The 57,671-nt window shown below is 30.0% G+C and carries 53 protein-coding genes, 1 tRNA gene and 1 CRISPR repeat array (1 of these 55 running past the window's edge); of the genes, 14 read left to right on the plus strand and 40 right to left on the minus strand.

Annotation, left to right across the window (positions count from 1 at the left end; genetic code table 11):
- Positions 1 to 77 precede the first annotated feature (77 nt).
- From UEQ13_RS02190 to UEQ13_RS02285, 20 genes are all read right to left on the minus strand, one after another.
- Positions 78 to 1,082 (minus strand): IS30 family transposase, encoded by a 1,005-nt coding sequence (locus UEQ13_RS02190; RefSeq protein ID WP_329804339.1) that lies wholly within the window; start codon positions 1,080 to 1,082, stop codon positions 78 to 80.
- A 39-nt stretch (positions 1,083 to 1,121) separates the two neighbouring features.
- Complete coding sequence (locus UEQ13_RS02195; RefSeq protein WP_329804746.1) at positions 1,122 to 1,916, minus strand: D-alanine--D-alanine ligase; 795 nt, start codon at positions 1,914 to 1,916, stop codon at positions 1,122 to 1,124.
- Positions 1,917 to 2,064: 148 nt separating this feature from the next.
- Complete coding sequence (locus UEQ13_RS02200) at positions 2,065 to 2,766, minus strand: NRDE family protein (protein WP_329804748.1); 702 nt, start codon at positions 2,764 to 2,766, stop codon at positions 2,065 to 2,067.
- Entirely contained in the window at positions 2,754 to 3,242 is a 489-nt protein-coding gene (locus tag UEQ13_RS02205) for a DinB family protein (protein ID WP_329804750.1), read from the minus strand. Before UEQ13_RS02205 ends, UEQ13_RS02200 begins: the two co-directional genes overlap by 13 nt.
- A gap of 180 nt (positions 3,243 to 3,422) precedes the next feature.
- Positions 3,423 to 5,330, minus strand: a complete 1,908-nt coding sequence (gene acs, locus UEQ13_RS02210) for an acetate--CoA ligase (protein ID WP_329804751.1) — start codon at positions 5,328 to 5,330, stop codon at positions 3,423 to 3,425.
- Between the two features lie 100 nt (positions 5,331 to 5,430).
- Positions 5,431 to 6,102, minus strand: coding sequence for an ABC transporter ATP-binding protein (locus UEQ13_RS02215; RefSeq protein WP_329804753.1), 672 nt, complete (start codon positions 6,100 to 6,102; stop codon positions 5,431 to 5,433).
- A 2-nt stretch (positions 6,103 to 6,104) separates the two neighbouring features.
- Positions 6,105 to 7,328: an ABC transporter permease gene (locus tag UEQ13_RS02220; protein ID WP_329804755.1), complete on the minus strand. Its 1,224-nt coding sequence runs from the start codon at positions 7,326 to 7,328 to the stop codon at positions 6,105 to 6,107.
- A 3-nt stretch (positions 7,329 to 7,331) separates the two neighbouring features.
- A complete protein-coding gene (locus tag UEQ13_RS02225) occupies positions 7,332 to 8,414 on the minus strand; it encodes an efflux RND transporter periplasmic adaptor subunit (protein WP_329804756.1) in 1,083 nt (360 codons plus the stop codon).
- Positions 8,414 to 9,724, minus strand: a complete 1,311-nt coding sequence (locus UEQ13_RS02230) for a TolC family protein (protein ID WP_329804757.1) — start codon at positions 9,722 to 9,724, stop codon at positions 8,414 to 8,416. The genes UEQ13_RS02225 and UEQ13_RS02230 overlap by 1 nt, the downstream gene beginning before the upstream one ends.
- A gap of 7 nt (positions 9,725 to 9,731) precedes the next feature.
- Positions 9,732 to 10,103 carry a cupin domain-containing protein gene (locus UEQ13_RS02235; protein WP_329804758.1) on the minus strand — a complete coding sequence of 124 codons (372 nt, stop codon included), beginning with the start codon at positions 10,101 to 10,103 and terminating at the stop codon, positions 9,732 to 9,734.
- Positions 10,104 to 10,106: 3 nt separating this feature from the next.
- Positions 10,107 to 10,694 carry a TetR/AcrR family transcriptional regulator gene (locus UEQ13_RS02240; RefSeq protein ID WP_329804759.1) on the minus strand — a complete coding sequence of 196 codons (588 nt, stop codon included), beginning with the start codon at positions 10,692 to 10,694 and terminating at the stop codon, positions 10,107 to 10,109.
- A gap of 82 nt (positions 10,695 to 10,776) precedes the next feature.
- Positions 10,777 to 12,681, minus strand: coding sequence for a propionyl-CoA synthetase (locus tag UEQ13_RS02245; protein WP_329804877.1), 1,905 nt, complete (start codon positions 12,679 to 12,681; stop codon positions 10,777 to 10,779).
- Between the two features lie 151 nt (positions 12,682 to 12,832).
- Positions 12,833 to 13,192 (minus strand): response regulator transcription factor, encoded by a 360-nt coding sequence (locus tag UEQ13_RS02250; protein ID WP_329804760.1) that lies wholly within the window; start codon positions 13,190 to 13,192, stop codon positions 12,833 to 12,835.
- Between the two features lie 2 nt (positions 13,193 to 13,194).
- Positions 13,195 to 15,891, minus strand: a complete 2,697-nt coding sequence (locus UEQ13_RS02255; protein WP_329804762.1) for an ATP-binding protein — start codon at positions 15,889 to 15,891, stop codon at positions 13,195 to 13,197.
- Complete coding sequence (locus tag UEQ13_RS02260; protein WP_329804763.1) at positions 15,884 to 16,078, minus strand: hypothetical protein; 195 nt, start codon at positions 16,076 to 16,078, stop codon at positions 15,884 to 15,886. The genes UEQ13_RS02255 and UEQ13_RS02260 overlap by 8 nt, the downstream gene beginning before the upstream one ends.
- A 160-nt stretch (positions 16,079 to 16,238) precedes the next feature.
- Positions 16,239 to 16,454: a DUF6814 family protein gene (locus UEQ13_RS02265; RefSeq protein ID WP_329804764.1), complete on the minus strand. Its 216-nt coding sequence runs from the start codon at positions 16,452 to 16,454 to the stop codon at positions 16,239 to 16,241.
- Positions 16,455 to 16,465: 11 nt separating this feature from the next.
- Positions 16,466 to 18,004, minus strand: coding sequence for an MFS transporter (locus tag UEQ13_RS02270; protein WP_329804765.1), 1,539 nt, complete (start codon positions 18,002 to 18,004; stop codon positions 16,466 to 16,468).
- 31 nt (positions 18,005 to 18,035) lie between these two features.
- A complete protein-coding gene (locus UEQ13_RS02275) occupies positions 18,036 to 19,340 on the minus strand; it encodes a hypothetical protein (protein ID WP_329804766.1) in 1,305 nt (434 codons plus the stop codon).
- 95 nt (positions 19,341 to 19,435) lie between these two features.
- The gene (locus UEQ13_RS02280) at positions 19,436 to 19,855 is read right to left on the minus strand and encodes a transposase-like zinc-binding domain-containing protein (RefSeq protein ID WP_329804767.1); all 420 of its coding nucleotides are present in this window, start codon (positions 19,853 to 19,855) and stop codon (positions 19,436 to 19,438) included.
- 170 nt (positions 19,856 to 20,025) lie between these two features.
- Complete coding sequence (locus UEQ13_RS02285; protein ID WP_329804768.1) at positions 20,026 to 22,002, minus strand: alpha-ketoacid dehydrogenase subunit alpha/beta; 1,977 nt, start codon at positions 22,000 to 22,002, stop codon at positions 20,026 to 20,028.
- A gap of 196 nt (positions 22,003 to 22,198) precedes the next feature.
- Here UEQ13_RS02285 and UEQ13_RS02290 point away from each other — a divergent pair, with 196 nt between their 5' ends.
- The gene (locus UEQ13_RS02290; RefSeq protein WP_329804769.1) at positions 22,199 to 22,585 is read left to right on the plus strand and encodes a DUF4258 domain-containing protein; all 387 of its coding nucleotides are present in this window, start codon (positions 22,199 to 22,201) and stop codon (positions 22,583 to 22,585) included.
- Between the two features lie 79 nt (positions 22,586 to 22,664).
- A tRNA-Val gene (locus UEQ13_RS02295) sits at positions 22,665 to 22,742 on the plus strand.
- 223 nt (positions 22,743 to 22,965) lie between these two features.
- Here the strand turns inward: UEQ13_RS02295 and UEQ13_RS02300 are convergent.
- On the minus strand, positions 22,966 to 23,769 hold the full coding sequence (locus tag UEQ13_RS02300) for an endonuclease/exonuclease/phosphatase family protein (RefSeq protein WP_329804770.1): 804 nt from the start codon (positions 23,767 to 23,769) through the stop codon (positions 22,966 to 22,968).
- Between the two features lie 103 nt (positions 23,770 to 23,872).
- Here UEQ13_RS02300 and cas1 point away from each other — a divergent pair, with 103 nt between their 5' ends.
- A complete protein-coding gene (cas1, locus tag UEQ13_RS02305) occupies positions 23,873 to 24,757 on the plus strand; it encodes a type II CRISPR-associated endonuclease Cas1 (RefSeq protein WP_329804771.1) in 885 nt (294 codons plus the stop codon).
- A complete protein-coding gene (gene cas2 / locus UEQ13_RS02310) occupies positions 24,748 to 25,077 on the plus strand; it encodes a CRISPR-associated endonuclease Cas2 (protein ID WP_329804772.1) in 330 nt (109 codons plus the stop codon). The genes cas1 and cas2 overlap by 10 nt, the downstream gene beginning before the upstream one ends.
- Positions 25,078 to 25,182: 105 nt before the next feature.
- A CRISPR array of direct repeats spans positions 25,183 to 25,941; the repeat unit is 36 nt; unit sequence AATATCGTGTTTTCTAATCTTTAATCAAACCACAAC.
- Positions 25,942 to 26,115: 174 nt separating this feature from the next.
- Here the strand turns inward: cas2 and cas9 are convergent.
- From cas9 to UEQ13_RS02340, 6 genes are all read right to left on the minus strand, one after another.
- Positions 26,116 to 29,493, minus strand: a complete 3,378-nt coding sequence (gene cas9 / locus UEQ13_RS02315; protein WP_329804773.1) for a type II CRISPR RNA-guided endonuclease Cas9 — start codon at positions 29,491 to 29,493, stop codon at positions 26,116 to 26,118.
- A gap of 289 nt (positions 29,494 to 29,782) precedes the next feature.
- Positions 29,783 to 30,085, minus strand: coding sequence for a hypothetical protein (locus UEQ13_RS02320; RefSeq protein ID WP_329804775.1), 303 nt, complete (start codon positions 30,083 to 30,085; stop codon positions 29,783 to 29,785).
- Positions 30,086 to 30,245: 160 nt separating this feature from the next.
- Positions 30,246 to 30,746, minus strand: a complete 501-nt coding sequence (locus tag UEQ13_RS02325) for a hypothetical protein (RefSeq protein ID WP_329804776.1) — start codon at positions 30,744 to 30,746, stop codon at positions 30,246 to 30,248.
- A gap of 101 nt (positions 30,747 to 30,847) precedes the next feature.
- Entirely contained in the window at positions 30,848 to 31,513 is a 666-nt protein-coding gene (locus UEQ13_RS02330) for a response regulator (RefSeq protein ID WP_329804777.1), read from the minus strand.
- Positions 31,514 to 31,522: 9 nt separating this feature from the next.
- A complete protein-coding gene (locus tag UEQ13_RS02335; protein WP_329804778.1) occupies positions 31,523 to 33,127 on the minus strand; it encodes an ATP-binding protein in 1,605 nt (534 codons plus the stop codon).
- Positions 33,128 to 33,228: 101 nt separating this feature from the next.
- Positions 33,229 to 33,420: a hypothetical protein gene (locus UEQ13_RS02340; RefSeq protein ID WP_329804779.1), complete on the minus strand. Its 192-nt coding sequence runs from the start codon at positions 33,418 to 33,420 to the stop codon at positions 33,229 to 33,231.
- Positions 33,421 to 33,747: 327 nt separating this feature from the next.
- Between UEQ13_RS02340 and UEQ13_RS02345 the strand changes: the two genes are divergently transcribed.
- Positions 33,748 to 34,605 (plus strand): hypothetical protein, encoded by an 858-nt coding sequence (locus UEQ13_RS02345; protein ID WP_329804780.1) that lies wholly within the window; start codon positions 33,748 to 33,750, stop codon positions 34,603 to 34,605.
- Positions 34,606 to 34,672: 67 nt separating this feature from the next.
- Here UEQ13_RS02345 and aroC read toward each other — a convergent pair whose 3' ends face one another.
- Positions 34,673 to 35,731 (minus strand): chorismate synthase, encoded by a 1,059-nt coding sequence (gene aroC / locus UEQ13_RS02350; RefSeq protein ID WP_329804781.1) that lies wholly within the window; start codon positions 35,729 to 35,731, stop codon positions 34,673 to 34,675.
- Between the two features lie 60 nt (positions 35,732 to 35,791).
- Here aroC and UEQ13_RS02355 point away from each other — a divergent pair, with 60 nt between their 5' ends.
- Both UEQ13_RS02355 and UEQ13_RS02360 read left to right on the plus strand, forming a co-directional pair.
- Positions 35,792 to 36,595 carry a hypothetical protein gene (locus tag UEQ13_RS02355; protein ID WP_329804783.1) on the plus strand — a complete coding sequence of 268 codons (804 nt, stop codon included), beginning with the start codon at positions 35,792 to 35,794 and terminating at the stop codon, positions 36,593 to 36,595.
- A gap of 56 nt (positions 36,596 to 36,651) precedes the next feature.
- Positions 36,652 to 37,164, plus strand: coding sequence for a hypothetical protein (locus UEQ13_RS02360; RefSeq protein WP_329804784.1), 513 nt, complete (start codon positions 36,652 to 36,654; stop codon positions 37,162 to 37,164).
- A gap of 42 nt (positions 37,165 to 37,206) precedes the next feature.
- Here the strand turns inward: UEQ13_RS02360 and UEQ13_RS02365 are convergent, their stop codons facing one another.
- The 12 genes from UEQ13_RS02365 to UEQ13_RS02420 form a co-directional block, all read right to left on the minus strand.
- The gene (locus UEQ13_RS02365) at positions 37,207 to 37,605 is read right to left on the minus strand and encodes a protease complex subunit PrcB family protein (protein WP_329804785.1); all 399 of its coding nucleotides are present in this window, start codon (positions 37,603 to 37,605) and stop codon (positions 37,207 to 37,209) included.
- 53 nt (positions 37,606 to 37,658) lie between these two features.
- A complete protein-coding gene (gene bshA / locus UEQ13_RS02370) occupies positions 37,659 to 38,789 on the minus strand; it encodes an N-acetyl-alpha-D-glucosaminyl L-malate synthase BshA (RefSeq protein ID WP_329804786.1) in 1,131 nt (376 codons plus the stop codon).
- Between the two features lie 3 nt (positions 38,790 to 38,792).
- Positions 38,793 to 39,254 carry an iron chaperone gene (locus UEQ13_RS02375; RefSeq protein WP_329804787.1) on the minus strand — a complete coding sequence of 154 codons (462 nt, stop codon included), beginning with the start codon at positions 39,252 to 39,254 and terminating at the stop codon, positions 38,793 to 38,795.
- 2 nt (positions 39,255 to 39,256) lie between these two features.
- Positions 39,257 to 42,145: a glycoside hydrolase family 3 N-terminal domain-containing protein gene (locus UEQ13_RS02380; RefSeq protein WP_329804788.1), complete on the minus strand. Its 2,889-nt coding sequence runs from the start codon at positions 42,143 to 42,145 to the stop codon at positions 39,257 to 39,259.
- A 164-nt stretch (positions 42,146 to 42,309) separates the two neighbouring features.
- A complete protein-coding gene (locus UEQ13_RS02385; RefSeq protein ID WP_329804790.1) occupies positions 42,310 to 42,792 on the minus strand; it encodes an ABC transporter ATPase in 483 nt (160 codons plus the stop codon).
- The gene (locus tag UEQ13_RS02390) at positions 42,792 to 43,439 is read right to left on the minus strand and encodes a hypothetical protein (RefSeq protein WP_329804792.1); all 648 of its coding nucleotides are present in this window, start codon (positions 43,437 to 43,439) and stop codon (positions 42,792 to 42,794) included. The genes UEQ13_RS02385 and UEQ13_RS02390 overlap by 1 nt, the downstream gene beginning before the upstream one ends.
- A gap of 1 nt (position 43,440) precedes the next feature.
- Positions 43,441 to 44,232 carry a (Fe-S)-binding protein gene (locus UEQ13_RS02395; RefSeq protein WP_329804793.1) on the minus strand — a complete coding sequence of 264 codons (792 nt, stop codon included), beginning with the start codon at positions 44,230 to 44,232 and terminating at the stop codon, positions 43,441 to 43,443.
- A gap of 74 nt (positions 44,233 to 44,306) precedes the next feature.
- A complete protein-coding gene (locus UEQ13_RS02400; protein ID WP_329804794.1) occupies positions 44,307 to 44,753 on the minus strand; it encodes an LNS2 domain-containing protein in 447 nt (148 codons plus the stop codon).
- A 64-nt stretch (positions 44,754 to 44,817) separates the two neighbouring features.
- Positions 44,818 to 46,155 (minus strand): (Fe-S)-binding protein, encoded by a 1,338-nt coding sequence (locus tag UEQ13_RS02405; RefSeq protein ID WP_329804795.1) that lies wholly within the window; start codon positions 46,153 to 46,155, stop codon positions 44,818 to 44,820.
- 4 nt (positions 46,156 to 46,159) lie between these two features.
- Positions 46,160 to 47,128 (minus strand): MlaD family protein, encoded by a 969-nt coding sequence (locus UEQ13_RS02410; RefSeq protein WP_329804796.1) that lies wholly within the window; start codon positions 47,126 to 47,128, stop codon positions 46,160 to 46,162.
- A gap of 37 nt (positions 47,129 to 47,165) precedes the next feature.
- The gene (locus UEQ13_RS02415; protein WP_329804798.1) at positions 47,166 to 48,284 is read right to left on the minus strand and encodes an N-acetylmuramoyl-L-alanine amidase family protein; all 1,119 of its coding nucleotides are present in this window, start codon (positions 48,282 to 48,284) and stop codon (positions 47,166 to 47,168) included.
- Between the two features lie 4 nt (positions 48,285 to 48,288).
- Positions 48,289 to 49,374, minus strand: coding sequence for an N-acetylmuramoyl-L-alanine amidase family protein (locus tag UEQ13_RS02420; RefSeq protein ID WP_329804799.1), 1,086 nt, complete (start codon positions 49,372 to 49,374; stop codon positions 48,289 to 48,291).
- Positions 49,375 to 49,505: 131 nt separating this feature from the next.
- Between UEQ13_RS02420 and UEQ13_RS02425 the strand changes: the two genes are divergently transcribed.
- The 7 genes from UEQ13_RS02425 to UEQ13_RS02455 all read left to right on the plus strand — a co-directional run.
- Entirely contained in the window at positions 49,506 to 52,124 is a 2,619-nt protein-coding gene (locus UEQ13_RS02425) for a putative LPS assembly protein LptD (RefSeq protein WP_329804800.1), read from the plus strand.
- 98 nt (positions 52,125 to 52,222) lie between these two features.
- Entirely contained in the window at positions 52,223 to 52,603 is a 381-nt protein-coding gene (locus UEQ13_RS02430; RefSeq protein ID WP_329804801.1) for a RidA family protein, read from the plus strand.
- 193 nt (positions 52,604 to 52,796) lie between these two features.
- Positions 52,797 to 53,936: a transglutaminase domain-containing protein gene (locus tag UEQ13_RS02435; RefSeq protein WP_329804802.1), complete on the plus strand. Its 1,140-nt coding sequence runs from the start codon at positions 52,797 to 52,799 to the stop codon at positions 53,934 to 53,936.
- Between the two features lie 573 nt (positions 53,937 to 54,509).
- Positions 54,510 to 55,931: a KAP family P-loop NTPase fold protein gene (locus tag UEQ13_RS02440; RefSeq protein ID WP_329804803.1), complete on the plus strand. Its 1,422-nt coding sequence runs from the start codon at positions 54,510 to 54,512 to the stop codon at positions 55,929 to 55,931.
- A gap of 258 nt (positions 55,932 to 56,189) precedes the next feature.
- Positions 56,190 to 56,873: an alpha/beta fold hydrolase gene (locus UEQ13_RS02445; protein ID WP_329804804.1), complete on the plus strand. Its 684-nt coding sequence runs from the start codon at positions 56,190 to 56,192 to the stop codon at positions 56,871 to 56,873.
- Between the two features lie 168 nt (positions 56,874 to 57,041).
- On the plus strand, positions 57,042 to 57,512 hold the full coding sequence (locus tag UEQ13_RS02450) for an RNA polymerase sigma factor (RefSeq protein ID WP_329804805.1): 471 nt from the start codon (positions 57,042 to 57,044) through the stop codon (positions 57,510 to 57,512).
- Positions 57,502 to 57,671, plus strand: partial view of a hypothetical protein gene (locus tag UEQ13_RS02455; RefSeq protein WP_329804806.1) — the start only. The gene runs 424 nt beyond the window's last position; the window shows 170 of its 594 coding nt (coding positions 1-170); it begins with the start codon at positions 57,502 to 57,504; its stop codon lies beyond the right edge, outside the window. Before UEQ13_RS02450 ends, UEQ13_RS02455 begins: the two co-directional genes overlap by 11 nt.

A 57,671-nucleotide genomic window follows, 5' to 3' on the forward strand; every position in this document is an offset into this window, starting at 1 on the left:
TTTCATTTTGTCTAATTTCAGAATAACTTTTTTGGTCTTTTTAATTGACCAAAAGTTATTTCCGAAATAGGCTTGATTTATGCTATATAGTTAGTGATTTCTTGATTCATTTTTTCTTGAGGTGTTTTGTACCCTAAAACCTTTCTAGGTCTATTGTTTAGAGTTAATTCAGCATGTTTTAGTTGTTTGTTTGTTATGGTGTTAAAATCAGTTCCTTTAGGGAAAAAACGCCTAATTAAACCGTTCGTGTTTTCGTTAGTTCCACGTTCCCAGGAAGAATAAGGATTAGCAAAATATATATCCATTCCAGTGTTATTTGATAGCCATTTGTGATTTGCCATTTCCATTCCGTTGTCGTAAGTCATTGATTTTACAGTGTATTTGGGTAGTGTTTTCAAGTGTTTTGCAAATTGTTGTGTCACGGTTTCGGATTTTCTATTTTCTAATTTAATAATGAAAACATATCTTGTTTTTCTTTCTACAATTGTTCCGATGGCACTTTTTTGTCCTACACCAATCATTAGATCTCCTTCCCAATGTCCAACTTCGTTTCGTAACTCAACACTGTTGGGTCTTTGGCTAATATTTACTTGGTCTTTGATTCGTATTTTGTTTTTTCCACCTTTTCTATTGTATCTTCTTTTGGAATGATGATAGGGTAGAAGTTGTATGAGTTTTTTGCCTAATCTTGACTGTCTATGTTTATAAATATGCTGATAAATTGCTTCATGAGAGATTGTCATAATACTATTGTTAGGATAATCAATTTTAATTCTTCCAGCAATTTGTTCTGGCGAAAAACCACATAATAAGCCTCTGTAAACAAATAGTTTAAGTTTTTTATGAGTATTTATTTTATCAAGATTTCTTTTGTTTAAATACTCTTCTTTTGCAAAGAAATCTGCTAAAGTTGCATTGTATTTATCGGTTGGTTTGTGCATCCAACTATTTATTTCTCGAGTAATAGTAGAACGATTTCTATTTAGATGCTTTGCAATATAACTTTTAGACTTATTTTCATAGAGTAAAGTCTCAATAATAATGCGTTCATTTAGTGTAAGTCGTTTGTGCTTTTTTTCCATAATTCAACAAAGATAAAAATTATCATTTGTTGCATTAAGTTATTGAATTCTCCTGTAAGTAATATGTCGTGCTAATTCTTTCCAAGCAAAAAAGATAGAATGTTTTGGATCGTAAATATGTGTAGGTTCGCTCCCACTTCCATTTAATTCTACTATGGAGAAATTTCGTCCGTTTTCTAATTCTTCAAAAGTATGGAACATAATATCAAATCGTCCGAAATAAAATTCAGATATATCTTTACTAATATTTTCAATAACATTGTTTAATTTTTCAGAAATCAAATGACTTGAATCGATAAATTTTGCACCACGAGCATGATTTCCATAAGGTACTAAATTTATTTTCTCTCCTTTAAGTAATACTTTAAGTAGTTTGTCTTTGTATTCTTTCTGTAAAGCTTTTAGCTGAAATTCAAATCTTGGAGTTTGTTTGATTAATTGTTCTATTGTACGGGTTCCATCGCCTTCTACAATTAGATATTCTTTAGAAACAATTCCGGTTATTTTACCTTTAGTTTCATTTGGTAATTTTACATAAAAAATCCCAACTTCATTTTCAAATGGAATGACATCTTGAATTAAAAAATCGAAATCCGCTTTAGCATGATAGTCTTTTAATTCTTCTATATTCGCAACTTTTTTCACACCATTTCCTCTTAAACCCATATCTGGTTTCAAAATTAACGGATAGTTTTGTTCTGAAGTTTTCAATTTATTTAAAACGTCTTCAAGACTAGTATTTGTCTTAATAAATTGGGTTTTTGGATAATATTGTTGTGGAATTAAATCGTAAATTTCAATTTTACTTTCATTCATGAATCCACCATTCTTCATTTTTGGGTTGGCTGAATTGAAGAAAAATATCGTTCTTGCTTTAATTGAATAATATATCCAAAGAAAAAATATCGGAAAATAAACAATGCCAAAGGGCCAGTATTCCCAGTTGAGGACTTTATGTATGAAAAGTTTCAAATTTTAAAATTTAAAAAGTAATAGAATATTCCTCATCCATAATTAAATCAGAGTGATTCACAGATACTGAATTTTCTGAAATAACAGTTTGCGTAACGCTTAAGGTTTTGTAAAGATTATCACGATTGATAATTAAACCATTTTTAGCATCTTTTGGTTCTGTATTTTTATGGAAAAACTTCATCTTTTCAGCTGAAACATCTTTATTTTCCTTCATATATTGTGCAAACCATTGAGCGCGTTGTTGCTGAATTTCAGGCGTATATAATGTAGAAGAAGACCAAATGTAAGTTTGATTAATATCTAATTCAACTGTAGATTTTTCTTCACCACTCCATTGTAATTGAAAAGGTTGTTTGTTATCTAAAACCAATAAAGTAAAAGGTTCAATATCCGTTAAATCGATAGTTTCCCATGTAGCAACAATGGCGTTGGAAGCCATTAAATCTAAAACAATTATACCACGACTTAAACGATATTTATCTTTAGGAATATGTTTGGTTTTTCCTCCGTTAAGAAGAATTATAGCATTACCGAATTCGTCCACAACAAACCAGGTTCCACCAGCTTTAGCGTCTTTAGGATAAATTATTTTTTTGGTTGCTGTTTGATAAATTTTAGGTTCAATTGCTGAAGGTCGCGTTATTTTTTCATCTCTATTTGATGTCAATAAAAATGAATTATTAGCGTAAACAAAACTTACTGTGCACATTGATTTCTAAAAACAATTGTTGAAGGTGCTACACCAAAATTTTCATTAACTACCAAATATTCAAATTGAAAAACAGCCACTTTTATTAAAGCTTGGTGATGTATACAATGTTCTAAATTATAGATAACTTCTCTGAAATAATTCGTATTTATTCGAGAAACTTCTTCAAAAAAGACACTTTCAAGTATTATATCTTTGTTTTCTTTTTCAATGGTGTTACAAATTTCATCAATTTTTTCAATTGCATAAGTTGGACTTGTTTGAATTAAAAGATTTCTACTTCTGTTATCGTAGTTCAATTCACCCACTTCATAAGAATTGATGGCACATTGAAACAATTCAATGATATGGCGTGTGTGCTCACCAATTGAAGCGTTACTTAAGTATTCAATAGGTTTTGAATAATCATCTTCAGAGATCTGATTTAATAAATGTTGTAATTCGAAAAGAGTCTGTTTTACCGATGTAAAATTCATATTAAATAGTTTGGTTGATGCTTTTGGTATTTACAAAAATAATTATTTAAGTGTTACTAAAATGTAAAATACCTTACAATTTTACTATTTTTAGTTAATTATTTTTTATATAGTTTAATTTCAATAAAAAAGAGGTACAAATATTGTACCTCTTTTGAATATTAAGTTTAAAAAAGATTATTACAGTTTTCCGTTTTTAATTTCTTCTACAATTTCAGGATTTAATAACGTTGAAATATCACCGAAATTAGAGAAATCACCTTCTGCAATTTTTCTTAAAATACGTCGCATAATTTTACCTGAACGTGTTTTTGGCAAACCAGATACAAACTGAATTTTATCTAATTTCGCAATTGGTCCAACTTGATCAGAAATCAATTGGTTAATTTCTTTAGATAAATTGTCTTTATCTCTTCCTTCTCCTGTTTCTTTTAAAATTACGAAACCATACAAAGCGTTTCCTTTGATATCATGTGGGAAACCAACGATAGCACTTTCTGCAACTGCTGGATGTTCGTTGATTGAATCTTCAATTGGAGCCGTTCCTAAATTATGTCCAGAAACAATAATTACATCATCTACACGACCTGTAATTCGGTAATAACCAACTTCATCGCGTAAAGCGCCATCACCTGTGAAAAATTTCCCTGGGAATGCTGTAAAATAGGTTTCTTTATATCTTTGGTGATCACCCCAAATAGTTCTCGCCATTGATGGCCAAGGGAATTTGATACACAAACTTCCTGTAACTTGATTGCCTTCAATTTCGTTGCGTAATTCGTCCATTAAAACCGGTTGAATTCCTGGTAAAGGTAAAGACGCATAGGTTGGTTTTGTTGGTGTTACGAAAGGAATTGGAGAAATCATAATTCCACCTGTTTCCGTTTGCCACCATGTATCAACTAAAGGACAACGCTTTCCTCCTACGTGATCGTTGTACCAATGCCAAGCTTCTTCATTAATAGGTTCTCCAACGGATCCAATTACTTTTAGAGAATCTAGTTGAAATCGTTGTACATAATCGATACTTTCTTTGGCTAAAGCACGAATTGCGGTTGGAGCCGTATAAAATTGATTCACTTTATGTTTTTCTATAACTTCCCAAAAGCGACTAAAATCTGGATAAGAAGGAACGCCTTCAAAAATCACAGTTGTAGCACCGTTCAAAAGTGGTCCGTATAAAATATAAGAATGTCCGGTAATCCAGCCAATATCAGCAGTACACCAAAATACATCATTTTCTTCGTAATTGAAAACATTTTTGAATGTATAAGCTGTGTAAACCATATATCCAGCTGTTGTATGCAACATTCCTTTTGGTTTTCCTGTTGAACCAGAAGTATATAAAATAAACAACGGATCTTCTGCATCCATTATTTCTGCAACGTTATTTCCAATTGCTTCGTCTAAAAGAGGTTGTAACCAAATGTCACGACCTTCTTTCATAGTAACTTCAGTATTCGTTCTTTTAGCAACTAAAACAGTTTCTACACAAGGACATTTTTCTAAAGCTTCATCTACAATTCCTTTTAAATCAATCGATTTGTTTCCTCTAAATCCACCATCAGAAGTAATTACCATTTTACATTCCGAATCGTTAATTCTTGCTGAAACCGCTGATGCAGAAAATCCTGCAAAAACTACAGAATGTATGGCTCCAATTCGGGCACAAGCCAAAACTGATACGGCTAATTCTGGAATCATAGGTAAGTAGATACAAACTCTGTCACCTTTTTTAATACCTTGTTCACGTAGAACGTTCGCCATTTTTGCAACTCTTACATATAATTCGTTGTATGAAATATGTAAAGCTTCTTCTTTAGGATCATTTGGTTCAAAAATGATGGCCGTTTTATCTCCTTTTTTAGCTAAATGTCTGTCGATGCAGTTTTTAGTGATGTTTACTTTTGCATTTAAAAACCATTTAAAATTAGCTTCTTGCATATCCACATCAAAAACTTTATCCCATTTTTGATACCAAGTAAAATTTTCATCAGCAATACGATCCCAAAATTTTCTTGGTTCGCGAACTGATTTTTTATACATTTTGAAGTAATTTTCTAAATCTTTGATTTTATAGTAACTCATTCTTCGATTTTTTTCTGTTTAATAGTGTAAATATAAGTATTCTATTCATGCGTTAAAGATTTTTTTTGCTAAATAGGTATATATAAATAGATGCAACAAATTAACTTATAATTCGACCATCTTTCATTTCAATAATTCTATCACTTTTGTGAGCAAAATCTTCATCATGCGTCACAGCGATGATTGTCTGACCGAAATTTCTAGTTAGTTCTTGAAAAATATTAAAAACAATATCTGAATTTTTACTATCTAAATTTCCAGTTGGTTCATCACCCATAATAATTAGAGGATCATTTATTAAAGCACGCGCAATTGCTACACGTTGTTGTTGTCCGCCAGAAAGTTTACTAGCCGGTTTTAATGCTTGATCTTGCAAACCTAATATTTCTAGTTTTTGATAAGCGCGTTGTTCAATTTCTTTTTCAGATAATTTTCCTAATTTTAAAGCTGGAATCATAACATTTCTTAAACACGTAAACTCTGGAAGTAAATAATGAAATTGAAATACAAACCCAATTTTTTCGTTTCTAACTTCCGCCAATTGATCTATTGACAATCCTGTCATTAATTTATTATCTATATACAACTCTCCTTTATAATCCGTGTCCATTGTGGAAAGTATATATAAAAGTGTTGATTTACCACTACCCGATTTTCCAATCATAGAAAGAAATTCGCCTTTTTTAACATCAAAAGAGATATCTTTTAAAACCTGAAATTCTGTTGGTTCGTGAAAATACTTGATGATATTTTTTGTTTCTAGAATGTTCATTTTTACTTTCTTAAAATTTCTACTGGATCAACATTTGCGGCTTTTTTTGCAGGAATGTAACCCGCGAAAAAAGTAAGTACCAATCCGATTACCACGCCTTGAAAAAACTTTTTAAATTCGTAATCAATTGGAAAATAGCCGATATCTCCACCAACATAAATATTTTTCAGAATTGTAATTAAGAGTATTGCTAAAATAACTCCACCAATCACACCCATAATTCCAATAGAAACGGCTTGTGTTACAAAAATTCTAATTACATCTTTTCCTTTAAAACCCATTGCTTTTAAAATGGCGATATCATTTATTTTTTGAGAAACAGTCATGTTTAAAATATTATAAATTCCGAAACCCGCTACTAATAAAATCGTAAATGAAACAAATGTGATAACTATTTTACGCATTTTATTTGCAGCCATAAAGGTTTCATTGGCTTGCTTCCAACCTTCAGCTTTGTATCCTGTTAAATTTTCGATTTTTTTGGCAATTAATTCTGCTGCTTCTGGATCAGAAACATTTACATTAATATCTGTAATATAACTTGTTCCTTCTTTTAATAATTGTTGTGCTGTAGCAATATTAACGTAAGATCTTGTTTTATCTGTAATAGAATTGTTTGTTTTAAAAATTCCAACAACTTTAAAATTTCGGTTGATACCTTTTGACGAAGTCAGATTCAAATTATCATTTATTGATAAATTCATTTTTTGAGAAATTCCGCTTCCAATAATAATTCCGTTTGGATTGGATTTTAGCATGTCGAAATTTCCTTCAACCATAAACGATTTTATATCGAACATTAAGTTAGCTTCGTCTGGTTTTATTCCAACAGCAATTCCAGAAATTTGAGATTTTCCATTATTAAAAAACACACTTGAATTGACTTGAGTTGTTACAACAGTCACTTCTTTTTGCTTTATAATGGTTTCAATTACCAAATTTGGATTAATAATTGTGTTGTTAACAGGAACGATTTTCGGGTTAATTATTATGGATTTGTAGTTATTATTCTGCATTAAAGGCTTACTAATTTCATCATCTTTATAAACTCTAATGTGCGAAGTCGATTTAAAAATGGAAGAACTAGAACTTTTATCAAAACCAACCAACATACAATTCATAAAAATATAAATTGACATTCCTAAAACCACCCCTACAACAGCAACTGCAGTGAGTTTTTTATTAGACAAAACATAGGTTTTTGCTATTGCTGAATTGATATTCATCTTTTATAATTTTAAAGGTAAAAGAATATCATTTTCATTAATTCCTTCTAAAACTTCTACATATACTGTTGAAATGATTCCAGGTTTTATAATGACATATTCGTCTTTATCTTTTACGTTTACTTTGTTTCCAAAACCAACATAATCTCTTGGGATTAGCAATGCATTTTTCTTTTCTCCAACTAAAATATTAGCTTCTAATTGTGTTCCAAAAAGTGAATTTTCAAAAGGTTTATCAAAATTTACTTTGCAAATAAAAGATTGTGATTGTTCATCAAAAGCAGAAAGGATTTCGGAAATTTTTCCATTATAAGTTGTGTTTTTATTCGTATTTAATTGAACGAAAACCGTTTGTCCTAATTTAACTTTTCCAATACTATTTTCATCTACATTTAAAACTGCTTCCACTTTTTGAGCATTGGCAATTGTGGCAATAATTTCTCCTTTTTTAACATAATCACCATTAGTTTTAAGTTTTTTGATAACCGTACCGCTTTCTGTTACAACAATTGAATTATAATTTTTAATGACTTGATTGTTCAAAGCTTGACCTTTGGCATTGATTTGTTGTTGTTTTGCTTGTTGCTGAATTTGTAAAATTTGTTTTTTCAAAGCATTTAAACTTGACAATGAATTACTTGCATTCAGTTGAATGTTTTCAAGTTCAACTTTTGCAATACTTTGAGTTTCATATAGTTTTTTGTAACGTTCTACTTGTATTTTATCTTGTTTATATTTGTTTTCGGCAAACTGAATATTTTGTTTCAATTGTTGAATTTGAGGAGAATTATCTGTCAGATTTTCATTAGAAATAAGCAATTGTTCTTTTGCAGCTTGTGCATTAATTTCATTAATTTTATTATCAATTGCTACCAAGGTTTTGCCTTTAGAAACAAAATCACCAACTTCAAAATTGGAATTGGTTAAAACCCCATCTGTTTGTGCTGTTAAATTATAAGCATTATCCCACTCTAATTCGCCTGATGCAAAAACTAATTCTTTTATATCTTGTTTTATTGGCTTTATTTCCTTGTCATTTTTACAAGAAAAAAAGAGTACCGATGCTAGTAAAAATATCTTTTTCATTATTGAATCGTATTATTAATGTTGATTTTTGTTTTTAGATAGTTTGTGTTTATTTCATTAACAATATCATTTAATTCGGCATTGAGTTTATCATTAAAAGAAATTAATAAATTATCAATTGAAACTAAATTCTGTTGAAATATCTCAAAATTTTTTTTATAAGTATCTGTTTTTAAAACTACAATTTTTTTACTAATTTTAAAACTATCCATTGCTTTTTGAAAATCTAGTTTCAGTTGTTCATTTGCGTTTTTTTCTTGAAGTTCGCTATGTTTCGCGTTTTCAGAAGCAATTGTCAAATTTGTTTTTAAAGTTCTTTTTTGCTGAAACTTAGAGGATTCTGGAAGTAAATAATTCAATCGTAAACCAATATATGAAGATTGAAAACTCGATCCATTTGTGTCAAAAAAACCAGTGGTATTATTTTCTTGATACGTCCAATTTCCAATAGCAGAAAGTGTTGGATAAAACGATGATTTATAACTTTTTAATTCTTGTTTGTTTAACTCTTTTTGCAAAATACTTTGCTCACTCACTAATTTAGAATTAACCTCAATTTTTTGAAAATCATTAATTTCAGTTTCTGAATTTGATAGGTTTAATTTAATGTCAAAATTAATATCACACAAAACTTTCAATGCATTAATTTGTTGCAATAAAGTGGTTTCTAATTGCATTTTTTTATCTTCAATTTGTAAGAGATTTACAGCAGCTTGATTTACATCTTGAGATCTAAGCAAACCCTCTTTATTTTTATTTCTAACAACTTCTTCTATTTTTATATTATTAGTATAATTTACATCTAATATATCAATTTGTTTTTGAATCGAAATAATGGAATAATAAGTCATTGCTAAATTTTCAAGTAAGTTTTTCTTTATTAATAATTGAGTTTTATTGTTTAAATTTTCATTAATTTTTGAAACTTTAATCTTTTGCCAAGACTGAATATTAATCAAATCGATTTGTGGTGTAATACCAATAGTACTTATATATTGTTGTCCGAATTTCACTTCTTTGAAAGTACCAGGAACACCTCCAAAAATTTCTGCTGGTAAAAAATTAGAAGGTATTTCTAAAAAATCCGTTGCTGATGCAGTCACATTACCTTTAGGATTAAAAATATTGATTTTAGAAATTAATGTTTGGTATTTTGCTAATGCTAATTGTTCGTTAGAAACTTTGAGAACGGTTGCGTTTTTTTCTGCATAAGCAAATACATCATCAATAGATTTTAATGAAAGTGAATCTTGCGCTTTTACATTAGAAAAAAGCAATAGAAAAAAAATGATTTTTATTGAAGATTTCATTTAAAACTTATTTAATCAATAATAAATTAGTGGATTCAATTCCGTTTACCCAATGTTTAACATTTGGTTCAATTTTAACAAAATCACCTGAAAACAATACCGCTTTTATTCCTTTTTCATCTTCGTAAACAGCATTTCCAGAAACACAAACTAGTAATGCTGGAACTTTTGTAACGTGTTCTTCTAGTTTACTATCTTTTAAAATTTGTAAAGAAATAACTTTGCCCTCATTGGCAGGAAACATCATGTTTGTTTGTACTCCTTTATTTTCTGTGTGTAATTCTTTTAAGTTCATTTTGATGTTATTTTGTGTTAGTGAAAAACCGATTGTACTTGTTGCAACAACTAAAACTGCGGTACTTATTTTAAAAAATTTCATAATTTATTTTTTTAGAAGAGTTAATAAATCAGTCATAGTTTTCATTCCTTTTATTTCAATATCAAAGTTAAAATTTGATAATTTCCATTGTAACATTTGCAAACGAAATGTACCCATTGCAAAATGAACCAAACTATCCGCTTCCATTTCTTGGTTAAATAATTTAGATTCTTGTCCGTCAGTCATTATTTTTTTTAGTGCCACAAAATTAGTTTCAATCAATTTTTTTATACTTTTTTTTATGTCTTCCGAATTATCCATCAACCCATCAGACAAGACAATCACTATAAAATGTGGATTCTTTTTAAAGAATTGAAATTGACTTAAAAAAAGTGCTAAAAACTTCTCTTCGGCATTATTTTCTACTTTTAAAATTGTTTCAAATCTCAAATTAATATTTTCAGATAAAAAACGAATCAATAACAAAATTATGTCTTCTTTATTTTTGAAATGTCGATACAAGGCACTTTCAGAAAATTCCATTTCTTGAGCTAAATTCTTAGTTGTTAAACCTTTGATTCCTTTTTCCATCAATAGTTTCCCAGCAGATTCTATAATTTCTTGTTGTCTTTTGGAAGCTTTATCCATCATAAATTTTAGTTAGTGAACATTCACTCTACAAATTTATATAAAAAATACCAATAAAATGAATCATTGGTATTTGAATTACTATTTATTTGAAAGAACCTAGTTTTGCTAGAGAAAATTCTTGATTTAATTCCTCAATAATGGCTTCATCATCAATAGTGGATGGGATTTGGAAATTTTCTCCATCTACAATACTTCGCATTAATTTTCTTAAAATTTTTCCGGAACGTGTTTTTGGTAGTCTTTGTACGATAATCACATCTCGTAAAGAAGCTACAGCTCCAATTTGCTCACGAACTAATTGTACGACTTCATGTTGCAATTGGAAATTTTCGATTTCTTCACCTGATTTTGTAACAACTAAAGCTAAAGGTATTTGTCCTTTTAATTCATCGTTAATACCAATAACTGCACATTCTGCAACTGAATGGTGTGAAGAAACAATTTCTTCCATTTCAGCAGTTGAAAGTCGATGACCTGCCACATTGATTACATCATCTACTCTACCGGTTATAAAAATATAATCTTCCTCATCTTTAAATCCGCCATCACCTGAAAAATAAAAACCTGGAAATTTATTCAAATATCCTGCTTTGAAGCGTTCGTTATCTTTCCATAAATCCAACATAGTTCCAGGAGGCAATGGCAACTTGATGACTACATAACCTTCTTGATTCGGACCTAATTCTTCTCCATTTTCATTAAAAATTTGAATGTTATAACCTGTGACAGCTTTTCCTGCAGAACCAGGTTTTATAGGTAAAAACTCCACTCCCATCATGTTCGCAATCATTGGCCAACCAGATTCTGTTTGCCACCAATGGTCGATTGCAGGAACTGGAATATGTTGTTGATACCATTCTAAAGTTGCTATATCACAACGTTCACCGGCTAAAAACTGAGTTCTTAAACTTGATAAATCGTATTGTTTAATAAATTCGCCGTTTGGATCTTCTTTTTTGATGGCACGAATAGCAGTTGGAGCGGTAAACATTACATTTACTTTATGCTCAGCAATGACTCTCCAAAACGTACTTGCATCAGGAGTTCGGATTGGTTTTCCTTCGAAAATTAGGGTTGTATTTCTGTTAATTAGTGGTCCGTAAACAATATAACTATGTCCAACTACCCAACCAACATCTGAAGCAGCCCAAAAAACTTCATCTGGTTTTGCACCATAAATGTATTGCATTGAATATTTAAGTGCCGTAGCATAACCACCTGTATCTCTGACAATTCCTTTTGGTTTTCCAGTCGTGCCAGAAGTATATAAAACATATAAAGGATGAGTGGCTTCTACTGGAACACAAGGTGCTTCTTCAGAACCATAAACTAAAGCATCATAATCTACATCGTACTTTTTGAATGGAATTCTGGCTCCCAATTTTCTATTTAAAACGATAACTTTTTTAGGTTTATGTTCCGCTAATTCGATAGCTTCATCCACTAAAGGTTTGTAAGCAATTAATCGGTCTATTTCAATTCCAGAAGATGCTGTAATAACTACTTTAGGTTTACAATCGTCAATTCGTATCGCTAATTCATGTGGTGCGAATCCACCGAAAACTACTGAATGCGTTACTCCAATTCTAGCGCAAGCTAACATCGCAAAAGCAGCTTGTGGAATCATTGGCATGTAAATTACAGCTGTATTTCCTTTTTTTAATCCTAAAGACAACATTCCACCAGCCAATTTAGCTACTTCTGTTTTAACTTCATTGTATGTATACTTTTTAACAGTTTGTGTAACTGGAGAATCGTAAATTATAGCAATATTATCTCCAAATCCATCTTGAATATGTTTATCTAAAGCTAAATAACAAGCATTAATTTCACCATCCGCAAACCAAAGTGGATAGTTATTTTCATCTGTAGATAAAATTTTTGATGGTTTTTTATACCATTCTATTTGATTGGCTTGTTGTGCCCAAAACTTTTCAGGATTTTGCGTGCTTTCGTTATATAATTCTTGATAATTCATTATTTCTATTGCTTTATTTTCATATTAATAACGTAAATATAACGAATATTATTAAGCCTAAGAAAATAAACTTGCTAAAAAGGTATACATAAATTTATCGAAAAATAATAAAAAAGGCTGAAGAAAAAATCCTTCAGCCTTTTGAAAATATTTATTTATTTTAAAGGAGTTCTAAAACTGTTTCCACTACTTTTTTTATGGAAAAAGGTTTGATTAAATACGCATCTGCACCTAAAGCCATTCCTTTTTCTATATCGCTAGCCTTATTTTTTGCAGAAAGAAAAATCACTTTAGTATGTGATAAATTAACATCTTTTCGAATTTGTTCTAACGTGGCATATCCATCCACCATTGGCATCATCACATCTAAAATAATTACATCTGGAAAATCCGTTTTAACAATATCCAAAGCTTCCTGACCATCACGTGCAATAAACACTTCAAAATTATTCTTTTTGAAAGTATATTCCAATGACATTACTATGTTTGGTTCGTCGTCTACAATTAAAATTTTCTTCATGATTATAAGCTTTCTGTATTCTTGTTTTTTGGTAAAGTGAAAACAATACAAGCGCCTTTAACGGTTTGTTCTGCCCAGATTTTACCTTTGTGATATTCCATAATTTGTTTACAAATGGCTAATCCTAATCCGCTACCAACAGGTTTCTTTATATTTTGATTGGTAGATTGATAAAACTTATCAAAAATAACCTCAAAATCATCTGGATGGATTCCTTTTCCATTGTCTTGCACGAAAGTATGAATAAAATTATTCTTTTCCTTGATTTGAATGGTAATTAATCCATCAATTTCTGGGCAAAACTTGATCGCATTTGATAATAAATTAGTTATCACTTGTACAATTCTATCTTCATCATAAAAAGCATTTACCTTTGATTTACTTTCTATATGAACTGTAATATGCTTGTTTTTAATTAATTGCTGCAAAGGTTCAATTGATTTTTCAATAGTAACAACCAAATTATTTTGCGTTGGATGAATGGTTTGTTTCCCCGTTTCAAATTTTTCTAAATCGAGAATTTTATCAATTAACCGATTCAATCTATCTGATTCTGAAATAATATTCTGTAAAAATTGCTTTTTAAGTTCCTCTGGAATTTCGTCATCATCGTGTAAAATCTCACTTGCAGCACGAATAGCCGTAATTGGCGTTCGAAGTTCGTGGGTAACCGTGTCCAAAAATTCGTCTTTTTGTTGGTCTTTAATCATTAACGAATCGTTGGCATCTTGCAATTTAGCTGTGATTTCCTTTAATTCATTAGAGGTTTCTGTTAGTTTTTTATTAACAATAATATTTTCTTTAGATTCTTCTAAAATTTTCAAAACTTCTGGTAAACTAATTTTTTCTTCTTTAACTACACTTGAAATCAAAATTCTCGCGGAAGCTGTTCCAATATGTCCGGTTAATAAATTTTCGGAAAACTTAATTAATCGGGCATCTGCCAATTCTATATTTTTATCTACGTTATATTTTACGTTGAAAATATTCATAGCGCGTTTGGTGCGTTCTTCACCTAAAAAGCGAATCAAAACTTTCTCAATATCATTTCTGTAAGCCGTTCCTTTCCAGATAAATGCATTTTCATGATTGGTGATATATTTGTTGATATCTACAAACATTTCTGCATAATTTCTTTCCCGATAATTCCCTTTAAAACTCACAGAAACTGCAAAATAAGTTACGGAATTGAATAATAAACTCCAAAATAAAGCGTGTGGAATTGGATCTAAATAATCTAAACCGAATAATTGAAAAGGCTTTAGTAATTCGATATTTAAAAAACCGTTAGAAATAAAGGTGCTTTGACTGTTAGTAATTCCGATACTATATGGAATTAACAACGTGTACAAGCAAAAAATAAATCCGATAATTATACTATAAATGGCACCTAAACGAGAACCTCTTCTCCAAAATAAGGCTCCAAAAAAAGCAGGTGCTAACTGTGAAATCACAACAAAAGCAACCATTCCGATGGATACTAAATTATAATTTAATCCAAAATATCTGTAAATGAAATACGAAAGAATAATTAACAAAAAGATGCCTATTTTTCTACTATTTAAAATGCTTTTATTACTAATTGTTTCTGCACTTTTTAGTTTTCCAAGTAAGTTATAGGGAATTAAAATATTATTGGTGACCATTGTAGAAAGTCCAATTGACGAAACCACAATCATTGAAATCGCCGCTGAAAATCCGCCAAGGAAAACTAAAACCGTTAAAATTTTATTATTGAATAATTGTGGAATTAATAAAGAATACACATCGGAATTTACATCTTGACCATCAAACAAAATATTTCCACCCCAAGCGATTGGATACACGAAAATATTGAACAACAATAAATATAATGGAAACAACCAAACCGCAGTATTAATATGTTTTTCGCGATTATTTTCTATAACTGAAACTTGAAATTGTCTCGGTAATAAAAATATAGCAAACATAGAAAGTACACAAAGTAAAAACCAGTTTATGGCTTGAGGCAAACCACCGATTGTGTTTTTTTCTTTGAAATTTTCTAATAAACTGGCTTTTTGATAAATGTCATCAAAACCATCAAAGACAAAAAATGTTACGTAAACGCCAATAATTACAAAGAAAACCAGTTTTAAAACACTTTCCATTGCTACAGCAGTTACGATTCCTTTTCTTTTTTCGGAAGCATCGACATAACGTGTTCCGTAATAGGATGCGAATAACGCTAATGCAACAGCTACATAAGTTGTGGTATCATCAAAAATTAGGGAATTGATTGGTGTTTTCGTAACAATATGAAAAGTTTCAGCAATGGCTTTTAGTTGTAAAGAAATGTAAGGAATAATTCCTGTTAAGCAAATAACAGTTACAATTGCGCCTAAAAAACGACTATTTCCGTATCGCAAAGAGATAAAATCGGCAATACTTGAAATTTTATTGACACGAGAAATTCTGATAATTTTCTTTAGAATTAAAATCCAAGACGGCGCTATAATTATTGGACCTAAATAGATTGGAAGATAACTTAAACCACTATCTGCTGCTACTCCGACACTCCCATAATAGGTCCAAGCCGTGCAATAAACCGCTAATGATAAAGTATAAACGTAAGGATTATTTGTCCATTTACTGTTGTTGTTTTTTTCTGCCCAATGAGCGATGTAAAATAAAATGGCCAAATAGATGGACAAAATTATAAGAAGAATAACGCTATTCATTGTAACGAATCATAATATATAAGGAAACTAAAATAGAAAGTAACCAAGTGGAAAAAATGAAAATATAACTACTTGGAAATCCAAAAACATTTCTGGAAGAATCAAATAGTAATACAATTGGCATATTGAGACATATGAGTAAAACCATGGAAACAATAACTAATTTTTGTTGGTGTCTTTTTTTCATAGATTTTGCCACGAAGGCGCTAAAGCTCAAAATTTTTGTTTATTTGCTTATGTAATTTTTTACTAATTTACATAAAGTTTTTAAAACACTACTGATTTAAATACATAAAAGCCCTTAAATAAATAAGAGCTTTTAGTAACAAAAAATTAATTAAATCAAATTAATCTTCATATTCGTTTTTAAATGAATACCATCCGAAAATAGCCAATCCAGAAACGATTAAAGGTAATAAAACGAAGAAAATAATAATTGCAAAAACTAAATCTTCTTGTTTTCCTGTTGAAAATTTTCCCCCGAAAATTTCATAACTATAATAGGCTACGGCAGCGGCAAGAGCCATCCAAATTATACCTAAATATTTTTTTATTGCGTTCATATTTTATGTTTTTAGTCGTGAAGAGTATTAATTTTTCTGTCAATGTAAATCATTCCGATTACGAAACAAACTGCTGCAATACCGATTGGATACCAAAGTCCTTCTAAATAGAATTCTGGGTTTCCAGCATCTTTAGCCGAAGTTACGAAATATGTTGAAATGGCTGGTAACAATCCACCGAAAATACCATTTCCAACGTGATACGGTAACGACATGGAAGTATAACGAATTTTCACTGGGAACATTTCCACTAAGAAAGCTGCGATTGGTCCATAAACCATTGTTACAAAAATAACCTGAATAAACACAAGGAAAACTAGCATCCATTTGTCGCTACTATTTATAGATTTAGTAACTTTTGTTTCAATTTTATCTTTTCCTTTATCGTCAAGCATTAATTTTCCTGCTTCGAAATGTTTAGTTTGAATTTCTTCAACGGCAGTTCCGTCAGTATACATTTTCGTAGTTGTATAAATGGAATCCATTTTAGTAGCATCAATTTCTTTCATTGACGGAACTACTTTTGTGTTCGCTGCAACTTCCGTTTTTAGAGTTAAATCTGTAGTGACATACATTTGTTTGTAAATAGGTCTGTATAATAAAATCGCAATTAACATACCTCCCATCATGATGTATTTTCTTCCTATTTTATCACTCAACCAACCGAAGAAAATAAAGAAAGGCGTTCCTAAAATTAAGGCAATTCCTAGAAGCATATCCACTTGAGAAGAATCTACACTCATTACAGTTTTCAGGAAGTTCATGGCGTAAAATTGACCTGTATACCAAACTACACCTTGACCCATTGTAGCTCCAAATAAAGCTAATAATACAAATTTTAAATTGTATTTGTTTCCGAAACTTTCTTTTAACGGATTAGTACTTGTTTTTCCTTCTTCTTTTGCTTTTGCGAAAACTGGAGATTCATGCATGTTTTTACGAATCATGTAAGAAACTAAAACCATTAAGATAGAAACCCAAAATGGTACTCTCCAACCCCATTCGTCAAAAGCTTCTTTTGATAAAGTGCTTTTTGTAATTAAAATCACCATTAATGAAATGAATAAACCAACAGTAGCAGTGGTTTGAATCCAAGAAGTCCAATATCCTTTTTGTCCAGCTGGAGCGTGTTCTGCTACATAAGTTGCAGCTCCACCATATTCGCCACCAAGCGCTAAACCTTGTAATAAACGAAGCACAAGAACTAATAAAGGTGCCATAAAACCAATCGTTTCATAACTTGGAATACATCCAATAAGGAACGTGGCTCCACCCATTAAAAGTAAGGTAACCATAAACGTATATTTACGTCCAATAATATCTCCTAAACGTCCGAAGAATAAAGCTCCGAAAGGACGAACTACGAAACCAGCAGCAAATGTTGCTAAAGTAGATAAGAAGGCTGCTGTTGGATTATCTGATGGGAAAAATTTTGTTGAAATTACAACGGCTAAACTTCCAAAGATGTAGAAATCGTACCATTCGATCATTGTTCCCATTGAGGAAGCGGAAATAACTTTCCAAATTCCTGTTGTTTTTTTATCGCTCATATTTATTAATTATTAAGTTGGTAATTTTTTATTAGAAAGAATAGGCACAAGAAACCATAAATCTCATATTTGAAACGTCTTTTTTATTCAAACTTGCAGTTCCATTGCCATTAGTGTTTAAATCTCCCCAAGTAGCTCCTGTATATTCAATTTCTGGAGTTACTCTGAATTTATTTTGTTTGAAATCAACTCTACCAGAAATTCTCATTACTTGATCTACGATTCTAGTTCCAGACACTCCTCTAAGATAATACTTTACAGTTTCACCCGATGCTAAAGTTCTTGAAGCTCCGTCATTTTTAGTCATTCCGAAAAATAACCCTGGAGCTACTTTTTTGTTACTACTTGCGATATCAATCCAATATGAGGTAGTTTTTGTTGCTTCATATTTTTCTGGTTGACCGGCTACTGTATATCCATTAAAACCACCTAACATAACTAAATTATACATATTTGTACCAGTTATTCCATATGCTTTTACAGAAAATTTATCATTTGAATATTTTGCATAAGCTACAAATGAAGAACTATTTACAGTTTCTTTGCTAATAGCTTTTGTAGTTGGTGTTACATTGTATTCTGTTAAAGGTTGTAAAGATTTAAATTCTGCTCCCAAACCTACAATCCAATTTTTATTTTTAAATTGTAGTTGACCGTGTAAAGTTGGAATTGCGGAATTTATTGATGCTGAGTTTTGAGTTCCCCCAGTGGCAGTTTGTGTTGTAAACTCTCTTTCTTTATAAGCTGTAATAGCTCCTGAAAATTCTTTAGTGAAGTTTTGTTTTACTTTAATTTGTGAAGCCCATCCGAAAGGATTAAATAAAATTCCTGTGCTAAAATTGGCTACACCTGGAAATACTTCAGGAATAAAAGTTGGATACCATGTTTGTCCCATTAATAAGGTAGTTTTAGACCAGTCCATGTTAACATAGGCATGTCGTAATCGTAATAAACCAATGGTGTTTTCTGTATTTCCAAAAAAGTCTCCTTCTAAAGTTCCGGAAATTTTTGCTCCCCAAACATTTGGGCCTTTCACTTTTGTTCCTAATCGAGTTACAACAGAAAGAAAATTGGAAGCACCAGTATCATTTAAATCGGCTCCATTAACATCTAAAACTTCGTCTAGAGGATATAAATTTAAATTGTATTCTCTTACTTGTGCTGATTTTCGGGTATCCCAAATGTAATCCGTTCTGATAAAGCCGTACCAGCTTACGTCCCATTCTTTTTCTGTAGTAGCAGTTGTAACCACTGGTGCAACTACTGGCGCTGGTGTTGTTTGCGAAAAGCCGTAGTAGGAGGCTGCAAAACAACATAAGGTTAGTATTTTTTTCATAATTAAATATTGTTTAGTATTTGTTTAGTGGAGCCAAATTCTAAAAAATAACACATGAAAAAAATTTTGATATATATATGTGTTAACAAGTATAGTTAATCTTTGAAACGTTCCCATTTTATTAGCATAAACTTATCGCCTAGTTCTGTAATAATCATTCCAGCACCTGACAAAACCTCTTTATTTTTAAGGAATTCTACTAATTCAAGATGGTTAAAAATTTTATAAGTAGGATGATAATTTGAGTTTTCAGGTTTTTTTATCTTGAATTCTTTCACCCAGTTACTTATTGAAACGTGTGAAACCCCAATAATACGTTCTATCTCTCTGAAACTTAAACCTTCTAAATATAATTGAAGCGCTTTTGTTACGTAATAATCGTCAATTTTCTTACCTAATTTATTAACGCTAAAGAAGTAATTACAAGATTTACACAAATATCTTTGTCTATTTTTGACAATTCCACTCTTAACTATCTGATTATTTTGACATTTTGGGCAGGCTAAAATCTCCATATATATAAATTTTGCATAAATATACTAATTTAGCAAGATAATAAAAATAGAATTCATAAAAAATTCATTATTTATTTTCATTACCCTTAAAAAAAAACACAATTATTTATACAAAGCACAAAAAAAGCGCAACAAGTGCGCTTTTAATAGTTTATAGGATTAGAATTTTACTAATACTGTAATAATTCTTTTAAATCTGTTTCGAAACGTGCTTTTGGCAAATATTGATCTTCAATTGCTTTTACGAAAGGAATTGGAGATTCTAAACTACCAACTCTTTTCACAGGAGCATCTAAATATTGGAAGCAGTTTTCCATAATTAATGCAGATATATCACTAGACATTCCACCGAATAAAGTATCTTCTTGTAAAATGATACATTTTCCTGTTTTTTGTACCGAAGCAAAAATTGATTCCGTATCTAAAGGTTGTAACGTTCTTAAATCTAATAAATCAGCAGAAATTTCTGGATTTTTAGCTAACGTATCTAAAGCCCAATGCACTCCAGCTCCGAACGAGATAATAGTCACATCGTTTCCTTCTTTAATTAAAGCTGCTTTTCCGAAAGGAATTGTGTAATAATCTGTTGGTACATCTTGATACACACTTCTATATAATTGTTTATGTTCGAAAAACATAACTGGATTTGGATCATTAATAGCAGTATTTAACAAACCTTTCACATCGTAAGGAAATGCAGGATATACTACTTTTAAACCTGGTGTTTTTGTAAACCAAGCTTCATTAGTTTGAGAGTGAAAAGGTCCGGCTTGCGTTCCACCACCACAAGGCATACGAACTACAACATCAGCTTTTTCATTCCAACGGTAATGTTGTTTTGCTAATAAATTTACGATTGGATTAAATCCTGTAGAAACGAAATCAGCAAATTGCATTTCCACAATAGCTTTATGTCCGTTTATAGATAATCCCATTCCTGTTGAAACTACAGCACTTTCACAAATTGGAGTATTTCTGACTCTTTCTTTACCAAAAGCATCTACGAAACCTTCTGTAATTTTGAAAGCTCCACCATATTCTGCAATATCTTGACCCATAATAACTAAGTTATCATGACGTTCCATAGATTGTTTTAACGATTGAGAAATCGCATCCACTACTCTAATATTTTCTTTTGCGTCTGAATGGTTAAATTCTTCATGCGTATATGGCATGTAAACGTCGTTTAATTCTTCAGCTAAATCGGCAACTACTTCTGGAGCAGTCTGTGTAATTGCCCAATGTTCGTCGATTTCAGCTTTAATTTCTGCACGTATTTGATCATCCACTTCTTCAGATAAAACACTTGTTTCTTTTAAATACACTCTGAAGTTTTCAATTGGATCTTTTTCCGCCCACATGTCCATTAATTCTTGAGGAACATATTTTGTACCACTCGCCTCTTCATGTCCACGCATTCTGAATGTTTTGAATTCTAATAAAACAGGACGAGGATTTTCAATCATTGACGCTTTTAAAGCGGTAATTTTCGTGTAAACATCTAGAATGTTATTCCCATCAATAATATGGCTTTCCATTCCATAACCTACACCTTTATCTGCTAAGTTTTCACAACGATATTGTTCGTTAGTTGGAGTTGAAAGTCCGTAACCATTGTTTTCAATTACAAATAAAACCGGTAAATCCCACACCGAAGCAATGTTTAAAGCTTCGTGAAAATCTCCTTCAGAAGTGGCACCTTCACCAGTAAAAACAGCAGTAACTTTTCCGTTTTGTTTTAATTTATTAGCTAAAGCGATTCCGTCTGCGACACCTAATTGCGGGCCCAAGTGCGAAATCATTCCAATAATTTTATATTCTTGAGTTCCGAAGTGAAAACTTCTATCGCGACCTTTTGTAAAACCAGTAGCTTTACCTTGCCATTGCGAAAATAAACGGTGTAAAGGAATTTCACGAGATGTAAAAACTCCTAAATTTCTATGCATTGGTAAAATATATTCGTCTTTATCCAAAGCACAAGTAATTCCAACAGAAATAGCTTCTTGACCAATACCTGAAAACCATTTTGATACTTTACCTTGACGTAAAAGGATCAACATTTTCTCTTCAATTAGTCTTGGTTTTACTAATTTTTTATATAAATAAACTAATTCTTCGTTAGTTAAATTCTGTCTTTCAAAAATCATAATTGTTGTTGTAAAATTTTGTTCAAAAGTAATAAAAATAACATTTTAAAAGAATTATGTTAGGATTTTATTTTCATAAAAATTGAAATTACAATTTGAATCTTCTTATTGAAATTAAAATTGATAAAAAACTACAAACTTCTCACTTACGACTTCTAACTTTTTCTATCTTTGCCAAAATTAATTTTACTACAACATGTCATTACGTTACAGATTAGCATTTTACTTATTCGGATTATTAATAGGGTTTTATTTTGTGGGTGAATTTTTATCAGCAAAAGCAGAATCTAGAGGTGTTACTTTTTGTTATTTCCCAAATTGCAGAGTAATTAAGGATATTAGAAGTAAACCTTTCAAAACATCTCCGGTTGTAGACAGTATTTTTGCTAAGAAAATGACAAATATGAAGGAAATTGATGTAGCTATTTCTAATGGTGATGTAGATTTCGAAAAAAGTAATGTTCCTTATAAAAGTGGGAAAAAATACATTATTGAATCTCAATTATCTGGAAATAAAAAAGTTACCTTAACTATAATAAACAAAACGAATCAAGTAATTTTAGAGGATATAAAATTTAATTAATTATTTTATATTTTTACTTGTATATATAAAAATAGGGTGTATATTTGCACTCGCAATACGGAAGTAGCGCATTTTATTGGGGCAATTAGCTCAGCTGGTTCAGAGCACCTCGTTTACACCGAGGGGGTCGGGGGTTCGAACCCCTCATTGCCCACCAATATTTAACTCCTTAAGAAATTAAGGAGTTTTTTTGTGACTAATTTTAAAAGATTAGCTCAGCTGGTTCAGAGTATCTCGATGCAATCGAGACCCACCAACATTTAACACCTTAAGAAATTAAGGAGTTTTTTTGCCAAATTTTAAAAGATTAACTCAGCTGGTTCAGAGTATCCCGATGTTATATTTTAGATACCGACGGAGTTGTTTCGGTCTTACGATACTTATTTACAAAGAATTTCTGTTGTAATAGGTATATGGTCTGAAATTTCTCTTGCTTCTTTTAATGAAGGAAATGTGTTGTAAAAATGAATAACTTTTGAATTACTTACAGAAATTTTATTAGAATTATACCAGATATTGTCAAATTCTGAGGCTAGACATACGTTTTCTATACATTCTTTTTTTAAGGATGTTTTTTGATTGGTAAATACACAATTATACCCCATTTTTTTTAATGGATTAAAAACTGTATGCGATTGTGGACAATTAAAATCTCCAACAAAAAGTAAATTTAAATTAGGGTATTGATTCGGTAATAGTTTGAAGTATTTTATTTCTGTTTCTGGTTGTTTACTTTTCGTTATAGCGTGAAAATTTGCGATGGTAAATTGTTTATTATTGTATTGAAATGTACAATAATAAGGTTCTCTATCAATTTCTAAATTAAATTTTTTCTCTAACCATGCCTCTCCTATCTTCTTTAATTTACTGGTTTTCCATAAAAAAGCATAGCGTTCTGTTTTATAAGCACTACTGCTTGTTGGATCACTAATAATATAATCCCATTTGGAGCCTTTTCTGTTTAGTTCATCCGCTAATTTAGCAACTGCTTGTGCACCACCCTCACCTGCCACAACTTCTTGTAAAGCCACAACATCATAGTCTTTAATTGTGTTTGCAATAAAAGAAATATCTGCCTCAGATTTTGATTTTCCAAGGTTTTCTACATTCCAGGAAAGTAGTTTGACTTGGGAGAAGAAAAAGGAAGTGATTAAAAAAAAAATTAGTGTTGCTCTTAATTTCATTGGATAATGATATAAATTTTTATAAAAGTATTTAAAAATAATTAAGCATTTTACGGATTTCCGTAATTTCAATAGATTGATTTTAAATACCTTAGAAATAAAAATGCTACGAAAAACAATTTTACTAGAAAATAAAGCATCACTTTCTACCAAAAACTTACAATTAGTTATTAAAACCGAAGTTAGAGAAAGTAAAATCCCAATTGAAGATATTGGTTTTTTAGTCATAGATAATTCAGAAATATTTTTGAGTATTCCTGCATTAAATTTACTAATTGATAATAACACTGCGGTTATTATTTGCAATTCAAGTCATTTACCCAATGGTATGTTTCTGAATTTGAATAGTCATCATATTCAACAAGAAATATTTAAAAATCAAATTGAAGCTACCATTCCACTTAAAAAACAGCTTTGGCAACAAACGATTGTTGAGAAAATAAAAAATCAAGGTTTACTTTTAGAAACTATTACTGGAAATAAAAATTCATTTGAGTTCTTAGCTTCTAAAGTATTAAGTGGAGATACTACAAATATGGAAGGAGTTGCTGCAAGTCAATATTGGAAATCATTTTTCGATATGAATTTTAAACGAGAACGATTTGGGGATTATCCCAATAATTTTTTGAATTATGGTTATGCTATTCTGAGAGCAGCTACAGCTAGAGCTTTATCTGGAAGTGGTTTATTAAATACTTTAGGAATTCATCATAAAAGCAAATACAATGCCTTTGCTTTAGCTGATGATATTATGGAACCTTTTAGACCAATTGTTGATGAAAAGGTAGTTGAGATTATGCAAAAATATGACGAACAAGAATTAAACACTTTAATTAAATCTGAATTATTGCAAATTTTAACCAGAACAGTTTTTTTTAAAGACGAAAAAAGTCCACTCATGGTTGCCTTGCAAAAAACAGCAAGTTCTTTACAACACTGTTATACTGGTCATCGAAAAAAAATAAAATATCCAAAATTATGGAACTAAACGGATATAGAATTATGTGGTTATTTGTATTTTTTGATTTACCAACCGAGACAAAAAAAGACAGAAGAAATGCTTCTGGATTTAGGAATAATCTTTTAAAAGATGGATTTGCTATGATGCAATATTCTGTATATGTACGTCATTGCGCTAGTAGTGAAAGTGCAGATGTTCATGAAAAACGAATTTATAAACTTTTACCTCCATTTGGAAAAGTGAGTGTGTTAAGAATTACAGATAAGCAATTTGGAAATATATTAAACTTTTGGGGTAAAGCTGAAGTTCCCAAAGCCCCTCAACCCACACAATTAGAATTATTTTGAAAACAAAAAATGCCTCAATTTTGCCTTATCACTGCAAAAAAGAAGCATTTTTTATTACGATATTTCAATTTAATCCTTTGATTACTAGAAGGTAACAAACCAACTAATATCGTGTTTTCTAATCTTTAATCAAACCACAACGTATCAGTCATAATTATTTAATTTGTAGGTAATATCGTGTTTTCTAATCTTTAATCAAACCACAACGCAAAGTCAATCATCACAAAAGAAAACCAAATATCGTGTTTTCTAATCTTTAATCAAACCACAACATGATGATTTGCATATATGATGCTATTACAATATCGTGTTTTCTAATCTTTAATCAAACCACAACATAATAAAGTTCCTGAATTAACAGAATCAGAATATCGTGTTTTCTAATCTTTAATCAAACCACAACGGGGCGAATACAATTACCTTACTCGTGAGTAATATCGTGTTTTCTAATCTTTAATCAAACCACAACAGAGTATGTCTGTTTAAAACATAATTATTTAATATCGTGTTTTCTAATCTTTAATCAAACCACAACCCTTCTATAAAAATTTCATCTAGTTGTTCTAATATCGTGTTTTCTAATCTTTAATCAAACCACAACAGTTAATTAACAGTATGTCAACTTGGATTGAATATCGTGTTTTCTAATCTTTAATCAAACCACAACACGTTCACGGTTGGCACATCGCCAAGCCAAATATCGTGTTTTCTAATCTTTAATCAAACCACAACAGTTATTTCTATTTTGGAAATAAGTTATTTAATATCGTGTTTTCTAATCTTTAATCAAACCACAACATCCATCCCATCTCTTTTGCATACTTTACAAATATCGTGTTTTCTAATCTTTAATCAAACCACAACGGGAAATCCGTTAACAGAAAATCGAGAGATTTCCCGTTGTGGTTTGGCTGTTTAAGATTTGATGTTTTATGTCAAGGAACTTATAAACTTTTATTATCATTTTAACGTTAAAAGAAATCTCACTGTACAAATTCTTAATTTATGTGATTTCTCCCTTTGTTTGAAATGACAAAACTATACTTTTTGAATTTTTCCTGAAACTGAAATTTTTACTTTTATTGGGTTGTGAGTTAACCAACCTCCAATTCCTTCTCCATAACCTGTTATTCTCCTATAAAAAGGTAAAAAATTATTTTGAATTGAAGCTTGTGAGCCTTGTCTAAATTCATAGAATTTTGATGATAATTTCTGCACTCTATACAAATGCTCTCTCAAAACTTCAAAATCTGGATTATCCCAATTGATTTCATCTTCGTTTAATCCTAACAAAAACATATCGTTAATATGTAAAGTTGTTACAATTTCTTTTCCGTCAATAGGTAATTGATATGCGGACTGACCTGTTCTTTTTCGTTCCACAACTGTCCAAAAAGTAACTACTTCTTCTTTTAAATTACCTTTTTCGTCTTTATAAATAAGTACATGGTGGTTATTTCTCGGGTTTACCCATTGATTTACATTTTCTTTTAACTTTTCAGCACCACTAATATTCTCCTTCATTCTAACTTTTAAAATTGGTACTGGTGCTCCATTTTTATTCGGTAAAAATATTTGTGGTTGTTTTATTCCGTTTTCATCAACAATAAAAAAAGTATTTGCTGGGACTTTGTCTTTTACAAAACCTCCTAATTCATTAATTCTTTTTAGAATTAGCAATTTTATTGTTTCGTCAACCACTTTTTCAATTTGTTTCGCTGTTTCTAAACTTTCTATTGGTTTTCTGATATGAAAGGCTACTTCTCCATTAAATGTTCGTTTACCAAAAACAGTTTCTTTATGCAATTGTCCTCTTGCTGCAACTCCAACATTGGTATGTGTTTTTCCGTTCTTTTCACATTTATGCGTTCTAATTGTAATATCGTTTGAAACTTTTTTATGAGAAATTAATATTTTTTCAACAGCTACTTCCGCATCTCTTCTAAATGTTTCCCAAGGCAATGGAAATTGTTTTAATTCAGAATTTCGATTATATCTGTTCCATTTGGATAATTCTTGAACATAAGAAACTTTTGTACAAGCCATAACTAAAGCATCTACAGCATGGTGTCGATGATCTTCACGAGTTTTTTCGTTTTCATCGTTCAAGATATTATTCATACCCCATTTTTGTCGGAAGTTTGAAGTGGCTTGCCCAGGAGAAACCATCACATTTTTACAAATTTTTGCCAAATAATTTTTAGCTTCTTTACTTATATAACGTGTATCATTTAATTGTCGAGAAGAAAAATCTTCATCAAAATTTTGCTTAACAAATTGTTTAAATTTTTGATAAGCTTTTGGATATTCTTTTGTATCAGAAAATAATTTCAAGGCTCTTTCTTTTATTGCTGACCAATTCGCTTCTTCATTTCCATAAAATTCAAAAGGTGTTTTGTTTCCTTTTTTACGATTTTCATCTGCGTAGCAAAGTGTTTTATTAGCAAAACTATCGTTTAACGAACGACTCCAAGGATGAATATGTTCAATTTGAACTTCTCCAGAAAACAATTGCGTTACAGAAATTGGTTTTCCTGTATAAGGACAAGTTCGCTTACATTCTTCCCATAATTTGTAAAGTAGAATGTTATCGTGAGTGATACGTTTTCCTTCTTCTAAAATTCTAGCCTTTACTCTATCATTTTCTCGTTCTAATCTATTTTGCTCTTTTCTAATTTTATTTCGTTGTGATTTTGAGATTTTTAAATCTCTAGCCATTTCCACTTTTATTTCATCTATTTTACCGTGTTCTTCAATTAGTTCATTAACCAATTTTCGTAATTCAAACAAAGCTGTAATAACAATAGGATTTCTAATCGCTTGAATTGCTGCGTCTGCTTCTTTTCCTGTTGGCAACTTTTCTAATATATCTAACACATCAATATTGGCAGAATGATGATATAATTTTCTCATTTGATTATCTGAAATAGCATAATCATTCCTTAAAATATCTTTTATAACATCAATAAAACCACCTTTGGTTTTTGAACGAACAATCCCTTCTACATTATCAATTAAAAAATTTCGTTTATTATCAGTTAATTTTTCCCAAGTTGAACCAAAAACATTTTTAATTCCACCAAGTACCACTGCAACATCATATGTAAAACCAATTTTCAAAAACGGTAAAATATTAGAAATTGCTTTTCTGCTCAAACTAGAATAACCATCTTTTACATTAAATTTTGAAATTGCATCTGCTTGTTCATTATTAAAATCCCAATTCTTGATGGCATATTCTTTCAAGTTAGACTTACTATCAAAAAAATATAAAACGTGCCAAATATCTTCTTGTTCTTTTTCTGAAAATTCAAACCATTTTTTACCAAAATATTTTTTGTTTGATAAACTTGAAACAGTATGAGTTCCTACAATTTTATCTTCGTCTTTATAATTAAATTTAAAATCGGCACTTTCTTTTCCGATTACCTTTCTAATCTTTTTAAAATCAGGTTTTTCATTTTCATAAAGAAATTCTACAATTTTTTCTTTTTCTACTTGCGAAATTTTCTTTCCGTTGTATTCTACTGTATTTACCCATTGCCAAATTCTAAATTGCTCAAATGGAATGGCACTGATTGGACATTTTGTTTTAGAAGGTTCAAAAGAACAATTTCCAACTAAATGTTTTTGAGAACGCAATGGACGTTGATGAAATAAAATTCCATCTTCTTTGTAACCATCTAATTTTCTACCTCCAAAAATTGTTTTTAAATTTTCATTTAGATTGGAATGAAACTGAGATTGTTTACTCCATATCAATTCAAACTCGTCCACATACATTTTTCGAGTTGTATATCTATTTCTAATTCTTTCTAAACCATCTTGAAAAGGTTGATTTTCTTTAGGATAAATATCAAACAAATAAGAACCCAAAATTTTATCTTGAATACTTTCTTGTGTTTCAGTAATACCAATTTTTCCTTCTTTTGGATTACCTTTGAATATAGCGCCATCATCAGTTCCACCTTTTCTACTATTACTCAAGAATCCTCTTCTTTGAATCAAATGGTAAAATATTCTACCAATTTCTTCTAAAGATAATTTTTCATTTAATGCTTTTTGACGTAATTCATAAGGATTTAACGCAAACCAAGTCGCTAATTTATCTGATGGAAATAGTTTTGTTTTTTTCCAATCTTCAAAATCTGAAGTATTCATTGGACACATATTATTTTCGGAAAGTGCCTTTAATAATATTTTTTTACGAAGTCTTCTTCTGAAAAATTGCCTTCTAACTCCTCTTGCTCCTGTTCTACTAGCATTTCTAGAAATTTCACTGTCGCCATTTCCTAAATCTATTACTCCCATTGGAAATATTCTACTTCCTACTCCAATAATATTATTTTTAACATCATCAATTAACGCCCATCCAATTGAGTTTGTTCCTAAATCTAAACCTAAAATTTTTGCCATTACTTTCGCTTAAAAAATCAATTGCTAAAAATAAACAAAAGAAAATTAGTACAAATGTGGAAATCCGTAATTTAAGTGAAAAAGTTTTTTCTATATTTGTGACTGATTAAAATTTCTAATCTTTAATCTTATCACAATAAGGCTATATGCCGTAGATGAAAATCTTTAGTCCTGCTTCGGTGGGACTTTTTTTATATACAAAAGCCACTTATAAATAAGTAGCTTTTGTTCTGCTTAAACAACGTTTTTATAATTACTTTATAACTCTAAATCAATAACATTAAAATGGTTACTTATTATGTTTGCCTTGTTTCGTTTTTAAATCAATAAATTTAGCTTTTACATTTTCTATTTTTTCATGTTGTGGATTGTGTTCTATAAAATTTTCATAGTCTTCAACTGAATTTGACTGCATGACTTCTTCATAAGATAATCTATTTTCTTGTATTCTTTGTAATTGATTATCAACCGTATCATCCATTGAATTCTTATTATTAGATGAAGAAGTGTCCACTACAATTGAACTTGAATCTATCATAATAGAGTTATCATAAACTACATTATTATTCTTACAAGAACAGTAAATAAACATTAAAATTAGTATCATTTTATTCATAATGACTTGTTTCATTTTAAAACTAATTTGAGATAAGAACAAACTTATAACGATAAAAAAATGTTTCCTTACGGGAATCCGTAAACCAAAAAAACTCTGCTTTAATACTTAAAACAGAGTCTTTTTTTTTGTATTTTTAGTTTGTACCAGAAGTTGCAATTATTGCTCCTACCAATATGGCTGCTCCACCGATTACCCAACCAAGTCCTTTTCCTTTCTTTTTTTCTACAACTGGTTGATAAGTTTCTGCTTTTCTTAAACTCGGTGAGATTTCAAGTAGTTTTATGTCTTTTTCTTCAACTTGTCGGAAGTTTTTGTAGTTTGCTGTCCATCCGTAAACCGTTAATTCTGTTTTTCCATTTTTAGTTTTTGAATCAAATGTTGGTTCAACTAAAATGTCTGCACTTTTTTCTTTTAATAATTCTCTAACGGCTTCATTTTTGGCATTATCTAATGAAAGTACATTGGTTAATACAACAGTTTTTGAAGCTTTTTCTTGTTTAACATCTAAATCGACAATTACGGGTTTGTGAATTACACCTGAACCAACAATATCCATTGTTTTTGCTGTTCCCGATTTAGTTGTTGAACAAGAGATTAATGATAATGCAATCAAAATAAACATTACTTTTTTCATGATTTTTGTTTTTAAAATTTATAAAAACAAACTTAAAACCAATAAAAAGTTATTCCATACGGGAATCCGTAAAGCGCTTATTTTTTCATATGATAAAATTTTTAGATAATACCTAAATCTTTTGTGATAGCAATTAAATGAATATTATTATTTGCTTTGAAGTAATCTTTAAGTTTAGCCACTCTTTTTTCAATAGTGCTTTTACTATTAGGAGAAATATTTAGTTTTTTAAAAAGAGGTTCCATCTCTTCCAAAGCTACACCATTTGCTAAATGAGTTAATAATTCAATATCATAATTATCAATTTCATTTGTTGATTTACTTTGTAAAATATGCGCTAATTCTGGAGAAATAAATTTTTTGTTATATAACAAACTTTCAATAGCTGTCTTTAATTGGCTAATGCTATTTCTTCCTTTATGTACATAAGCATCAATATTTTGATTTTCAAACAATGACTTAATAGTATATGATTTATCTTCAACAGAATACACAATTACTTTAATGTCTGTATTTAATTTTTTAATTACTTCAATAAGTTTTTCTCCTGAAGGAATTTCCACTTTTCTATAATCAGCAACAAAAGATAAGTCACTAATTAACAAATCAAATGGTTCATTGTCTTGAATAGCTTTTTTATACTTTAATAAAGCATCATCACAGTATTTTGCATAATGAATTTCTTCCACACCAAGTTGCTCTAGTGTTTGTTTTACGGCGATATTAATACTATCAAAATCTTCTGCAATTAAAACTTTTTTAAACATATAGTCTATTTATTTAGGTATCCCAATTTTAACTTTAAATCCTTTATCGGATTCTGTGTCAAATTTAATTGTTCCATTGATAGAAAAAATACGGTTTTCCACATTTTGAAGACCATTTTTTAAATTTAACAAATTGGCACTTCCAATTCCATTGTCAGAATAATTAATTTCTATTGCTTTTTTATTGGATTTAAAACCTATACTAACAATTGAACAATGGCTATGTTTTTTCATATTAACCATTAATTCTTGTAGTACTCTATACATGGTAATCTTAATTTCTTTACTTGTATTTTTGTCTTCAAATGAAGCTGTATTTAAAATTACATTTGTACTGTTAGAGTTATACGAAGCAATCATTGCTTTTAATTTTTCTAGATAATTTTCTCCAGTATCAATATCCTTATTTTCACTTGATATATTTCTGGCACGAATATAAATTGTGTCTAAATTTCCTAATAATGTTTCTTTATTTATTGGATTCTCTAAATCCTGTGTTTCAGCAAAAGCAATGGCATTATGTACATCATTTGCTAACTCATCATGAAGTTTTTTAGAAATTCGAGTTTCAGTATGATAAACTGTTTCTTTAATTCTTTTCTTGTTTTTCTTTTTAATTCTGTAATAAATAATGAGACTAAATACCAAAAGAAATAAAATTCCAAATATGAAATACTCTTTCAATTGTTTCTGTCTTTGACTTTCGGCAATAGCTTTTTTAGAATCATATTTTATTTTAGCAAATTGATTCTTTGCCTGCTGTTTTACCTTTTTAATACTATCATTTAAAAGAAAAGAATGTATCGCATATTTTTTAGAATCTTCTCCGTTTGAGACTCTTGCCAGATACTGTAACGCTTCTAGTTTATCGTCAGAGTTTTCAACTTTAGAAGCATATTTAAAAGCATTTAAGGCGTGTTCTTTAGCCAAAAAAACATCCGAACCCTCATAATATTCAGCTAAATGCATAGAAGTAGCCGTTAAACCAATATCATCTTCTTTTTCTTCTCTTATTTGTTTTGCATGTAATAAATCATTAATTGCTGTTTTATCTTTTATTTTAAATTTTGCATATCCTAAATTATCTAATACTCTAGCTAATTCATATGGTTTCTTTTTTAATGAATCCTTATTTTTTAGGGGTTCCAAAATGTTTTTGGCTGCATGAAACTTACCTTGCTTTAAGAAAATATAAGCTATGTTATTTTGGATAATAAGTTTAGATATTTCTGTTTTTGTAATACTTAATGATTTCTTGTAATTAATTAACGATTCTTCATAATTGTTTTGTTCTAAATAATCCAAACCTAACATATTATAAATAAACGCTTTATAATCTAAATTCGTGTTGTCTGAAAAAAAACTTAAAGCTTCCGTAGCACTTGACTCGCTTCCTGCATAATCAGATTGACGCATTTGAATAGTCGACATTTGACTTAAACAATAAATAATTTTCTCTTTTTCTAAATCAATATTACAAGAGGCTTTTGCTTTTTCATAATTATAAAAAGCTTGCGTGTGATTTTGCTTTTCAAAATCTTTTTCTGCTTTATCAAAATACAATTGATAAGTAGTGTTTTCTTGAGGAATTGTATCACAAAATAGAAATACCATTGTTGTGAAACATAAAAAAATTCGGAGAATATATTTTTTAAATATCATTCCCCGAAATTAAAGATTCTAAATTAAATACAAAAACTATTTAGTATTAATAATTATGGTTTTGGTGGTTTTATTGGAGTAGTTCCACCTTGACCTCCTGTATCTAGAGAATCAAAATCTTTTTCCATTGAAGAAAAATCTGATGTTTCTATTTTTTTATTTTGAGGTAAAAATTCTTCTGCGCTATCGTTCGTACATGATGTAACAAATCCTGCAATAATTGCAATGTATAAAACTCTTTTCATAATCATGAAATTTAAAAATTGACATAAGTTTGGCTGTTCGGAACTATTCCGAATGCGATAATTGTGTTGTTTTACCAACAATAATTTTGAGTACTCTTTGTTTGGGAAGTGTAAGTGTGCTAAAACAAAACTTTCAAGTTATACTTCCCGAATAAAAATTCAGTCTTGTATAGCAGCACTTTTTTTAAATCAGTTTTGTACATTTGTTTTAATAGCTAGTTAAAACGATAACTGATTCTGAAGCAAAGGAATTACGTTTTTGAGTGAGTGTTTATAAGGAATTCCTGAAATTCCGTTAATTCCCAGAGATTCCTAATAATTCCTATCATGATAACAAAAACAGAGAGTTTAGAGAGATATAAAGAAGCTATAAAAGCAAAATTTGAAGAAGAAAAGAAAGGTATATATTCGAGTTTTTTGATTTCACCATCAAGAGCTAAACTCAGACAATTATGTGAAGAGAAACTTAAAACCTCAACTAATTCAGATGATTTAAATAGTTTTAAGTTCCTATTTGGTTTTGATTTTGACGCTTCAAATAAAAACAAACTTCAAGCAAATACTGACAAGTTTAGACCAATTGAAACTTTTCTAAAAAAGGAAACAGATTTAACTGATATAGAAGCCATAAATATTACAGCACTTTTAGTGGATTTTAAACCAAGACCATTTCGTGTTTTTAACGCTAAGTCTTTTGGTGTTCAATCTTTAAGTGAAGAAGTGGAAATAGTAGAATTAAATACAAATGAAAAAGAAAGAAATACATCTCATTTAGAAATTAAAACAACAGAATCAAGAAATAATTTAAAAAAGAAAATTGCAATTGGATTTTTTGGATTGATTGGAATTGGTTCAGTTGGTTATGCTGGAAAAAGTATTGTTTTTTCAGAACCAGAATGTATGCAATGGCAAAAGAATCATTTTGAAGTTGTGGATTGCCAAAGTGATAAACAGAAGGGATTTATGATGCAATCTGAAATAATTCCATTTGATGAAAATAAAAGTCAATTAATCAAAATAGAAGTTTCAGACACCACTACATTTTTTAAAAATGAGAAGCCATTATATTGGTATTGTAAAGTAAATGGAAAACCAGAATTTTTTAACACACACGGTCTTCATCCAGAAACTGGAAAAGCATTAAAACCCGTTAGTCAATATATTATAAATAAATATGTAAAATAGTTACAAAAAAAGCCTGATGTAAAAACATCAAGCTTTTTTTTACTAGTATTGAATATTATTTAACTATTTATTTACTTGCCTTATCCAACAAAGTAAAATCAACTAAAACCATTGCGGCTAAAGCTTCTACAATTGGTACAGCTCTTGGAACTACACAAGGATCATGTCGTCCTTTTCCTTGTTGTTCTACGATTTTTCCATCGTTGGTTAAAACGTCTTGTTTTTGTAGTAATGTGGCAACTGGTTTGAAAGCAACTCGAAAATAAATATCCATTCCGTTGCTAATTCCACCTTGAATTCCTCCAGATAAGTTTGATTTTGTAGTTCCGTCTTCATTAAATAAATCGTTGTGTTCGCTTCCTTTCATTTTTGCAGCACAAAATCCGCCACCGTATTCAAAACCTTTTACAGCATTAATAGACAACATCGCTTTACCTAATTGCGCATGTAATTTATCGAAAATTGGTTCACCTAAACCAATCGGAACATTTTGAATGACACAAGTAATAGTTCCTCCAACAGTGTCGCCTTCTTTTTTAATTTTTAGAATATATTCTTCCATTTCAGAAGCTTTTTCTAAATCTGGACATCTAACTGGATTCGATTCGATTAAATTAAAATCTAAATCTTGGTAAGGTTTATTGATAAATATTTCTCCAACAGAGGAAACAAAGGCATTAATTTTAATTTCTGGAATAATTTGTTTCGCAATAGCACCAGCCACAACCCAATTGACAGTTTCTCTTGCAGATGTTCTTCCACCACCTCTATAATCACGGTTCCCATATTTTTTATCGTATGTGAAATCGGCGTGACTTGGTCGGAATGTATCTTTTAAATGGTCGTAATCATTGGATTTTTGATTTTCATTTTCGATGATAAAACCGATAGAAGTTCCTGTAGTTTTCCCATCAAAAATTCCAGATAGAAACTTTACTTCATCCGCTTCTTTTCTTTGGGTTACGATTTTTGATTGCCCTGGTTTTCTTCTATCTAACTCAGATTGAATAAAATCCAAATCGATAGTTATGTTTGAAGGACAACCGTCAATAATTCCGCCTAAAGCAGCACCATGAGATTCACCAAAAGTTGTAAGTGTAAAAAGCTTTCCAATTGAATTTGCCATCTGTTAAATTTTAAACAAAAATATCGAATGTTTTTTTTATATTAGCAAAAAACTACTAAAATGAAAAAAATATTATTAATTATCTTAAGTGTTTCATTATTCTCTTGTTCAAGTGATAATGATGTAACGCCTTCTGTAACTGAAACAAGTGATTTTACAAATGCATTACCTTTAAATAATGGAAATTATTGGGATTATATTGTTGTTGGAGCTACTACTACAAATGATCATTTATATGTTTTTGGAGATGAAACAATTGGTACACACACCTATAAAGAATTTAGAACTCAAAACAATACACCTACTGGTTTTTATTCTTCATCCTTAAACAATAATAATTTGAGGAAAGATAATGGTAAATTGTTGCTAACTGGAAGTTTAAATTTAGCTCAAGGTCAAACTTTACCAATTGGTTTAGATCTTAGTGTTGTTGACTTTATCATTTTTAAGGAATATGCTACTTCAGGAGAACTTATAAATGAAAAAACTGGTACTTTTTCACAAGACTTTAATGGTATGCCATTAACTATTGAATATAAGTTAAAATCAGTTGGTGGAGAAAACTTTGCAAATTACACTTCTCCAAACAGTGACACTTATACAAATGTGAAATCGACAAAGATTATTTTGAATTTAAAAGTAACCACAACTCAAGTATTTGCTGGTATTCCAGTTACTATTACCGTTTTACAACCACAAGATGTTGTTACTTCTACTCAGTACATTTGTAAAACCATTGGTGTGGTTTATACAAACACCTTAACAACTTATAGTTTAGACGCTGCAGTTGCCTCTCAATTGGGAATTCCTGCAAGTAATACACAAAATCAAGAAGAATTTTTAGATACTTTTAACGTTAATTAGCATACTATTTTCTTACTAAAGCCGTTATATTTGTAATTAATCTTAAATTCACATTTATGAAAAAAACATTTTTATTTGCATTTTTGCTGTTAGGAACAGTATTTGTACAAGCTCAAGACATTTCTAAAAATGCTTTAGGACTAAGACTAGGAGACAATGACGGTTTTGGTGGTGAGGTTTCTTATCAAAGAGGATTGTCAAAAAATAATCGTTTAGAATTTGATTTAGGTTGGCGAAATAGAACAAATTATTACGGTAGAGGATTTGATAACAATGGAGTTAAATTAACTGGATTATACCAATGGGTTTGGAATATTGATGGTGGATTCAATTGGTTTGCTGGTGTAGGTGGTGGATTAGCAAATGATAGCTACAATTATAATATTAGTGGCGTTAAATATAATGATAGTTATACTTATGCTTTTGCAGCTGGTGATATTGGTATTGAATACAACTTTGATGTGCCAATTCAATTATCTTTAGATTTTAGACCAGAAATTTATTTCACTGACAAAGTAAATGAAGATTTCGGTCCAGATATTGCATTAGGAATAAGATACAGATTCTAACTAAAAGACACAAAAAAGCCTTTCAATATGAAAGGCTTTTTTTTATTTTATAACTATTGCTTTATTTTTCGGTAAAGTGACAAAAATATAAGGAGCAGTTATTACTGAAGTTACCATTGCGTTTTTCTCAGGAACAATTTCTTTTAAGCTTACTTCTGAAGTACTTTGAGAAAATTTTACTTTATCGATATCAATATCATAACCTCCAGAATTTTTTTCTCCTAAAAAACAAACTAATAAATCGTGTTTTTCTAAATCGATACCTAATAGTTTTTCAAATTCTTCTTCACCAATATTTAATTCAGATATTAAAGCATTAAAATCTTCATAATTTTTGATAATTAAATTCGATTTCTCTTTTTTTCCACCAATCTGACTTTTATACACCACTTGATATACATCATTTTCGTCAACAATTAATTGCTTAGGTTTACATGACATAAATAGAATTGTAAGACTAAGAAGTGATATTATTTTTTTAAAATTATTCATATTTATGATTCTAAATTAATGGCTTTATTATATAAATCTTCATACAAAGGAAGAATGTTTTTGATATCAAATTTTTTCGCAACTTCAAAAGCAGCTTTCTTAAACTGATTTAATGTTTCCTCTGATTTTAAAATTGCAATGGCATTTTTACTCATGCTTTCTACATCGCCAACATCACTCAAAAATCCTGAAATTCCTTCTTCGTTTACTTCTGGAATTCCACCTGAATTACTAGAAATTACTGGAACTTTAAACGCCATCGCTTCTAATGCAGCTAATCCGAAACTTTCTGTTTCAGAAGGTAATAAAAATAAATCCGAATATTTTAAAATCTGATTGATGTCATTACTGTTTCCAAAAAAGATTACTTTATCAGAAATACCTAAATCTTCACATAATTTTTCGGCAATTGCCTTTTCCGGACCTTCTCCAACCATCATTAATTTAGAAGGAATTTCTTTTTGAATATTATAAAAAACTTTTACCACATCTGGAATGTTTTTTACTTTTCTAAAGTTCGAAATATGGGTAATAATTCTTTCATTAGAATTTGCTATTACAGAACGTTGACAAATTGATTTTTCGTGGATAACATCTTCAATTTCTATGAAGTTTGGAATAACGTGTATTTCTTTATTCAAATCGAATAATCTATAAGTGTCTTCTCGTAAACTATTTGAAACACTCGTAACAAAATCGGATTTATTGATGCTAAATGTAACAGCACTTTTATAAAACGGGTGATTTCCTACAAGTGTAATATCGGTTCCGTGAAGTGTTGTTATCATTGGTAATGAAATACCTTCTTCCGCTAACATCTGCTTCGCCATATAACCTGCATAAGCGTGTGGAATCGCATAATGTACGTGCAAAACATCAATTTTATAAAGTTTCACCATATCTACCAATTTACTTGACAAGGCCAATTCATAGGGTTGATAATGAAATAAAGGATAATTTGGTACGTTTACTTCGTGAAAATAAATATTCGGATTTAATAGGGACAAACGAACCGGTTGTTTATAAGTAATGAAATGAATTTCATGACCTTTTTTAGCTAGTTCTAATCCTAACTCTGTTGCTACTACTCCACTCCCACCAAACGTAGGATAACAAACCATTGCTATTTTCATAATTTATTTTTTCTTGATAAACGCCGATTCATAAGTTGAAATCCAATCTTCAACTGAAACTTTTGTTACTAATTCTCCAATTAAATCAAACGGAATTTCTTCAAATTTTTTAAAACGGATACAACTTTTTCCCATATCTAATTTACGAGTGGAATATTTTGGATATTCTTCAACAAACCAATCGTATAATGCTGCATTTGCATAAATTCCCATATGGTAAAAATTAATGCTGTTTTTTTGAGAGGCAAATCCCATAAAAGGTAACGGATCAGTAGGTTTACAATGATACCCTTTTGGATAAATGGAATGTGGAACATAATATCCCATCATCCCATAATTCATTCCTTCTTGAAAGCCTTTTGGAAGATTTTTTACAATTACATTTCGCAATTTTTCCATATACACTTTTCTATCTTCTGGTAAAGAATTGATATAGTCCTCTGGATTTTTAGCATCTGAAATCATACTTAATCAGTTATAGATTCGTAAATAATTTTCTGAATATTTTCTCGAATGTTCAATTTGGATAATTTATTGATATTGGCATCTGGATACGTTCGGTTAGAAAGAAAAACATAAACCAATTCTTCTTCTGGATCAGCCCAAACCATAGTTCCAGTAAAACCAGTATGTCCAAAACTTGATTTATTAGTACAACCACAAGTTGGACCTTCGTTACCTAATTGTGGCTTATCAAAACCAGCGCCTCTTCTATTTCCAATTTTACAGAAATAACAAGTATTAAACGCATCAAAAGTTTCTGGAGAAAAATAAGTGGTTCCGCCATAACTTCCTTTTTGCAAATACATTTGCATCATTTTTGCTACATCTAGTGAATTAGAAAACAAACCTGCATGACCACCAACTCCGTTTTGCATTGCGGCAGCCATATCGTGAACATAACCGTGAACCGTTTCATATCGGAAATAAGTATCAATTTCTGAAGGTGTTATGTTATTCAATTCGAACTTATCTAATGGATTATAAGTTAAAGTATTTGCTCCTAGACTTTTGTAAAAATTATCTTCAGATATTCTGTCTAAAGTTTTATTTTGAGATTTTTCTAAGTATTCTTTCAATAAAATGAACGTGTAATCGCTGTATTTGTATTGTTTATATGGTAATAATTCTGTGTCTTTTATGAAATTTATAATGGTATCATTATAATCTTTTCTTAAATATAAATTATTTGAAACCTTAAAAGGAAATTCTTTTGATTTAAAGTCTCTATAATATTTTGCACTTGGTTTTTTTAAAGTATCTAATGTTTTCGCGTAAAAAGGCGTCCAAGCTGGCAACTTTGCTTGATGCGTTAACATATCTAAAAGATTAATATCCGCTTTGTTTGATTTTTTATAACTAGGAATAAGTTCCGACAAAGTAGTTTTAAAGTTGATGTTTCCTTTTTCGTAATCTTGCATGATGTTTGGCAGCGTGCTCAATACTTTTGTTAAAGAAGCTAAATCGTATAAATCAGAATTTTTAACTTTTTGAATCGTGTCATACGTATGATATCCAAAAGATTTTCTATAAACGACTTGACCTCTTCTAGCTATCAAAATTTGCATTCCTGGAGTTGCTTTGCTTTTTATGGCATTATTGGCAATAGCATCAATTTTTGCTAAAACTTCCGAATTCATATTTACTTGTTCGGGAAAAGCAAATCCTAATCTTTGAATATTTTTAGTAGGAATTCCGTCATTTGCGCTAAAGTTTTTTTTTAAAGAAACAGGCAAAACCCCTTTAGCTTTTTTAGCTCCAAAAATAATTTCTGCTGCAACAATTTGTGAAAACTCATTATTTTGATACGCTTCAACTAAGCCTTCCGTATTTTCAAAAGTTGGAATTCTTAATAAAGAATAAGGTTTAGTAAAAAACGTAACAATCGTTTTATTGTGTTTTGAGATTTTATCAATCCAATTGATTTCATTGAAAGTCATTTCGTTTTTCTTCCAAATACCTTCTGGTTTATGATATCCCACAATTACCTTAGAATAGTTTTTAATTTCTACTAAAAGAGAATCTAGATTTTTTGTTTCGATTACATCAATTTCGGCATATTCCTTTAATTTTTGAATAAAAAAAGTTCCATCACCATCGCCAATTTTTACAAAAGCAATCTTTTCTTTTTCAATATTTTTGATTGGAATGATTTCTTCTTCGTTTTTTAGAACTGTAATGGCATTTTCATACATTTCCAAGTTTAAAGCCTTGTATTCTTTCTTGTTTAAATCCGTATATAAATTTTCAAATTCAATTGGACAGTAATTATTTAAACCTGCTTTGTATTTGTATTTTAAAATTTTCTTAACTGAATACGCCAATCTTTCTTCTGTGAATACATTTTCTTTAAAAGCTTGTTTGAATTTTTCAATTGCTGTTGGCACATTTTCTGCAAAAAGCAATACATCATTTCCAGCTAGAAAAGCAGCTAAATCAATATCTCCGGGTTGTTTGAAGTTACTCGCGCCTTTCATATTTAAAGCATCAGTAAAAATTAAGCCTTCAAATTTTAATTGATTTTTTAAAATATCTGTCACCACTTTTTCTGATAAAGAAGAAGGATAATTTTCACGAGGTTCAATACTTGGCACATTCAAATGCGCGACCATTACACTCGCTAAACCATTCTTAATCAATTCTCTATAAGGATATAATTCTACTTCATCAATTCGTTCTCTTGTGAAATCTACTGTTGGTAATGCGTGATGTGAATCCGTTGAAGTATCACCGTGACCAGGGAAATGTTTCGCAGTTGCAAAAACGCCATACGATTGTAAGCCGCGCATATAAGCCACTGCTTTTTCAGCTACGTTTTCTTTAGTTTCACCAAAAGAACGATTTCCTATGATTGGGTTTTTTGGATTGGTATTGATATCCACTACTGGTCCGAATGTGAAATGAATGCCTAATCTTTTCGATTGATCAGCCATTTGCATTCCCATTTTCTCTAGAAGAGAATTGTCTTTAATTGCACCTAAAGTCATGTTCCATGGATACGAATGAGTAGAATCAATTCGCATGCTTAAACCCCATTCAGCATCGATACCAATAAGCATTGGGATTTTAGATTTCTCTTGAAAACGATTGGTTAATTTCGCTTGACGATTTGGTCCACCTTGAAAAAAGATTAATCCACCAATTTTATATTTGGTAATTAATTTGTCTAAATCTTTAGCGTGATCTTCTTTTTTATTGGAATAAGCGGCAATCATGAATAATTGACCTACTTTTTCTTCAAAAGAAAGTGAGTTATAAGTACTATCTACCCAAACTTGTTCGGGTTGAGTGTTAATTTTATTTTGACTATATATGGTTTGGCTAAAAACTATAAATAAAATAATTAATCGCTTCATGTAAAATTTTTCAAATAGTTATTTAAATGTAATGCATTTTGCCACGAATTTTCAAATTGATTAGATAATATCTTTAAATCAATATTCTTGCCAAAATTTATAATTACAAAAAATCATCAAAAGTTACTAAAACTAATGATGATTCCAAAGTTAGGTATTTTTTTTTAAAAAAATCTACTGTGCCAACTTTCTTCGGCTGGAACTTCCCAAAATTCTTCTAATTCTCCAACGGTATTTATCAAGTTATTAAAAACAATAGTTTTTGAGGTTACTGCTTTTTCTTTTGCCATTTTTTTGAAATCGATAAGCGTTTTATGTGCGATGTGTTCTCCTATCTTGTAGGTAACATTCATTTTATCAAGAAGTTCGATTTGAAATTCTTGTTCTAATTGTTGAATAAAATGAACTGAAGCATCAATAGAACAACCTGTAGCTGCTTGCACTTCTTGATTGACTGCAAAAATGATAAAACGATTATATTTTAAAAGAAATGAAGCTTCTAAACTGGTGCCGTGAGCAGCCCAATTTTCTACAAATTCTTGACATTTAGTATCAATAGCTGTTACTTCTTCGTCAGATAATTTTCTGTTCGATTGGTAAATCCAAATTTTAGAATCTTCTGGTAAATTTTCGAATGGTGTGTACATTATATTTTTTGTATATCTGTAATTATTTTAGTATTTACAAATAAGTTTAATTTTGAATCAAAAAGTTCTGCTTCATAAAATGAAACTTTAATTTTATCGTTTAATTTTAAGACTTTATCTGTTATTAAAAACGAATTATCAAACTTATCTAATAAAATTATTTTATTTGTTTTTCCGTTACTTTCTGTAATTTGAATGGTATAAAAACCTTCAGAAGTGGTACCCGTATAATTTCCTGTTATAGTCTGAAAATTTTCATCAGCTACTTCCGCTGAATCTACTTCAACTAATTCTTCCTTTTCTATATCATCATAATATTTTTCTAAAGCGCCAATATCATTCAGTTTTTCAAACATATCAGGGCATCTCGTAATCATGACAGAACCTAAATCCTCACCTATTTTTTCAATAACACCATTTTCGCCATACATCTTATTGCCATAAAATTTTTCAACATTTTGTTTATTATTGTTAATGCTTTTCATCATCACAATACCTAATGTCACCTCAAAATTACTCTTATCAATTTTTTTGGTTTTCATTTCTGTACAAATCTCATCTGACATTTTATTTAGCAAATTATCTTTTGAAATTTTTTGAGCTAAACTAATCTGACAAAACAGCAATAAAAATAGAAAATTTTTCATCTTATAAATCTTGAGCATTAGCAATCAATTCTGCAATATCCATTACCTGAACTGAGCCTTCTTTTTCTTTATTTTTAATTCCGTCAGTTAACATCGTATTACAAAATGGGCAACCTGCGGCAATAATTTCTGGTTGCGTTTCTAAAGCATCTTCAGTTCTTTCTACGTTGATGTCTTTATCACCTTTTTCTGGTTCTTTAAACATTTGCGCTCCACCAGCACCACAGCATAAACCGTTGGCACGAGAACGTTTCATTTCCACTAACTCAGCATCTAATTTTTGAATTAAATCTCTTGGAGCTTCGTAAATATTGTTAGCACGACCTAAATAACAAGGGTCATGAAATGTAATACGTTTTCCTTTGAATTGTCCACCTTCAATAGTTAATCTTCCTGAATCTAATAATGATTTTAGAAATTCTGTATGATGTACTACTTCGTATTTTCCACCTAATTCTGGATACTCATTTTTAATAGTATTGAAACAGTGTGGACAAGCAGTAACTATTTTTTTTACTTCATAAGCATTCATGACTTCAATATTCATCATGGCTTGCATTTGAAATAAAAATTCATTTCCAGCTCTTTTTGCAGGATCACCAGTACAACTTTCTTCCGTACCTAAAACAGCAAAAGGAACATTAGCTTTGTTTAATATTTTAACAAATGCTTTTGTTATTTTTTTTGCTCTATCATCAAAACTACCTGAACAACCAACCCAAAATAAAACTTCTGGTGTTTGTCCTTGTGCCATCATTTCGGCCATTGTTGGTACTACTAAATTTTCTGACATATAATTTTATGTTTGTTCTGTTATTTAAACTGAATGTATTTCAGTTTCTACTTAGTTTCCTTTTTTTTAATGAATTAATCGTTTAATTCATCATCAAAAACTTGAATTTTTACATCTTTTTCAACTAAATCTGTAAACTTTCCATTAAACCTTGTTGCTTTAACCAAATGATTATCAATCCAATGGTAATTTCCACCGCGAGGTTTTCCCATTACCATTCCATGATATTTGAAACCATGATCTCTTAACCAAATTTCTGTAACTTCTCTATGTGCTTCTGTACGAGACGTAAAAAAGAAAATCACATGACCTTCATCGTACCATTTATTCAATGTTGCTAATGCATCTGGATAAACTTTTGCCGTAGCCATTCTTTCCGGTTCTTCATTCGGAATATCATCGCAAATAGTTCCGTCAATATCAATCAGGTAATTTTTAATTCCTTCCGGTAATATTGGGCTTAAATGCTCTCCATTTACGGTTAATTCTTGTAATTTCCCTTCAATTTCTTCTTTTTTCATGCTTAGTTGTTGTAGTAGTTATTTGTGTTGAAGGGACAAGTCTCGACTTGTCCGTACTAATTATTTATGCTTCGTTTCTCCAGTTTACTCTATCTTGTTGGTTGTATTGCCATGGTGCACCGTTATTTTCAATGTTGGTCATCACAGCGTTTAATTCCATTGGTGCCGCACTTTGTTCCATAACCAAATAACGTCTCATATCCATAATAATAGATAAAGGACTAATATTGATTGGACATTCTTCCACACAAGCGTTACAAGATGTACAAGCCCAAAGTTCTTCTGGAGTAATGTAATCGTTTAATAAAGATTTATTATCTGGAACAAAAATACCATTATTGGCATCCATGTTTTTTCCAACTTCTTCTAATCTGTCACGTGTATCCATCATAATTTTACGAGGCGATAATTTCTTACCTGTAATATTTGCTGGACATGATGAAGTACAACGACCACATTCAGTACATGTGTAAGCATTTAATAATTGTACCCAATTTAAATCTTGAACATCTGAAGCTCCGAATTTTGCAGGAACGGCATCAGGATTTGCTGGTGCTGCAAACGGATCTGCATTTGGATCCATCATTAATTTTACTTCATTCGTCACACTTTCTAAATTGTCGAATTGACCTTTTGGATTTAAATCGGCAAAAAATGTGTTAGGGAACGCTAATAAAATATGTAAATGTTTAGAAAAATATAAATAATTTAAGAAAGCGATTACCATTAATAAATGTCCCCACCATCCTACTCTTTCTAAAATGTGTAATGCACTTTCGCTCATACCACCAAATAAAGCAGGTCCTAGATTTTGAGAAATGGCAAAATTAAATGAACCTGTTCCTTCAAAATGAGATTTCCCTAATGAATATAAAACTTCGTCTGTTCCGTTCATGGTGAAAATACAAGTTACTAGAACAATTTCCATGATTAAGATTAAGTTCGCATCTTTTGTTGGCCAACCTAACATTTCTGCTTTATTAAAACGAGGTAATTTTAATAAATTTCTTCTCGATAAAAAAGCCACAGTAGCAAGTAAAGCTAATAAAGAAAGGATTTCAATAAAACTAATTAAGAACGTATAAAATCCGCCTAAACCAGTTTTAAAGAAACGATGTGTTCCAAAAAGTCCATCTACAATAATTTCTAATAACTCAATTTGAGTAATTACAAATGCTGCATATAAAGTAAAGTGCAAAATTGCTGGAATTGGTCTGGTGAACATTTTTTTCTGTCCCAAAGCAATTAAGGCCATATTTTTCCAACGTGCGCCAGCATTGTCTGTTCTGTTTACGTCTTGTCCTAATTTAATATTTCGTATTATTTTTTTAACATTTTTAGCAAAAAAGCCAACGCCTACTATTAGGACAATTGCAAAAATAATATTTGGTAAAAAACTCATAAGTTTAGTTTTTAGGTTGTTCAATAATTGTTTCAGTAGTTGGTGTTGTATAAGGTTTGTTTTTCTTACCGAAAACAGACACATTTACATATCGTGTAGGATTTAATCTTAAATCTTGTAAAAGTAATTCTAATTCTTTTGAGGTTTTAGTCAAATTAGTATACATGGCATCATCGCTTAATAATTTACCCATCGTACCTTTACCTTGCTCTAAGTTTGCCATAATTCCGTTTACACTTGTTAGTGTAGCTTCCAGTTTTTTAACTGTTGCACCTAAATCCGCTTTTTCTAAAGAACTCGACATAGCATTTAAATTACTAGATGTTTTTTCGAAATTAGTTACCATTGTATTTAATTTCGATTTATTATCATCTAAAATTCCGTTTATACTTTTCGAAGCTTGTCCAAATTCTGCCATTGTAACTTCTAATGATGCAATTGCAGATTTTAGTTTTTGTTGTGTAGAAGCATCTAAAGTAGCATTTAAATTTTCTATTAATTTATTTGCATTTTCTAGAAGAATTTCAACTTTATCTTTTACTGGTCCGATTTGATTGGCTAATTCGGCAGTTAATCCTAATTTAGCTGATGTTTGTAAAGTATCGCCTGATTCTGTATAATTTTTATCAGAAAAATTATTAATGATAGCGATTTCTCTACCACCTATTAAACCAGAATCCATAATTTGAGCGATGCTCGATTTAGCAATTTGAATTTGTTCATTAGTAATTATTAATTCTACTTTCATTTTACCATCGGGTAATATTTCAATAGTACTAACTTTTCCTATGTTTAAACCGTTAATTGTTACTGGAGCAGACACTACTAACCCAGCCACATTATCATAAACGGCGTATAATTTATTGCTGTTATCGAATAAATTTCTCCCTTTAAGGAAAACAAAACCCCAGTAAAATAATACTATGGATAAAATAACTAAAACGGCAACTTTGATTTCTCTTGTAATTTTCAAAATATAATAAGATTTAAAAAAACAAAAATAGCAATATTTATTTGATTGCCTCGCTTAATTTAATTTTTTTACCATTTTTTATAGGCACTATAAACGAAGAAGAATAACCTTTTGCTTTTGCTTCTTCTAACAATTGTTTTGCTGTAGCCAATGAAGTTGTAGAACCATAAAAATATTTATAAATTGAATTTTCTTTTTCGATAGAAATCGAATTTAGTCCTTTGAAGTTTTTTGGTAAAGTTTCTAGCTTTTTACCACTTGCTGATATTTGAATTTTAAAAGTAACTCCGTCAATAGCTGCTTTATTGTCAGTTGATAGTTTTACAGTTGTTTTTTTAGGGTCGTCTTTTTTAACGATATCTTTTTTTGGTTCCTCTTTTTTAGGCGTAACTGGTGATTCTAATTTAAAAAAATCATCTCTATATTCTAATATAGCTTTTGCAATAGCTTCTGCTAATTTATTTTGACCATCAGGGGAATTTAAAAAAGCACCTTCATCTTTATTAGATACGAAACCCATTTCGATTAACACGCGTGGCATTATAATTTTTCTTAAAACTAAGAAACCCGCTTGCTTTACTCCTCTGTTTTTACTTGTGGTGAATTTTGTAAAAGCTTGTTGTACTTTTCCAGCAATATCAATACTTTGTTGAATATTTTCTTCTTGCATGATAGAAATTCCCATCACCGATTCTGGCGATTTTGGATCGAAACCATCATATTTAATTTTATAATCGTTTTCTAACGTTACTACGGCATTTTCCTTTTTTGCAACTTCTAAATTAGCTGCATTTCGGGTAACTCCCATAACATAAGTTTCATTTCCGGCTGCTGCTTGATTATCGTTTGCATTACAATGCATAGAAACAAATAAATGGCCTTTGGATCTGTTTGCGATATTAGCACGTTCATTTAATTCTACAAAAACATCTGTTTTTCTAGTGTAAACAACTTCTATATTTGCTTCTTTTGATAAAATTTCACCAACTTTAAGAACCGTGTTTAATGAAATTTTCTTTTCGATATTTCCATGATACGTTGCTCCATAGTCTTTTCCACCATGACCCGCATCTAAAACAACCTTAAACTTTTTAGTTTGAGATTGCGCCATGATAGAAAATAAAAGTATAAAAAGTAATTGGGTTAATTTTGTCATTTTGTTATTTTGATTCTACTATAAAAGCAGATTTATATCCTTTTAATTTGGCTTCCGCTAATAATTTTTTACACGTCTCCATACTTCCTTCACCATAATAATATTTGTATCCACCGTTCGTTTCAAATACTGTAATATTAGTTAATCCGTTAAAATTTTCAGGTGTTAATTCTAATTTTTTGTTACTGAAACTAATTTGTACTTTATAACCCGAACCTGCTGGAATAGCTTCAACTGTAGTTGTAGTAGCAACTGTAGAGGAATCTGTAGTAACTACCACAATTTCTGGTTCAATAATAATTGGTTCTTTTATATTTAATTCGTTTGGAATTGAATTTGTACCTTTTAGATTGTTTTTATAGTCTATAATAGAACGAGCAATAATTTGAGAGTAGTTAGATTTTCCTTCTTCAGATTTCATGTATTTTGATTCTTGAAAATTACTCAAGAAACCTAATTCAATTAAAACGCCTGGCATAACTGTAGCATCTAAAACCCAAAGCGGTTGTTGATGCATACCTAAATCTTTTCGCTGTAAAGAATTTTTAAAATAGTTTTGAACCGCACTAGCAAAATCGATACTTTGCATTAAAGTTTCTTCTTGCATGATTTTCAAACCAATTTGAGTATTTGGATTATTGGGATCAAAACCTTCATACTTTTCTTTGTAGTTTTCCTCTAAAGAAATTACGGCATTTTCTGCTTTGGCAATTTCGAAGTTCATACCAGTTCTAGATAATCCCATAACTAAAGTCATAGCACCAAAAGGTTTTGGTGAAACTGACGAATTACAATGTACAGATACAAATAAATCGGCTTCAAAATCGTTAGCTATTTTAGCTCTATCAGTTAAAGGAATGAAAACATCAGTTGTTCTAGTGTATTTTACATCAAATTCTGGATAAGCTTCTAAAATCTTTCCAATTCTTAAAACTACATCTAATGCTATATGTTTTTCTATACAACCGTTTTTAGCAGCACCCGGGTCTTTTCCACCATGGCCAGCATCCAAAACTACTTTAAATTTCTTTTCTTGAGCATTAGAAAAGACTGATAAAGAGAGTAATATAAGTATTAATATTTTTTTCATTTGTGCTGAATTAATTTCAGTATTTTTAAATAAGTTATAATTTTACTAAATAATTAAATTTAACAAAAAATATACGTAAGTTTGACCCATCAAAAATTGAACCAATTTTTACAAAAATAGTATTTATAGATTTGAGTACAAAGATTAATCATATCGTTTTTTTATTTTTTTTTCTAATTGCATGTAATTCAAAAATTTACTCTCAAAACACCAATCCAAAAGATAGTGTTCAAGTAAATGCAAATGAATTATTTGCTACTAAAACATTAGTTAAAAAAGATTCTACAAAAAAACCTTTACTTGAAGGAATTGTCAACCGAAAAGCAAAAGATTACGAAAAATTAGACCAACGTAAAAAAAGGTTGACACTTTATAATGAAGCGGAATTACATTATATAGATTTCGAATTAAAATCGGGAATCATTGTTTTAGACTACGAAAAAAACGAAGTTTATGCAGGAAGATTAAAAGACAGCACTGGAAAATACACACAATATCCTTATTTCAAACAAGGAGACAACGTTATTGAACCAGATTCTATTCGTTTCAACACCAAAACAGGAAAAGCTTTAATTTGGAATACAAAAAGTAAACAAGGTGATATGTTTTTGCGTTCTGAAGTTTCTAAAAGAGAAAACGACTCCGTAATTTTTTTCAAAAAAGCTCGTTTCACAACTTCTACCAATATTGATAATCCAGAATATTATTTTTTAGCCTACAAAGCCAAATTGGTCCCTAAAAAGAAATTTGTAACCGGATTAACGCACATGTATATTGCTGATGTGCCTACTCCAATTGGTGTGCCGTTTGCCTTTTTTCCAATGACAAATAAAAACACTTCGGGAGTCATTATTCCTGCGCCTGGTCAAAATAATCAACGTGGCTATTTTTTACAAAATGGAGGTTATTATTTCGCTTTAAGTGATTATTACGATTTAGCCATATTAGGAGATTATTATACCAATGGAAGTTATGCCTTACGATCTGAAACTTCCTATGCCAAAAGATATAAATATAATGGAACTTTTCAAACTAGATATGAAAATCAAGTTTTAGGCGAAAAAGGATTTCCTGGATATTCAAGAACCAATCAATATAACATTCAATGGTCGCATATTCAAGACGCCAAGGCTTCAGCTAATTCAAGATTTTCTTCTTCTGTAAACTTTGGTAGTAGTAAATATTTCCGTCAATCTTTGAATTTAATAAATGTAGGTTCTAGTTTAAATAACACTTTAAGTTCTTCTATTAGTTATTCTAAAACAGTTCCAATAGTTCCTTTAGTTAACTTTGCTGTTGCGGTGACACACAATCAAAACACTAATACAGAAGTTGTTAATTTAACTTTACCTTCATTTAATGCAAGTGTTGACAGAGTTTTCCCTTTTGCGAAACAAGACGGAATTAAAAAAGGAGCTTTTCAAAATGTTAATTTTCAATATAGTTTAAGAGGAGATAATAGAATTACAACTACTGAAGAGTTTTTGTTTAAATCACAAATGTTTGACACAGCTGTAGCTGGAATTGCTCACAACATTCCCTTATCAACTAACTTTAAAATTTTCAAACATTTTAGTGTGACAGCTGGTACTACTTTTGCTGAAAATTGGGTTTTCAATACTAATGAAAAAACTTTTAACACGTTAACCAACAAGGTTGAAACTACAAGAAAAAATGGTTTTGATTCTTACAGAACGTATAATTTTTCTTCAAGCATCGGAACAACCATTTACGGAACTTATACGTTTAAAGAAACAAATAAAATTCAAGCCATTAGACATTTAATGCGACCAAGCATTTCTTATGGTTATACACCAAGCTTTAATCAATATTACGATCAATATACAGATAATTTTGGAAATGTAATTGATTATAGCCGCTTTGAAAACACGCTTTTAGGAGCTCCAGGAATAAGTGTTGCCAATTCAATTGGATTTGGTTTAGCCAACTCTTTAGAAGCAAAAGTATTAGATAAAGCAAGTAAAACAGGCGCAACTAAAAAAATATCCCTTTTAAATCAGTTTAACTTTTCAACAGCTTATAACTTTGCTGCTGATAGTTTTAAATTATCACCTATTAATTTTATTGGAGGAACTACATTATTTGACAATAAATTAGGAGTGAATTTTGGAGCTCAATTTGATCCTTACGATTTGGATGAAAACAATGTTAGAATTGACGAATTTAGTATTAGTAATGGAAATGGTTTAGCTAGAATGACAAGTTCTAACATTACTTTAAACTATTCGGTGACTAGTAACGATTTTGGTACAGAAAAAACATCCAAACAAACCGTACAAAATGGAGGTCGTGATGATGATTTATTTGGTGCTGCAACTGATTTAGGAAACCAAGAAGAAAGTTTATTTGGTAAAAACACTGCTAAAAAATCGCAAACTGAATTGTATAATTTCAAATTTCCATGGGATTTACGATTGGCCTATTCGTTAACATACAGTAATAATTCTAATCAAAGTGAAATTACTACCAATTCATTAATGGTTTCAGGTAATGTAGATTTAGCCGTGAAGTGGAAAATGGGATTTTCATCTGGTTATGATTTTGCAAAAAAAGGAATTACATATACTCAATTACGATTTGAAAGAGATTTAGAAAGCTGGAGAATGAGTTTTAGTATTGTTCCAATTGGTGTGTATTCATATTGGAATTTCTTCATCGGAATCAAATCTTCTATCTTAAGCGATATCAAATGGGATAAACGTAAATTACCAGATCCGAGGTTGAGATAATAAAGAGCCAAGGAAAAAGTAAAAAGAACCAAGTAAAAAGAGCAAAGTAAAAAGAGCAAAGTAAAAAGGGATAAGTTAAAAGTTTAAAGAATATAAAAATGAAAAAAATAATATTTACAGAAAAAGCGCCTGCTCCTATTGGTCCATATAACCAAGCCGTTTTAGTGGGTAACACGTTATACACTTCAGGACAAATTGCAATCAATCCAGCAACGAATGAGTTAGTTTTAGACAACATTGAAGACGAAACTAAATTAGTTATGGAAAACTTAAAAGCCGTTTTAGAAGCCGCTGAAATGACTTTTGAAAACGTAGTTAAAGTTTCTATTTTTATTAGCGATATGGGTAACTTCGCCAACATAAACGCCGTTTATGGTTCTTACTTTAACGAAGCAACGGCACCAGCAAGAGAAACCGTACAAGTAGCGTGTTTACCAAAAAATGTAAACGTAGAAATTTCTGCAGTTGCGATAAAATAAACACACTTTAAATAAATAACAGAATCCTCATTTTAATTTTAATTTGAGGATTTTTTTGTGGGATTTATTTTATATTAACAGAGAACAATAAATACCCATAATTATTTAAAACTGTAAAATGCGAATAATTATGAGTTGGCAAGTATATACTATCTGAAGTAAAATCACGTTATAAAGAAAATTAATTAATCATATGAAATTTAAAATCACTTTAATTACAGTTTTATCACTTTTTGCTCAATTCCTTTTTGCTCAAAAAAACATTCCAATTATTAAAGCAACTTCTAAAAAAGTAGATATCCGAGATGGAAAAAATTTTAGAAAACAAAATTGGACAATTTCTCCCGAAATAAATCCAGATGTTTATGAAACAATTTCTTTGGGACAAAAAGTTACTTTTATTACAGATAAAGATTCAATTACAGTAAAGATTAAAAAAGACACGGAATTTAATTTTATCGTTTTACTAAACGACTCGATAAAAGCAAATACACAAATAAAATATAAAATGCCGTATTTAGAAAAACTAAAGAAGGCAGAAAAGTATAACACATCCGACAATCGATTTATTCCTAAATTTGAATATCAATCAATGGATAATCCTAATCTTGTAAGAATAAGAAAAGAGTTAAAATTGGATTCAATTGCGGGAAAAGGTAACGAAGTTTCTAAAATTCTTAACGTATTACATTGGGTTCATAATAGTATAAGACACGATGGTAGCAGTAATAATCCAACATTGAAAAATGCAATCGATTTAATTAAAGTTTGTAAAACTGAGAATCGTGGATTAAATTGTAGAATGATGGCAACTATTCTAAATGAATGTTATTTGTCAATGGGAATAAAATCAAGATATGTAACTTGTATGCCTAAAGAAACAAAATTTGATGAATGCCATGTTATAAATATGGTTTACAGTAATGACTTAAAAAAATGGATTTGGATTGACCCAACATTTGATGCTTATGTAATGAATGAAAAAGGAGAATTACTTGGACTTAGTGAAGTTCGTGAAAGATTAATAAATGGTAAAACACTAATATTAAATCCAGAAGCAAATTGGAATAAAAAAAATTCCCAAACAAAAGAATACTATTTAGAAACTTATATGGCTAAAAACTTATACAGATTTGAAACGCCATTGGTAAGTGAATATGATGCCGAAACTTGGAAAAGTGGAAAAGAATTAATTTATATTGAACTATTACCATTAGATGGAATGGAACAATCACCACAGAAAAAAGAAGAAACCGATACCAAAACTGGTGTGATATTCATAAATTACAAAACAAATAATCCAAATTTATTTTGGACAGAACCAACAAAATAACAAGTACGATCTCCCAAAAACCGTTTAGCAAAATTGTAAACTTTGTAGTAACTACACGTTTATTTTTCGCTAGAAATTTATATAATCGGTTTCGAAGTTTGCAACCTTTACAAGCGCCGAAACCCCGCTAGCGCGAGCATCTTGCTCGTGCCCATTCCTATAATAAAAAACTGATTGTACGGATTTCCATTGCGTCCCTTCCCTAACCACTCGTGCGCATATCGTTTAACGCACATAAATTAACTATATAAGTTCACAAGTAACAAAGGATTAACCATGTAAAACAAAACAGCATTGCTACTTATTATAACTGTATTTCTTTTTATTGATTCGATAATTCACAAGCGTAAGAAAATACAGTTTAGACACCAAGTTGTTTGATTAATAAGAAATTTCAATAATAAAAAATAAAATCTTACGCAACACATTGTAAAAATGTAGTTCAAGTAAGATTTTTAGTATATTTACAAACCAAAATAAGTACTAATAAATAGTTGTAAACGGAATGTTCGCCTATTTATGAGTTAGCAGACAGCTTATTGAAAATCGTAGAAATGACAGAACTTTAAAAAAATGAAAATAAAACATAACGAAATTGAAGTCGAATCTACTAACCCATTTGCAAACTGTAAATTAGACCGACAAAAATATGCTTCAATTCTTACGGAGATAATTAACTCTTATTCTGATGGATTTGTTTTAGCAATAAACAATAAATGGGGAACTGGAAAAACTACATTTATCAAAATGTGGGAACAAGATTTAAAGAATAAAAATTATCAAACGGTTTATTTTAATGCTTGGGAAAATGATTTTGAAAATAATCCATTAGTTGCATTAATGGGAGAATTGAAAACACTGACTAAAAAAGACACAGAACCTGAATTTCAAAATACTTTAAAAAAGGCAGCAATAATATCTAAACATTTTTTACCAGTAGTTGCTCAAGCAATCGCTGATAAATATATCGACACAAAAGAGATAAAAGAAGCAATCAGTGGAGTTACAAAGGGAATTGCAGATATATTTGAAAGTGATGTTAATGATTATGCGAAAAAGAAAAAAAGCATAATAGAATTTAGAAAAAGCTTATCAACATTTATTGCCAATACAAACGAAGGTAAACCTTTGGTTTTCATAGTTGATGAACTTGATAGATGTAGACCAAATTACTCCGTTTCAATATTAGAACAAATTAAACATTTCTTCTCTGTTCCAAACATTGTATTTATACTTTCAATTGATAAAGAACAATTAGGAAACGCTATTCGAGGTGTCTATGGAAGTGACAGGATTGATGCTGATGAATATTTAAGAAGATTTATTGATTTAGAATATTCAATACCTGAACCTGATAAAAATGTTTATTATAAATACTTATATGACTATTTTAACTTTGATGATTTTTTAGAAAAAGAAGCCAGGAAAAGGCACTATGAACTGAATAATGATAAAAGAAGTTTTTTAGACATTTCTGATATACTTTTTTCAAATTCATCAATAACTTTAAGGCAACTTGAAAAAATATATTCGCATTCTCGATTATCTATTCGTTCATTCGCTGACAATATGTATCTAATACCAGAAGTATTTCTTTATTTAATTTTTTTAAAAGTAAAAGACGAACAGACTTATAACAAAATAAAATTTAAACAATTTACTATTGCAGAACTTCAAAAGAGTTTTTTTGAAAACGTAAAAGAGAAATTAAATAGTGATATTGATAAATTTGAAAATGTTTTAATGTGGTTAGAAGCATATATTGTTCTTTACTATAATAACTATTTGCAACACTACAACAGAAAAAATAAAATCTACCAAAGAGATATTACAACTAGTGAGAATAAATTGTTAATACATTCTATTATAAATGATCAAAAAGACAATCAATTTTTAGATATTTTTACAAATATTGACCGAGGAAGAAGTTCTGGAAATTTAGATTTTGGGCATTTTTTTACAAAGATCGACTTAACAGAGCCAATAATCTCATAAAGCCGTCTGCTAACAAGCGTTTGGCAAGATTGCGAATTTTGTAGTAAATACACGTTTATTTCTCGCAAGAATTTTATCTTTGATAGATAATAATCGGTTTCGAACTTCGCAACCTCGCCAAGCGACGGAACTTGGCAGAAACCTTATTTGAATACTAAAACAAAGCTTTAAATTACTTACTGTATTTTTTTTCTAAAATTTTGTAACATTTTAAATATGCTCGTATCTAAAAGACGAACCAATTAAAAATTAACAAAAATGAAAACAATCAAATCATTAATTATCTTATTATTATTAACAGTTGTTACTGTAAATACTTTTGGACAAAAAAAATCATATCCATTTGAGGTGAAAATTAGTGGACAAGGAAACCAATCTATTATTTTTATACCTGGTTTTACCTGTTCGGGGGAAGTTTGGAATGAAACAAAGTCTGCATATGAAAAAAACTTTACTTGCTATACGTTAACAATGGCAGGGTTTGCAGAAGTAAAATCACAACCCGAAGCATCTTTTAAAAATTGGGAATTAGGTATTGTAAATTTTATTAATGACTATAAAATTAAAAAACCTATTCTTGTAGGACACAGTATGGGTGGCGGTTTGACATTAGCAATTGCTTCAGATTATCCCAAATTAATCAAAAAAATAATTGTAGTCGATGCAGTCCCTTGTATGGGAGCATTTGGTAATCCTAACTTTAAGAGTAAAGAAAATCCTGATAATACAGAAAAGATAAACAGTATTGTTACGGCAACCGATGAACAATTTCATACTATGCAAAAAAATAGTATTAATAGTCTTGTAACCGATACATCTAAACAAGAACTGGTATTAAATTGGACATTAAAATCGGATAGAAAAACACTTGCTGAAATGTTTTGGGATTATGCTAACACTGATTTGAGGGAGAAAATAAAAAACATTACTGTCCTTCTTTAATTTTATTGAACTCCTATTACAGCAATTCAAAACCAGTTATGGAAGCACAATTTAAAAATTTAAAAGACGTAAATTTACAATATGCAAGTAAAGGATCTCATTTTATAATGTATGATGATACTGAATGGTATTTAAGTCAATTAAGTAATTTCATATCGGAAAAATAAAATGAAATTTGAGGAAATATATACTACTTATTGGCAAAAAATATTTCGTTTATGTATGGGATATGTCAATGATTACGACCAAGCAAAAGACCTTACTCAGGAAACATTTATAACTGTTTGGCAACAACTCCCAAAATTTAGAAACGAATCAAGTGTAGGCACTTGGATTTTTAGAATTGCGTCTAATAATTGTTTGCGCCAAATTGAAAAACAAAAACGTAATCCGAAAGCGGACTTACCATTACACTTAGCAAATGAAAACATAATAAGCATAGAACCTAAAATTCAATTTCTACACAAGTGTATTTCCGAATTACCTGAAATAGACCGTATAATTATTTCACTTGAATTGGAAAACGTAAAACAAGCCGAAATAGCCAAAATTGTTGGGCTTTCTGAAGCTAACATTAGAGTGAAAGTACATAGAATAAAAGAAAAATTAACACAAAAATTCAAAGAAAATGGACAATAATAATATCAATTTTAATAAATTGTGGGCAGAACAAACCACAAGCAAACCCAATTTAAAAGATTTAGTATCAAAAGTAAATTTTGTAAGAAGAAATAATTTAAGAAAATTAATATTTAAAAATATAATATTCACAATGGTAGCAGCATTTATGGTGTTCAT

This window comes from Flavobacterium facile (genome assembly GCF_036321945.1).
Classification (GTDB): Bacteria; Bacteroidota; Bacteroidia; order Flavobacteriales; family Flavobacteriaceae; genus Flavobacterium; species Flavobacterium facile.

Excerpts from the sequence above, each read along its gene's own strand:
- UEQ13_RS02200 (WP_329804748.1), bottom strand. The coding sequence starts at position 2,766 with ATGTGCACAGTAAGTTTTGTTTACGCTAATAATTCATTTTTATTGACA.
- cas2 (WP_329804772.1), top strand. The coding sequence starts at position 24,748 with ATGGAACTAAACGGATATAGAATTATGTGGTTATTTGTATTTTTTGAT.
- UEQ13_RS02225 (WP_329804756.1), bottom strand. The coding sequence starts at position 8,414 with ATGAAAAAGATATTTTTACTAGCATCGGTACTCTTTTTTTCTTGTAAA.
- UEQ13_RS02195 (WP_329804746.1), bottom strand. The coding sequence starts at position 1,916 with ATGAAGAATGGTGGATTCATGAATGAAAGTAAAATTGAAATTTACGAT.
- UEQ13_RS02430 (WP_329804801.1), top strand. The coding sequence starts at position 52,223 with ATGAAAAAAATAATATTTACAGAAAAAGCGCCTGCTCCTATTGGTCCA.
- UEQ13_RS02235 (WP_329804758.1), bottom strand. The coding sequence starts at position 10,103 with ATGAAATTTTTTAAAATAAGTACCGCAGTTTTAGTTGTTGCAACAAGT.
- UEQ13_RS02340 (WP_329804779.1), bottom strand. The coding sequence starts at position 33,420 with ATGAAAAGAGTTTTATACATTGCAATTATTGCAGGATTTGTTACATCA.
- UEQ13_RS02230 (WP_329804757.1), bottom strand. The coding sequence starts at position 9,724 with ATGAAATCTTCAATAAAAATCATTTTTTTTCTATTGCTTTTTTCTAAT.
- acs (WP_329804751.1), bottom strand. The coding sequence starts at position 5,330 with ATGAGTTACTATAAAATCAAAGATTTAGAAAATTACTTCAAAATGTAT.
- UEQ13_RS02435 (WP_329804802.1), top strand. The coding sequence starts at position 52,797 with ATGAAATTTAAAATCACTTTAATTACAGTTTTATCACTTTTTGCTCAA.
- UEQ13_RS02390 (WP_329804792.1), bottom strand. The coding sequence starts at position 43,439 with ATGAAAAATTTTCTATTTTTATTGCTGTTTTGTCAGATTAGTTTAGCT.
- aroC (WP_329804781.1), bottom strand. The coding sequence starts at position 35,731 with ATGGCAAATTCAATTGGAAAGCTTTTTACACTTACAACTTTTGGTGAA.
- UEQ13_RS02190 (WP_329804339.1), bottom strand. The coding sequence starts at position 1,082 with ATGGAAAAAAAGCACAAACGACTTACACTAAATGAACGCATTATTATT.
- UEQ13_RS02400 (WP_329804794.1), bottom strand. The coding sequence starts at position 44,753 with ATGAAAAAAGAAGAAATTGAAGGGAAATTACAAGAATTAACCGTAAAT.
- UEQ13_RS02290 (WP_329804769.1), top strand. The coding sequence starts at position 22,199 with ATGTCATTACGTTACAGATTAGCATTTTACTTATTCGGATTATTAATA.
- UEQ13_RS02420 (WP_329804799.1), bottom strand. The coding sequence starts at position 49,374 with ATGAAAAAAATATTAATACTTATATTACTCTCTTTATCAGTCTTTTCT.
- UEQ13_RS02380 (WP_329804788.1), bottom strand. The coding sequence starts at position 42,145 with ATGAAGCGATTAATTATTTTATTTATAGTTTTTAGCCAAACCATATAT.
- UEQ13_RS02270 (WP_329804765.1), bottom strand. The coding sequence starts at position 18,004 with ATGAGCGATAAAAAAACAACAGGAATTTGGAAAGTTATTTCCGCTTCC.
- cas1 (WP_329804771.1), top strand. The coding sequence starts at position 23,873 with ATGCTACGAAAAACAATTTTACTAGAAAATAAAGCATCACTTTCTACC.
- UEQ13_RS02385 (WP_329804790.1), bottom strand. The coding sequence starts at position 42,792 with ATGTACACACCATTCGAAAATTTACCAGAAGATTCTAAAATTTGGATT.
- UEQ13_RS02300 (WP_329804770.1), bottom strand. The coding sequence starts at position 23,769 with ATGAAATTAAGAGCAACACTAATTTTTTTTTTAATCACTTCCTTTTTC.
- UEQ13_RS02360 (WP_329804784.1), top strand. The coding sequence starts at position 36,652 with ATGAAAAAAACATTTTTATTTGCATTTTTGCTGTTAGGAACAGTATTT.
- UEQ13_RS02240 (WP_329804759.1), bottom strand. The coding sequence starts at position 10,694 with ATGATGGATAAAGCTTCCAAAAGACAACAAGAAATTATAGAATCTGCT.
- UEQ13_RS02320 (WP_329804775.1), bottom strand. The coding sequence starts at position 30,085 with ATGTTTATTTACTGTTCTTGTAAGAATAATAATGTAGTTTATGATAAC.
- UEQ13_RS02330 (WP_329804777.1), bottom strand. The coding sequence starts at position 31,513 with ATGTTTAAAAAAGTTTTAATTGCAGAAGATTTTGATAGTATTAATATC.
- UEQ13_RS02365 (WP_329804785.1), bottom strand. The coding sequence starts at position 37,605 with ATGTCATGTAAACCTAAGCAATTAATTGTTGACGAAAATGATGTATAT.
- cas9 (WP_329804773.1), bottom strand. The coding sequence starts at position 29,493 with ATGGCAAAAATTTTAGGTTTAGATTTAGGAACAAACTCAATTGGATGG.
- UEQ13_RS02260 (WP_329804763.1), bottom strand. The coding sequence starts at position 16,078 with ATGAAAAAAAGACACCAACAAAAATTAGTTATTGTTTCCATGGTTTTA.
- UEQ13_RS02265 (WP_329804764.1), bottom strand. The coding sequence starts at position 16,454 with ATGAACGCAATAAAAAAATATTTAGGTATAATTTGGATGGCTCTTGCC.
- UEQ13_RS02275 (WP_329804766.1), bottom strand. The coding sequence starts at position 19,340 with ATGAAAAAAATACTAACCTTATGTTGTTTTGCAGCCTCCTACTACGGC.
- UEQ13_RS02250 (WP_329804760.1), bottom strand. The coding sequence starts at position 13,192 with ATGAAGAAAATTTTAATTGTAGACGACGAACCAAACATAGTAATGTCA.
- UEQ13_RS02440 (WP_329804803.1), top strand. The coding sequence starts at position 54,510 with ATGAAAATAAAACATAACGAAATTGAAGTCGAATCTACTAACCCATTT.
- UEQ13_RS02220 (WP_329804755.1), bottom strand. The coding sequence starts at position 7,328 with ATGAATATCAATTCAGCAATAGCAAAAACCTATGTTTTGTCTAATAAA.
- UEQ13_RS02255 (WP_329804762.1), bottom strand. The coding sequence starts at position 15,891 with ATGAATAGCGTTATTCTTCTTATAATTTTGTCCATCTATTTGGCCATT.
- UEQ13_RS02405 (WP_329804795.1), bottom strand. The coding sequence starts at position 46,155 with ATGAGTTTTTTACCAAATATTATTTTTGCAATTGTCCTAATAGTAGGC.
- UEQ13_RS02335 (WP_329804778.1), bottom strand. The coding sequence starts at position 33,127 with ATGGTATTTCTATTTTGTGATACAATTCCTCAAGAAAACACTACTTAT.
- bshA (WP_329804786.1), bottom strand. The coding sequence starts at position 38,789 with ATGAAAATAGCAATGGTTTGTTATCCTACGTTTGGTGGGAGTGGAGTA.
- UEQ13_RS02445 (WP_329804804.1), top strand. The coding sequence starts at position 56,190 with ATGAAAACAATCAAATCATTAATTATCTTATTATTATTAACAGTTGTT.
- UEQ13_RS02450 (WP_329804805.1), top strand. The coding sequence starts at position 57,042 with ATGAAATTTGAGGAAATATATACTACTTATTGGCAAAAAATATTTCGT.
- UEQ13_RS02280 (WP_329804767.1), bottom strand. The coding sequence starts at position 19,855 with ATGGAGATTTTAGCCTGCCCAAAATGTCAAAATAATCAGATAGTTAAG.
- UEQ13_RS02395 (WP_329804793.1), bottom strand. The coding sequence starts at position 44,232 with ATGTCAGAAAATTTAGTAGTACCAACAATGGCCGAAATGATGGCACAA.
- UEQ13_RS02415 (WP_329804798.1), bottom strand. The coding sequence starts at position 48,284 with ATGACAAAATTAACCCAATTACTTTTTATACTTTTATTTTCTATCATG.
- UEQ13_RS02285 (WP_329804768.1), bottom strand. The coding sequence starts at position 22,002 with ATGATTTTTGAAAGACAGAATTTAACTAACGAAGAATTAGTTTATTTA.
- UEQ13_RS02345 (WP_329804780.1), top strand. The coding sequence starts at position 33,748 with ATGATAACAAAAACAGAGAGTTTAGAGAGATATAAAGAAGCTATAAAA.
- UEQ13_RS02215 (WP_329804753.1), bottom strand. The coding sequence starts at position 6,102 with ATGAACATTCTAGAAACAAAAAATATCATCAAGTATTTTCACGAACCA.
- UEQ13_RS02355 (WP_329804783.1), top strand. The coding sequence starts at position 35,792 with ATGAAAAAAATATTATTAATTATCTTAAGTGTTTCATTATTCTCTTGT.
- UEQ13_RS02375 (WP_329804787.1), bottom strand. The coding sequence starts at position 39,254 with ATGATTTCAGATGCTAAAAATCCAGAGGACTATATCAATTCTTTACCA.
- UEQ13_RS02325 (WP_329804776.1), bottom strand. The coding sequence starts at position 30,746 with ATGAAAAAAGTAATGTTTATTTTGATTGCATTATCATTAATCTCTTGT.
- UEQ13_RS02205 (WP_329804750.1), bottom strand. The coding sequence starts at position 3,242 with ATGAATTTTACATCGGTAAAACAGACTCTTTTCGAATTACAACATTTA.